A 57,671-nucleotide genomic window follows, 5' to 3' on the forward strand; every position below is an offset into this window, starting at 1 on the left:
TCTCCCTTCGGTACTTAATTCGAGGTCATGCATGACACTCTCTATCGTACCAAGGGGGCTTTTTTTATGCACATCGCAAAAACTTCGATATAAACGCAATTTACTTTATAACAGGAATGCTCCTCGTTCGTCCCTCCCTGCGGGGTCTCACATTCGCTACTCTTCCCGCAGGAGTCTCCGTCTTGCACTCCAATCAACCGCTGGAACGAGCTGACGTTTAAGTATATTTCAACTAAAAACCCGAACTAATCAGTTCGGGTATACCTATGACTAAGACTCTCTAGTCACAGCCATTCATTTTCTTTAAAAATTCTTGTCCTTCTTTGATTTCCTTTTGAAAAACCAGATGGTAACGCCAATCAGAACAAGAATGATGGCCAGTGGAAGAATGAGAAATAGTGAAAATCCTGTTGTTTCAAGCATTGGAGTTCCTCCCAGTATAGATAATGTTGATAGTCACTATATTCCCGGGATTCTTTTTCTTAAAACGTTTCGATAGGTTTAGTAGATTTGAGGTCCGAGCCCCGGCACACGAAAGCGTTCTATCGGGGACTGGCCCCATTCAGCGGATCAGTCTCTTCGTTTACTATTCATCAATCGTTATGTTTTTCAAAGAAACTCTTTAATATGAAATAGATACCCAGCACCATAAAAATCGGAACGAACCAATTTTCAAGGAGAGAGGGCATGTCCGGTTCACTTGGCCACCCTTCACTACTTGAGGGTCCTATACGGTGGGCAGCCCACATTATGTATGCCATCATTTTTTCGAATGAATAAAGTAAAGCCCCCGAAATGATTAGGAGAGTGCCTGCCAATAATGAGATTGATTTTTTCATGGCTTAGCCTCCTTTGATAAGATAAAAAACTAGCCTTCTTATAAGCTAGTTTTTTAAACATATTACCATTTATGGACAGAGAAGCAAACACCGGAAGGCTTATAGGCATACCCTGTTTCAATATAGTCGTCGCTGAATGCGTCGTCTTCCCAGACTTCATAACAATAAGTTTTACTACATTCCACCTATGCCTTGGATAGAAGAGGAAAAGGATAGAGATGTTTGATCAACGTGGCAATGTGAAGCAAAGCTATTGGCAGTCTAAAGGATTCTGTCAAGAAGCTTTTGATAACATCTTAAGGATTGGTCTGTGGATTAACCACGCCTGTCTACGCCAGCAACATGCATCTGTGCTTTTATATAATAAACAGCCTGTCCAGTATCCGTAATCGGATTTTTGGACAGGCTGCTTTATGAGAACTTACTTCGGTAGTAAAACCTCGTCAATCACATGGATGACCCCATTCGAAGTCTGGATATCCGCTTGGATCACGTTGGCATCATTGATGCGGACGGGATCAAGGGAAATCTTCACTGGTTTCTTGGCCAGCGTTTCCACCTGGGCACCCTCTTTGAGATCAGCAGACATTACTTTACCGGAAAGCACATGGTAAAGAAGAATATCTTTCAAATCTTCCCTTGCCAGTAATTCTTCTGCCGTGATGCCCAATTTCTTTAGAAGCTTGGCGAACGCAGCGTCAGTCGGGGCGAATACCGTGAAAGGTCCTTCCCCTTTCAATGTCTCCACCAGGCCTGCTTTTTCCAAAGCGGCTGCGAGCGTTTTAAACTGACCTGCTTCCACTGCAGTGTCAACGATATCCTTGCTTGCCGGAACCCCGCCTTCAACAGCCGATACTCCATTCGACAGTGTCATGAAAACCATGAATGCTGCCATCATTAACGCAAATGTTTTCTTTTTCATCTTCTTACCTCCTGCTTGTTTATGTAAACATTTGTTTACTCAGAAAATAGTATTTGTTTGTTTTGAAGGATTATCCATTTCTTTTCAATCAAAAGTCGCAGAAAATTTCAAACGAATATCGGATTCATCTATATCTTTGACGTTATACGATAGAGACAAAGACAAGGAGGTATCATCATGATCAAAGGATTATATGAAGCACATTTACCTGTGAGTGATATGCAGTCTTCAATAGAGTTTTACCAGAAGCTCGGTTTGGAATTGGCGTATGAAAGCGAAAAGGTGTCGTTTGTCTGGATCGAGAAAGGGAAGAGCTGGCTTGGATTGTGGGAGGCTGATCAAGTGAACATCCCGTATCATGCTTCCATCAGACATATCGCTTTTCATGTAGAAGCAGAAGACATCATAAAGGCGAAGGGATGGTTAAAAGAAAGAGGGATTGAGGTCAGGGAAGCGTTCGGCTTTTCTCCGGAACGTCAGCCGCTGGTCCTCCCAAATAACCCGCAGGCACATGCCTGTCTGTATTTCAAAGATCCAGACGGGAATTCACTGGAATTCATTGCTCCGCTCAGGCTGGATCATGTGGAGGAGTTTGAGATGATGACGCTGGAGGATTGGTATGGGCGGAAGGATTGATTTTGAGAGCGGCGGGGACAGGTCCCGCGGCTCATAATCCAGCCGAAAAATGAATAAGGTAAACCATTATTTCCTTTAAGGTGTGAGGCTTAATGAAGAATCTTACAAGATGGATCAAACGAACGTTTCATCGTAATTCTACAAAGAAACTGACTCTTGTTATGGGTGCTTTATATGAACCTCAACAATTTGGCCAGCCCGTTGAACGGAGCAAGAATTTGCCCGTACGTACCACTGATCTTGAAAGATATTTCCGTCCTTCCTGCATCCCCATAAAAAATACTCTTTTCAAGGACTTTCAATTTTTCGATCCCTATTATGAAAAAAGCTATAAGGAAGTGAAACTCCCCGCAGCATTGACCCGCACTGCTGAGGAAACGATCTTAAATTATTTTAGTATTTTAAGAGAGGCAGAAAATCTCACTGACCAGCAGATGGGCGGGTGCGGAACGGTGGGGATGGCAAAGCTGCCCTTTCCCGTTGCTTACAATTTTTTCACTGACGACTATCAAAAAAGGGTTTCATATCATGATTATCTCCAATCGTTTGCAGGGATCGGCCACTTGAATTTAATTAAGATGAACAGACTCCCCGATGAAGGGGACACCGTATCCTATTTCATCGAACTGGAAACCATTGAAGGTTCTTCAAAGGGTGTGACCTATTTTGCTTATTATTTCGGCTATATCCAATTGAAGAAGGTCCATAATCTTTATAAAATCGACCGCATGAAATTATACGGAGAGGACTTCCTGTGTGCAGCTTATCACCTGTGGCAGCATGATGCGGAAGCCGTCGTCGGCATTATGTATGGTGAATGGTGCAAGCTGGTCAAAAAACAGCTGCCTGTCAAACAAGATGGGTACGTCAAAATCATTGATTTCACCGGCACGGACGGGGCCGATTACCGGTTTGTCTTTTATCGTTTAACGAATGATACGGATGTATTGATTTCTCAATTTAAAATGGATGCTGCGGGAGTCTGGAAACCCATTACCATCGATCCGGAAGAATGCCTTAAAAACTAGGCGGTTATCATTGATTGGTTTGTCGGAAATAATCTAATTGCCATCCAATTAACGTGGTGAGTTGGAGATGTTCCTCTAGAATCTCTGATGGGTTTAAACTGTTTAATTGTTCCATATAAGGGGATATAACGGATAATGATCGTCTTTCGTTAATGAAGGAGAGGGTTGGAGGAAATGAATACAAACCTATCTTTGTGGACTATTGTAATAATATGTGTGGCACTTTTGATATTTTGTTTATATAAGGCGTTCAGCTCTCCTTCAGATAGTAAGAATAATTTAACAATTAGAATCCCGGCAGTAATGATATCACTTTCCATATCATTACTGCTAACTATGCTTATATTTATCATACTCACAACTAATAATTGACCAGCTCTTAACATGGACACATTTATCCCCCTCGATTTAAATAACTATACAAAGAAGCGCGGGGAGCAAGCCTGCGCTTCTATTTATTTATAAACACACCATGAAAAAATTGGAACCAAATCCCATCTCACCTGTAAACAAAGAAATAATTAAAAACGATATAGAACAGAGTGTAAAATCACATTGATTATGACACTCCTTTTAATAACGCTTACTCCCTTAAAGCTGCTTATAAATACCACCTAAATTACAAATGACAAAACTTTCTGTTCTCCAAATTTTGTGGTACGATTCCTATTACACTTTATGGTACAAATGCAAGTACCGAACGTGGAGGATATGATAAAGAACAACGAACATAATCTTCTATTAACCAGAAGTATACGGTAATAACTTAAAACTTACACACACCAGTATTCGTATAACGATCGGGGGAATGTAGAATATTGGTAGCAGGATTGTAACAACACTGAAGTATCAATAAAAGGAAATCGACATATTTTGTCGAATACTATAGAGATGATAAAAAATGAGGAAACGTTTCCATAAGGATGTGTCAGTAGTGGTAACCATTAAGGAAGTGGCGAAAGAAGCGAATGTTTCAATCTCCACTGTATCGAGAGTGCTTAATAAAAGTGGATATACAAGTGAAAAAACGAAAGAAAAGGTTCTTAATGCTGTTAAGAAACTTAATTACCAAGGGAGTCTGGTAGCTGCTGCAATGAAGAAGAAGCAAACCTTGACTCTTGGTTTGATCATCCCTGATATAAAGAATATTTTTTATTCAGATCTGACCAGAACAATCGAAGACCGGGCAAACAGCCATGGGTTTAATATCTTTTTATGCAATACAGATAACAATTTGCAGAAAGAAGCAGAATATATCCACCTATTGATTGCTAAAGGAGTCGATGGAATCATCTTTTCATCTCCAGAGGTGGATGATGGAAATATAGAAGAATTGAAGGAAAACTATCCTGAGCTGCCGGTTGTCATATTAGGAGGGAAATTCCCTAAACTAATTCTTAATGAGGTCGTGGTTGATAATGTTGACGGGGCATATAAAGCGATGGGGCATCTTCTGGATCTAGGGCATAAGGATATTGCGTTTATTGGCGGGGATCCCGAAACTTATGCATCCGTTGAAAGGCATAAGGGCTACAAGATGGCATTGAATGAACGAGGCATTCAAGTAAAAGATGACTATGTGATTTTTGACACGTTTTATATTCAAAGCGGGTATGAGAATGCAAAGAGATTATTGCAAAAAAATGATAGACCAACGGCAATTTTTGCGGTTAGTGACAGTATTGCTGTAGGGGTATACAAAGCTGCAAGGGAACTGAATATAAGAATTCCAGAGCAATTATCGGTTGTTGGTTTTGATGATTCTCAATATGCAGAAATTTTGTATCCTATGCTTACAACCATACGTACGCCCATTAAAGAAATGGGTCAAAGGGCCATAGAAATCATGGTGAAAGCCATTAAGGAAAAGCAAATCATTAAAGAAACAGTCCTCTTTTATCCAAACCTTATTGAAAGGGAGTCAACGATGGCGATAGAAGCCGATCATCCAAAAAAATGATTGAGGATGATGGTGAAAAGACGTTGATACGCCTACATTAAATAATATAATTTTATAAATTTTCAAAAAAATCATTGAAAATGGTTTACTAAGTATGTTAAATTTGATTTAAATAAGTGGAAACGTTTCCATCTGTTTAAATCAAATTTTTTGTAGTAACAGATACTCATCTAGAAAATACAGCAAGAAGAAGTCACTTCAACATCCTTTTTGGTAAAAGAAACCTCCAAGAAACACATATAAACGGTTTTGTTGATTCATTAAACACCTGGTAAACGCTAAATGGATGGGATAAAGGGAAGGTTTTATGGAAACGTTTCCAGTTCTGGTGAATGTTAGTGGTCTGGCCAATTTCCAGTGAACGTCCTGATTGTATCCGGCGTTTTGCCAATATGAAAGGAGATCGTCATGTTCGACTACAACATATTTATTCAAGGATTTCCCGGAAAGTCTTCTACACATGGAGGGCTGGGATGGAGCACAGTCACCTTGTTGTCCCACAATGATACACACATCATTATTGATGTCGGCAGTTTCGGCGTCAGACCGTTGATATTGGACAAACTCAAAGCCAGAGGGTTATCTCCAAGTGACATATCGATGGTTTTGCTGACCCATACGCATTGGGATCATTGTGTGAATTGGACGTTGTTTCCTAATGCGACCATCGTGGTGGGGCAGGAGGACATGAAATGGGCATTAAACGAACCGCCTGGAGGATGGCATGTCCCTGAATTGTATGTGAAGGAATTACATTCTTCTTCACAAATGAGGCAGGTCGTCCATCTTGAAGAAATTGTCCCCGGGATCACAGCACATCAGACGGATGGACATTCACCGGGCCACCTGGCCTACACCGTGGACAATGGCGATTATGACCTGATATTCAGCGGAGATGCGGCTAAGAACAGGGCGGAGCTTTTATCAAGGGATGCAGATATGACATTGAATCTTTCTGACAGCCGGGAATCGATCGATTATCTTTGGAGATTGTGGAGGAAAAAGGAGAACAGTGTTTTAATTCCCGGACACGATATCCCGATGAAGCTTGTGGATGGGAAAACGGTTTATCTTCATGAAAGAAAAGCGGATTTGCAGTATTGGTTTTCTGACACATTGGAGAAGTATACAACAATTGAATTGGCAGATGATGCAGCGTTGGCGGAACAAATCAAGTAAGGCCATACGCAATCGGGGCGCTGTTCATAAAAATGAAAAGGTTTACATGGATTTCGTTATGCAAGATAAAGGTGGAAATAGATATAGGAATGTTTTACGGGAAGTGTATGGAGAACTGACTTTAAATGAGGGGTGAAAATATGAAAGAGCAAAAAAAACAGCGTGTGATCGTGACTGGCGGCTCCAAGGGACTTGGACGCGGAATTGCCCTAACGTTTGCAGAATCGGGTGCGTCGGTGGTCGTTGCCGATGTTGACAGTGAAGCGGGTGAGCGCTGCGTACAGGAGATTAAAGAAGCCGGCGGCGAGGGGCTATTCGTTTATACGGATGTATCCTCTGGTGAAGATGTGAAGAAACTCTTTGAGGAATCCCGCCATTTCCAAGGCGGAATCAATGTGCTCGTCAACAATGCAGGGATTGGGCACGGTCCGATGTCGGAAAGACACTTCCTAAAGACGGACTTCGCTATGTGGGAGAACCTGATGAATATACACCTTAATGGACTTTATCATTGCAGCCAATTGGCTGCAAGAGCCATGATTCACCAAGGTGAGGGCGGAAGCATCATCAATATGAGTTCCGGGGGAGCGACCCGCGCCCATCGGAACCGAGTCGCTTATGATGCGACGAAGGGTGCGATCGAGGCTGCCACCAGAGCGATGGCACTTGACCTGGCTCCTTGGAAAATCCGGGTGAACGCGGTCATGCCGGGCTCGATGTGGGTGGAAAACCGCACAGCCGTCGGGAATGAGTCTTCACCGGATCTTCTCATTCCGCTCGGCAGGCTCGGGATGCCTCAAGACGTCGGTCAGGGCGTCCGGTTCCTGGCTTCACCCGATTCTTCGTATATAACAGGACACATTCTGGCGATTGACGGCGGCCTTACGTCCCAGCTCCGGGCGCCGAGCATGGATGCCGATGTTGCACTTTCTCTCGACGAAATCGATTTAGGATTGGCTTCATCCGGAAGCAAAGAATAAATCCCAAGATCACTAGGTTCATAGAAAAGATCACCGGGATGACACCCATATATACACAACGATAAGTAAAAAAAAGAGGAGGAATTAGCATGAAAACGTCATTCACTAATATCTTCGGTGTGGAAAAACCGGTACTCGGGATGGTTCATTTAGGACCGCTTCCCGGATCCCCCCTGTATGAAGGGAACCTCGATCAGGTACTGGAAGCGGCACTGCGTGATGCGAAAAGTCTTGAAAAAGGCGGAGCCAGCTCCGTTATGGTGGAAAACTTCAATGACTACCCGTTTTATCCGGAAACGGAGGAACCTGAAACAGTGGCGGCTATGACCTTGATCGCCCACGAAATCCGCCGTGAAGTGAAGCTTCCAATGGGGATCAATATCCTGAGAAACTCGTGGAAATCCGCATTGGCGGTTGCCGGGACAGTCGGGGCTGATTTTATCAGACTTAACGTCCTGACTGATGCGTACGTGACCGATCAGGGACTCATCAACGGTACGGCGCACCTGGTGGCGAGATATCGTAAATTCCTAGGGTTAGAGAAGAAAGTCAAAATTTTCGCCGACATTCAAACAAAGCACGCAGCTCCACTGGCGGCAAGACCGATCGATGTGCTGGCCCGTGATACCGCTTATCGCGGGATGGCGGACGCAATCATTCTTGCAGGCGAGGAATCAGCTCAGCCGCCATCGATTGAAAACTTGGAGGCTGTCAGGAAAGCAGTCCCTGATGTGCCGATCATCATCGGAAGCGGGATGAAAGTGGAAACGGCAAATCTACTAAAATATGCGGATGGCGCTGTCTTTGGATATGGAGCGAAAATTGATGATATCATGACGAACCCGGTTGATGAAGAAAAAACACGCCGCTTCTGTGAAGGGGTGGACAGGGAAAGAAACCACCAATTGGTTTAATGGCACATTTTTCAATAGATAAAGAGAATTGAAGGCATGACAGCTTACATTTAAATCCGGAAAGAACATGGCCAGAAGCATGAATGCTTTCCGGCCAATCTGCAAAAAGCAGCAATCTTATCTTAAACAGTCTTAATAGAAGGAGGAGTTGACAGTATGGCAGAACGAGTCATCATTGACACAGATCCGGGGGTCGACGACCTAGCCGCAATCTATCTTGCGCTTGCGTCTCCGGAACTGCATATTGAAGCATTAACAACAGTACATGGAAATATTGAGGTGGAAACGGCTACCCATAATGCCCTTTCACTGCTTGAACTGGCAGGAAGGACAGATATCCCTGTTTACCGCGGGGCGAGCAAACCGCTCATACGCAAACCGCATTTTGCCAAGCATATCCACGGCAATAATGGTTTTGGCGGAGTCGAGGTCCCAGACCCTACCGTATCTGAGGCGGGGGAATATGCGGCAATGGAAATTGTGAGGCTTTGTAATGAAGCACCAAACGACATCACGATTCTGGCGATCGGTCCACTGACAAATGTGGCGCTGGCTCTCTCCATAGACCCTGGTATCGCACAGAAGGTGAAAAGAGTTATTGTGATGGGCGGGGCAGTCCGTTGTGCCGGAAACTATTCACCGGTTGCGTCCTTCAATCTGGCAGCTGATCCTGAGGCTGCAAGGGCAGTGTACGATTCGGGTGTTCCAGTCGTTCAAGTAGGTCTCGATGTATGTACGAAGGTGAGAATCTCACCAGAAAATCTAGAACGCATCAGGGATACGAATACCCGTCCAGGTGCTTTCCTCTTAGAGGCCGCTGAATTCCGGCGTAAGGCTTACGTTGCCGCCCAGCAATCGTCAGAAACGGAGACGGGCGTTTTCTTTAATGATGTACCAGCCGTAGCCTATGCGCTTTGGCCTAAACTCTTTAAGGCAGTGCCTGCGTTTGTTTCGATCGAGACAGCAGGGGAGCATACAGCCGGTCAGACTGTCACTGAGTTTACTGGACAGTGGGGTCATTCAGAACCCAATACAACCATCCTGATGGATGTGGACGGAGAGTCCTTGGCGCGCCGGTTTGCAGAACGTATTTCTACCCTGGAAACAAGAGTTGCCGAGGTGCAAAAATAACTCGTCTTACGCGGTTAAATATCTTACTATTCTGATAAATCAAGGAGTGACAGCATGTCAACTCTGATTAAAAACGCCACTATTATAACAATGGATGATCATGCGGGGATCTTAGAAGGCAGCGTGCTGGTGGAAAACGGAATCATCAAAGAGTTGATTCCGCACCACCACGGGAGCGAACCCCAAATCCCAGCCGATGAAACAATCGATGGATCTGACATGATGATCATGCCCGGTATGACAAATGCTCATTATCATTCTTATTCGAATCTGTTAAAAGGGACGACAAGCCATTTTCCATTGGAGATCTGGTCACTTTATACAACCGCATACGGGTATTCGCTTGATGATGAAGATATCCACAATGCCGTCCTTTTAGGTGTGATCGACATGATAAAAAGCGGAGTGACCAGCTGCATTGACCATTTCCCACATATCAGAAGATCCGAAGCTGCACTTAAAGCATATGAGGCTTCATCGATAAGAGTAGGATTTGCCCCGATGATGCATGATGTACCGGATCATCACTTCCTTCCAGTCGATTTACCGGACGATTGGAAGCGGAAACTAGACGAAGCATCACCGATATCTGTTGAAGAAATGAGAGCGTATTATCTCTCCCTTTTCAACGAATGGCATGATAAAAAAAACATACAAATTCTGCTGGGTCCCAACGCTCCGCAGCGGTGTTCCGAAGAAATGCTGGCGTTATGTAAAGAATTAAGTGAACAAAGAGGGGCGTTTGTTCATACTCATCTTCTCGAAACAAGGATTCAGAAGGAAGTCGGGGATGCTGCATTTGCAGGCGGGATAATCGGCAGACTGCGAGATCAACAATTGCTTTCACGGAAGTTGTCCGGAGCCCATTCCATTTGGATGGAAGACGCTGAGGCAGACGTGTTGGCTGAGCATGGTGTTTCTCTTGTTCATAATCCGGTCAGCAATATGATGCTGGGCAGCGGAAGGGCGAAGATTGGTTCTTATCTGCAAAAAGGGATGAACGTTGCGCTGGGAACCGATTCCTCCAATTGCGGAATCTCCCACAATCTTTTTGAAGCAATGAGAATAGCGGTTATGCACAGCCGACAGGAACAACCAGATTTCCGGGAATGGCTGCAGCCAAAAGATGTGCTGGAAATGGCGACAGTCGGAGGAGCCCGCTTATTAGGTGAAGAGAAGAAGCGTGGAAAGATCAAACAGGGTTATGAAGCGGACCTTGTACTACTGACTAGGCGCTCGCCTGCTTTGGCGGTGAGCACCGATCTATTTACTCAGCTTGTGTATTACGAGAATGGGAGTTCGGTCGAGTCGGTCATGATCAAGGGCGAATGGGTTCTTAGGAATCGCAAAATGGTTTTATTCGATGAAGAATCAGTATTGGAATCCGTGAAAGAAAGACAGAAATCCCTTTTTGAAAAGAGCCGGGAGAGTGTTTCTCAGGCGAATGCATTAGAGCCTTTTTTCACCAGGATGTATAAAAAGATCCATTCAGATTTTGGGAAGAATACAATGTTCAGCAGATCGGATTCTGCTGATGAGCATGGAATGTTTGAAGAAATCGGTAATCCCAATTAAAAGGAGGACTAATCATGAAGAATATCAAGAAAGATTTTACGCTTATTTCCATATTGCTCATTCCCATTGGTGTTGCAGTCAATGTCGTTGCCGGAGAATTGGTTGAGATCTTAAAGATCCCCCTCTTCTTGAATCAAATCGGCACCATGATTGTCGCGATGGTAGCCGGTCCTTGGGTGGGGGCAGTGACCGGAGGGGTTTCGAAACTGATCTTCGGAATCTTCAACCCTACTCAGCTGGCATTTATGCCGGTTGCCATGGCTTCCGGGATCGTAGTCGGTCTCATGGCAAAAAAGGGATTCACCAAAAATGCCTGGAAGGTTGCCTTCACAGGGTTTATCGTCGCAATCGTTGCGATATTAATCGCTACCCCGACAACGGTTATCGTGTTTGGCGGAGCTTCAGGAACCGGATCAGATACGATCACTGCCGTTCTTTTAGCTTCAGGCAAAGAGATTTGGACATCCGTTTTTACACAGAAGATATTTGTTGAAAGCATCGACAAAATCCTTTCGATCATGGTTGCCTATATGATTGTTCGGAAGATGTCAGATCAATACCTGTCGAAACAAAAATATGGTCACTTATATTTAAATAATAATAATAACCATTCCAGTCGAAAAATAGGAGCTTAACAAGCACGGGGTGAACATGTTGATCAATCTTCGGTCTCTGCATCCCTCACCCCTACACCTTATTTACCGGAATTATATAAGGGCGTAAAAGGAATGAAAACGAACCAACAGATGAAAGGGGAGATGTACGTATGGAAAGACCAGGTAAATTTATACTGAATCTTTATCCGACGACTAAATTCTTGTTTGCCTTCTTATTGATGCTGACCCCGTTACTGCTGCCAGGATATCTTTATTCATATATGGTCCCCGTCCTGTGTCTGGTGATTGCGCTGATTGCGGGAAAAACAAAACTATATGTAAATTTCGTCTTAAAAGGATTGATCCCGATTGTTGTCATGATTTTTCTTTTGCAATCATTTTTCTATCCGGGGGATACCATCTTATGGTCCTGGAGCATATTCTCCATTAAACAAGAAGGAATCAATTTCAGTTTACAACTGACCTCCAAAATATTAGCGGTGGGATCTGCCATTGTGTTATTTTTTCAGATTACCAAAATCAATGATTTATCCCGGGCACTAGAATTAATGGGCGTTTCGCCACATGCGACCTATGTCCTTTCTTCGGCCCTGAATATTATCCCTGAAATGAGGCTGCAGCTGCTGAGGATCATGGATGCCCAAAAAACCCGCGGAGTTGAAACAGAAGGAAGCCTTAGTATCCGAATGAAGGCATTTGTGCCAGCATTAACCCCGCTGATCTTGTCTTCATTCTCAAGCACAGACGAGAAAGCCGTCACGTTAGAATCCAGAGCGTTTACAGCCCGGACCAAAAAGACAAGCCTGCACCATTTGGAAAAGACAAAGAGTGATCATGTGGTAAGGGCAGTGTTAGTGATTGTATTTGTTTCAATCTTGATCTGGAGGTTTTTCTTATGAGTGGAATAGAAATCAGGAATCTATCATACCAGTACCCTACCGGCAGTGAAAAAGTCCTTTATGATCTGAATCTTACGATTGAAAGCGGGAAATTCTATGCGCTCGCCGGCGTGAATGGCGGAGGGAAGACAACGCTCTGCAATGTGATCCGGGGGTTCATTCCCCACTTTTTTAAGGGAGAACGAACTGGGGAAGTGCGGATCGATGGGAAGGATGTCCAAGATTGGGATCCAAGTGACCTTGCCCAGAAAGTGGGGTTTGTGTTTCAAAATCCATTTACCCAGATCAGCGGTGTGAAGGAAACGGTCTTTGACGAGATCGCTTTCGGACTGGAGAACCTGGGGGTGGAAGTGGACGTCATCAGACAGAAGGTTCAAGACATCATTCAATTGCTGGGCATCGAGTATATCCAGCACAAAAATCCGAATGAGCTGTCAGGCGGGCAGAAACAAAGAGTGGCCCTGGCATCGATCATCGTCATGGAGCCGGATATTCTCATCTTTGATGAACCGACTTCACAGCTGGATCCGCAAGGTACGGAGGAAATATTCAGGGTCATCGATATTATGAAGAAAAAAGGAAAAACCATTATTTTAGTAGAGCACAAGATCGAATTGATTGCTGAATATGCAGACTATGTGATCGTTCTCCAGGGTGGACAGATTAAGAAACAGGGAAGAACGGAAGAGGTTCTTGCTGAAGAAGCAACACAGGATTGCGGGTTGGGATTGACTCAGTATACATTGTTGGATTTAGCCATGCGGAAACAACATATGCATACAGAAAGAATCCCCATTACGGAAGGAGATTCCGTTCAAGTGATGAGGCAATGGATGGAAGTACAGGGGGTGAAACCATGAGCTTCTTAACGCTAAATGACGTTACCTATTGTTATCCAAATGGTTTTAAAGCGGTTGAGAATGTCAGCATGTCTTTTGAAAAGGGAGAATCAGTAGCCATTGTTGGACAAAATGGTGCGGGTAAAACGACAACAGTGAAAATGATGAATGGATTAACAAAACCTACACAAGGTGATGTGATCATTGACGGGTTGAATACAAAAGCTTATACAACAGCTCAAATATCCAGAAAGGTAGGATATGTATTTCAAAATCCTGATGATCAGATTTTTCACGAAACGGTAAAAAGTGAAATCAGGTTTGGACCAAAGAACCTTGGATTTTCAGAGGAGAAGATTGAAGAAAATGTCAGGAAGGCAGCAGAACTGACAGGGATTGTACCACTATTGGATATCCATCCGTATAACCTGCCTTATTCTATGAAGAAATTTGTCACGATCGCCTCGGTCATTGCGATGGATACAGATACGATTATCCTGGATGAGCCGACAGCCGGTCAGGACTCTCAAGCCATTAAACGTCTGGGGGTCATCATCGATTCATTGGTTCAAGAAGGGAAAACGATCATTACCATTACACATGATATGGAATTTGTCGTGAACAACTTTGAACGTGTCATCGTGATGGCAAATAAAAGAGTCGTTCAGGATAGTCATAAAGAAGAGGTTTTCTGGAACCATGGTGTCCTGGAAGAAGCGATGTTAAAACAGCCACATATCAGCCGATTATGTCATACATTGAATCTCAACGAGAAAGTACTGGATATCAATCAAATGATCGATGTGTTAAAAAAAACTTCAGGTAAGGTAAAGGTTACTCTGTAAATGGTCCCACTATGAAACTCTCTGACTACTGAAAATAGAGGAGAATTGATATGAAAATAGGAATTATTCACGCAACCTGCAATGCCGTACCAGCCTTGAATGCAGCCTTCAAGCAGCTGGCTCCGGACGTAACCGTTCTAAACTTTGTTGACGAAAATATTCAGTATCATGCTAACCGGATCAATGGAATCGATGATAAATCTTTTCGGGATTTTGTCCATATGGCCGGTAAAGCACAGGAAGCAGGAGTGGATGCGATCCTTGTAGCCTGCACCGTCCTGACCCCTGTAGTGGATACGGTGAAGCCGTTTATATCCGTCCCGATCTTTGCGGTGGACCGCCCGATGTTGGAAAAGGCCGTTACCAATTATAGAAAAATAGGCGTCGTGGCAACGACTGCCCCATCGGGACCAGCAACAAAAGCCCAACTGGAGAAGCTTGCGGGTGAATGGGATAAAGACGTTGAAGTGGATACAGAAATCATCACGCAGGCGATGACAGAATTAAAGGCCGGGAACGAAGAAGAACATAATCAGCTGAACCGTCTGGCTGCAGCGGAATTGCAAAAAAGAGGATGCGAAGTCATCATTCTTGCCCAAATCACCCAGGCTTGTGCAGAAGCGGAAACGAGTACATTGGGCCTGCCGGTGTTAACCAGTCCGAAAGAAGCGGTAAACGTGATCATCCGTGCATTGGAACGGGATAAAGTAAACGCGTAGCGACAGAAAAATAAAACATTTACAGTTACGCAGCCCTTGTGAAAAATTGAACCAAAAAGGAGAGTTTTCAATGAAAGTGAGCTTTATAGGATTAGGCGTAATGGGAACAGGAATGGCATTCAATCTTGCAAAAGGTGAAAAAGAAGGGGAGTATGAGTACCTCGTGTGTGATGCAAACCCCGCTGCATTAGAGCAATTCAATACACAAGGGATTAACACCACAACGAATATCCTGGATACAGCAGATAGTGATTATCTCTTTCTCTGCCTGCCGGACTTAGAGATTGTAAAAAAGGTTATAGTCGGAGAAAACGGTGTACTTCAACATATGGAGCCAGGACAGAAAATTGTTGATTTCAGCACAATAAGTTATTTAGGTGCAGTCGAAATCGCAGAAACCTGCAAAGAGAATGGGATCGAATATATGGACTGCCCTATTTCCGGTCACCCGAGAACGACGGTCGAAGGAACACTTACGATCATGTGCGGCGGGGATGAAGAACTATTCCATACTATAAAACCTATGTTGGACCGGATGGGGGAACAGATCCTCTACATGGGTGACAACGGGGCTGGACAACTGACGAAGATGATTAATAACTGTGTATTAAATATTTGCTGTGCAAGCTTCAGCGAACTATTACCGGTCGGCGTGAAGCTTGGGTTGGATCCGGAAAAACTCGGTGACGTATTAATGACGGCAACCGGATCAAGTTTTGCTTCAAAAACATTAATTCCTAAGGTTTTAGAAGGGAATTTTGAACATAGTTTTTCACTTGAACGAGCGTATAAAGACATGGAGAGTATGAATGAAGTATTAATGAAATACCAAATTCCGCTGCCAACATTGAATGGAACCATGCAAACGTATCAGCTTGCATTACAAAATGGACAAGGTGATTTCTATAAGCATGCGATGATTCGCTACTTTGAGAACCTACTCGGAGTAAAGGTACGGAAGAAAAGCTATCAAGAAGCAGAAGCTGAATTGGTCAACTAAAAACATAGGAAGGAGGTGTCCCGTTTGCGCTTTGGAGTGATTGCAGATGATTTTACAGGCGGCAGCGACATCGCCTCTTTTTTTGTAAAGGGCGGTCTCAGCACCGTTTTATACACCGGGGTGCCTGATATCGGGGAGGCGCCGAATGCAGAGGTATGTGTCATCGCTTTAAAAACCCGTACTCAGAACCGGAAAGATGCCGTAAGCAATTCCCTTGAGGCGATTCGCTGGTTAAAAGAGCAGGGTGCAAAACAGTTTTATATAAAATATTGCTCCACCTTTGATTCTACACCCGAGGGAAATATCGGTCCGATTTGTGATGCGGTCATGGAAGAGCTTGATGTGCCTTATACGATTCTTTGTCCTGGCCTTCCGGTAAATGGACGTACCGTCAGAAATGGGTGTTTATATGTAAACGGCGTTCCTTTGCATCAGAGCCCAATGAAGAATCATCCGCTGACGCCAATGAGGAATAGTGATCTGGTCCGCTTAATGGATCCGCAAAGCTCATTTCCCAGTATGAAAATACCGGCTGATGCAAACGAAGAAGAAGTGAATGAACAACTGGCAAAACTGCAAAGGGAGCATACTCGTTTCTATCTCATACCGGATTACGAGAAAGAAGAAGACGCGGAAAAGCTGGTTCAAATGTTTGGAGAGCTCAAGCTCCTTACAGGCGGAAGCGGCCTTGCCTATCCGCTGGCGAAAATGTATAAGCACCATGCGGAAGCGGGCGGGTTTGAGCCGTCTCATTCCCCTGCGATCCTTTTAGCAGGAAGCTGCAGTGAAGCGACCCGGAACCAGATCAAAGAATTTGAGCAATCAGGCGGTAAAACCTATTTCATGGATCCGCTTAAATTGATTTCAGGTGAGGAAACGGTCGAAAGAATGTGGGATGTGATTTCTCAACACAAAGGAGAATCCATCCTGGTTTACAGCAGCGACGCACCTGAGAAGGTACGGGATATTCAACAGCAAGGAAAGGAAGAAGTGGCAGAAAGGCTGGAAAAAGCAACCGCAGATTTAGCAGAACGTGCGGTTCAAGCCGAGTTTCACAGGATCATTGTGGCAGGCGGAGAAACAAGCGGGGCCGTGGCAAAAAGGCTTGGATACAAGGGATACCATATCGGGGACAGTATTTCACCAGGCGTACCTATCATGATACCGATTGAAGATCAACGTATTCGAATGGTATTTAAAAGCGGAAACTTTGGAAAACCCGACTTTTTCCTTCAAGCATTATCGTTAACATAAGAGAGAAGGGGAAAATATGGAGCAAACATTAGACCAGAAGATTACAGATTCGATTTGGGCTGCCAAAAGTCTCTTTCAACGCGGGAAAGCAACCGGAAGTGTCGCGAACCTGAGTTTTCTGCATGAAGGGAACATGTACGTAACCGCAACCGGGACATGCTTTGGAAACCTGCAACCGGAGGAGTTTGCCGTACTGGACATGGATGGCGTTCAAATGGATGATACAAAACCAAGCAAAGAATGGCCGCTGCATTTGTCGGTCTATAAAGCAAAACCGGATGCCGGTGCCGTTCTGCATGTGCACAGCACGTATAGTGTGCTTTGGAGCTGTCTTTCCGGCCTGGATGAATCAGACTGCATGCCGGATTATACGCCATACCTGAAAATGAAGCTGGGAACAATTGGCTTAATTCCTTATGAAAAACCCGGCAGTCAAGAGCTGTTCAACGTTTTTGAAAAGGGCGTCCATGCAAGTGATGGATGGCTGCTCAGCCATCACGGCCCGGTAGTACCGGGAAAAGGGATCATGGAAGCATTTTATGCATTGGAAGAATTAGAGGAAAGTGCGCATATTGCCTGGGAGCTTCGAAAGGTTCATGCAGAGTGAGAGTGTAGTCCCTTAATACCGCTAATGATTTCCGTGCAAGACTTCGCTTTCCGCGGGTAGCCCGTGAGCCTCCTCGGCTTCGCCTGCGGGGTCTCACATAAGCTACTCTTCCCGCAGGAGTCTTCGTCTTGCACTACAATCAACCGCTGGGAAAAACTAAATTCCAATGTCCAATGAACAAATAAAAACCCGAACATATTTGCATTATCTCATGCTAATATGTTCGGGTTTTACTTATGCTAAATTACTTTTGTTCCAGTCTCTTTAATAAAATGTTATTTCATATTTGCAAGCATATTTTCTATGATTGAAGAGGAGTTGTTTACAGCCATTTGTTTAAAGTCTTCCCATTTCATCACAGCTTCTTCACCAGCGTCATCAGAAGCTGAGCGGATGACAAGATAAGGAACCTTATTTAAGTGAGCAACCTGCCCAACTGCTGCACCTTCCATTTCACAAACATAGGCATTAAATGTTTCATAGATCCATTGTTTCTTTTCAGCATTCGCGATAAATTGATCACCAGTTGCAACTCGTCCTTTAAAAACTTTTGTGTCTTCGGGCAGGTTTTTGGCGGCTTCCTCCGCAAGGGAAATAAGTTCTTCATCCGCTTCAAAATAGCCAATATCCATTCGAGGAATAATACCTGGCTCATACCCTTTTGCTGTTTCATCCATGTCATGCTGAACAGTATCCGTTGAAATGACGATATCTCCAAGACTAACATCCGGATGGATCGCACCAGAAATTCCAGAGTTAATTAGTTTATCTACATTAAACTGACTTACTAAAAGCTGCGCAGCCATTGTGGCATTTACTTTTCCGATTCCTGACTGAACCAGAACAATATTCTGACCTTTTAATGTTCCTTCGTAAAAAGTCATCCCGGCTATTTCTTCAGTATTTTCCACTTTCATATGCGAATGTAAAATTTCAATTTCTTCTGCCATTGGGCCAATAATCCCAACGATATTTTCTTTCTTGGTTTCCTCTGCTCCAGCTTCCTCTTGTACTGCTTGTTGTTGTGAGCATCCAACCAATAAAATACTGATTGCTGCAAGCAATAGTAAAGACTTCGCGCTTTTAAGAATGTTCATTTTTCATTCTCCCCCTTAGATGTTTAATTTCTTCTGTGTGTCATTAGTTCTGCTACTAAACACGAACATTGATTGTATGACGTTATAAAATGTTCGTTGTTGATTTTACGTTTAAAAAAAGAGAAATTCAAGGGTAATTGGCCGATTTAATGAAAAAATTTCATTTCAAAGGCAGAATACACGAAAGATATGTATTGTAATTTTGAAAATGTACGTATTTTATTTTTTGACTTTTTTAGTAGTGCAGTGTTGATTTTACTATTTATCACTCGTATATGCTCCGATTTTCGGGGGCTGACTCCTGGTCCCTGAAGAAACCTAAATGATTTGGCGATTATCATTTAATGGTTTGTGGACGGACCAGGTCCCCCGGTTCTTTTTTTGAGTTAGTTAAAAGAGCCACTGTACCTGTCCCCGTGGCTCAAATTTTTGGAACCAAATCCCATCTCAACCGTAAATAAAGAAAGACTTAAAAAAACGGGGGGCGCTAGCATGAGAGAACTTTATATAAAACAAAAGGTATTCAGTCTCAGCGGGAAATTCACGGTGAAGGATGGGGAGGAGAAGGACCGGTATTATGTGGAGGGAAGCTTCATGAAGGTACCGAAGACGTTCTCCATACTGAATGCAAGCAGGGACGAAGTGGCACTCATCACGAAAAAGGTATTCAGCTTCTTGCCGAAGTTCTACGTTGAGGTCAATGGGCAGGATGTAGTGACAATCAAGAAGGAGTTCTCCTTTTTAAAAGCACGCTATACGATCGATGCGGCAGGCATCGAAGTGCGCGGGAACTGGTGGGATATGAACTTTCAGGTATTGCAGCATGGCCAGGTTGTAGGTGAAGTCGATAAGAAGTGGTTCAGCTGGGGCGACAGCTACAGGGTGCAGGTGCTGGATGAAGCGATGGAGACGATTGTGATTGCACTGGTGATTGCGATTGATTGTGTGAAGGCGGATGAGTCGTCTTCTTCTTCGAGTGTATCTTTTGATTAAAGCAATGAAGCGAGAATTATGGTGGAGGTGCCAATCGTGTTCGGTAATAAATCTCAATGTTCTATCTGCAGTAAAGAAATCAAGGGTGATGATGTGGTGTATGTGAAGATGCGCTATCCAAAGTATAAGGGGATGACTGAGATTAAAGCGTATTTAAAGAATGAAGGCAGGTTTATTTGTGAAGATTGCTTTGATAAAGGAGACAGCTGATTCAAGGTAGGGGGACATACCCAAATCTCTCATTAAAAAATGGGGGACTGCCCCCCATTAACGTGGAAGGGGGGCAGACTCTGAACTTCAATGGCCGGTGGAGAAACTTGCCGATGATTTCATCGATCCCTGCTTATTACACGCAACCTCTCTTGTATACCGGTTAAGACTTCTTCCGGCACTTCCTTGAACTTGATATCCTCACCAAGGAAAAGCAGCCAATTGATCATATCGGTCAGTTCTTCGGGCATAGTAACGTTGATGAAAGCCTTGAGGATGGCTGTGGCTTGGTAGGGATTCGTATAGGAAATGGAGAATTTAAACGGATGGTATTTCTTGAACTGGGCGACTGCATTAGGACCCAATTCGATGACAAGGTTGATCATTTCTTTCTGCTTACTTAGTTTTTCCAGAACCTTCTTCTTAGTTACTCGTTTATTCGTGTGATATGGCTCTACATTGGTAAGGTAGTCTACTGGAAAGACCCTCTTTTTTTCTTCTTTTAAGTCAAATCCTTCTATTAGCCAAATGCTCTTTTCACGATAAAGATGCAAGATAAAAATGGGATAAGCCTTTATGGACTTCTCCTCTTTAATGGTGAGTAATAAATGGTTATCCATCAGAAGCAGTTGGATGAGCTTTTCTAACATCGGGTGAGGGAGGTCTGTCAGGTCAAGTAAATCAGGATTACTGGGATTGGTCCCTTCGAATAGCAGGATTTGATTTAACAGAACCAGGCTTTCTTGCTGATAATCCGGTATCAGGCCGAGTAATTTTTCTGCCAGCGACTGCCGGCTTTTTAGATAGGGCAGCTGTTGATTCCTTGAGGCCATGAAGGCTATAAAAAGTGCTTTGACTTCACTATCGGTAAAGTGAATGGAAGGCAGGACAGAGTTGTTCATGACAGCATACCCGCCATCTCTTCCAACCTCTGACTCCAGCGGCATCCCCATGGATTCAATTTCCCTGATATCACGGATAGCAGTCGAACGGGAGATATTGAATTCCTGCATGATTTCTGAAATGGTAAAGTAGGAGCGGTTGTTGATATACCGCATGATGGTATTGATCCGTTCAACTTTTTTCATTTGAACCTCCTAAACAGTATCATTTTTTGACATGATTCAATGCTATCATAAACTCAGGAAGTCAAAAAACAAATCATTAAGGAGGAAGTTAGAAATGGCAAATTATTTATTAGAAGAAAAAGAAAGCTTCACGGTTTTAGGGATTGGGACGGAACTTAAGAGTGATTACAGAGACTTTGAAGGTATTCATAAGGAAAAAGCAGACTTCTGGCAAGCTGTCAATGAAGATGGAAGACTCGATAAGCTGAAGAATGTCGCCGCGAATGACTATCTTTTTGTTGTAAACGAAGCAGTGAACAACAAGATGATGCACTATGTCGGGGTAATGACCAAGGAGTCCTTGCCAGAGGCATCCAGACTGATCCAATTTCCTGAAGGAGAATACATCGTGGTCAAAGGGGAAGCGGGTACCGATGAAGAGTTGGCTAACAAGCTTACGGGTATTGCCTTTGGTGAAGTCCTTATGGAAGTAACAGAGGTATCGTATGTTGGTGCTCCGAATACAGCGGTGGTGATGGGAGAACAAGACGGAATGGTATATGGTGAAATGTGGATTCCTGTTGTTAGGAATTAGGGCAATAAGGAGCATGGCCACGAAAAAAAGCTTGGGGACTCCCAAGCTTTTTCTTATGGTTTCATATCAATATCTTATTCTCCAACCATCCCATCCCCATCATTATCCCGCATATGAGCGTATAACCAGTGATCGCTTGTGATCGGCATGCTGAAGCCGGCTGCTTTTGCTTCTTTGATTGTCACTAGTCCACTACCGTCAGTATCGATGCTTGAAAGATCGCCTTCTGTGGTTGAATTCGATGAGTCTGTGTTGGAGCTATTTGAGCTGGAAGGCTTACTTTCTGTCAGACCGAGTGATTCGTTTACTTCATCAGGGTTCAAATTGTCGAATGTATCAACGATTACGTTCCCTCTCAGCGTATAGGTATACTGATAACTTGAAGGGATCTGCGTTTCCGTATTTGGATAGGTGATAATGGCTTCAAAATCAGTGGCTCCACCTGCGTCCCGGATACTTTTTTCCATATAGGATTGATCACCGTGCCGGTTAAGCGTGCTGTCCTGAGGGGTGATATTATAAGCATTCGATACCCCGCCGAGAGAGTCGGCAATGATATGCCCTTCATCCAATACATCACTTTCGACGCCGGGAACCTTTGCCTCATCAGAGTAGTATCTGCCCGACGATGTTACCGGCTCCGTACTGTCATCCTGTAAAATGATTTCGTCTGCAATGACGCGCACCAGCTGACCATATTCATTCGTGAATGCCCAATACTCACGGTCCCCAAATCCAATGTCAACGACGACGTTTGGTTGACGATACCCGGACAAATCACCACCATCGACTTCAAGGAGATCGAATCCTGGAAAACCTTCATCAGTTGTTTCAGTTGAGGTTTCTTCTGAGACTGCTTCCTCTGTTTCAGGCTCATCCACAGCCTCGGAAGCAGCTTCTTCTGTTTTACCTTTACTATCAGCATTCTCCGTGGCTTCTACTTTCGGATCTGATGCTTCATCTGGTGCAGCTGCCCCTTCTACGTTGGCACAACCAACGATAATCATACTCGTTAAAAGCAAGAGTAAGCCGTTTAGTTTCTTTTTCATTGTGTAGACACCCCTATAATATGTTTCTGAAAGATTGACATCATTTCTTCATTTTACCGCAAATTGTTAAAATTCCTTTGTATTTTAACTAATCAGAATAATCTAACTTCAAGTAATGTGGCGTACTAATAAGAAACTCATCCCGTTTGATACGGTAAGGATTTTTAGGCAAAAAAAAGAACAGACACCCCTTTTTCAGGTGCCGGTTCTAGAATACATATGCGAATGTTTTCTTATATATACGTTGGATGTAGGCTGTGAGCGGAACCTGGTTGAGTTCCTGGCAGCTGTATTTAGCAATGTCGTGGCATCCTGTGTTTTTGTTTGTCATATTGATATATGTAACCATCCCCACGCTTGCGTCGGGGTGCAGGGGCCAAGATTCCACATTGAATACCCATGCTGGACCGCCAGGAGCTACTGTCATTGAGTAGAACTTCATATCACAGGGCTTGGCTTTATAATTTCGTTCTATTAAACTGTAAATAAACCAACCTATTGTAATTAATTTACAATATAATAGTCTAACCAATACTTAATGAAGAACATGAACGTAATAAAATCAGCAAAGATGATTGAAAGGAGACAGGTCAATGGCATTTTTCAGCAAGTTATTCGGAAAAAGCAATAGCCCTAAACAATCCAAAGGGAAAGATCCCAGCTACTATTCTAGTCTTGAACTTTTCATTATTTATGAAGGGGATGCTGATCGTGACAGTCATGAGGACGATCTATATACAGAATTAGAAAATGAGTTTTGGGTGTATCGTTCTCTAGGCGAATCGGGTGTGATGTCATCCTATTGGGCCAAAGATTACGGTATTCCTTTACCAGCTTTACCTGAATACCCACTTATAGGAGTCTTTAAGCTTACCGCATATAAGGGTTTCAAAGAAGGGTATAAACATCCTCTTTTTATTTCATCTAATAAAGAAGAGGTGAAGAAATTTTTTGAAGAATATGAGAGAACACACCAAAGGGAAGAGATGGAGGATAAGAATCGGAGCTAAATCCGGATAAGTAATATGATCACTGACCTCCAGTCGACTGGCGTATTAACACGGAGGGGGGCGACCCTGAAATCGGACTGTTTTTAAGGGTTTTCGTTTTAAGATAAGTAATTGCATAAAGCATTAAAAATAGCAGGCTACTTCGCATATGAATTAGACCTGCTTTGTTTATTGTTATACTAATATCTTAATTCAAATCTCAACCTCATTACGTCGAGCCTCTTGTAAAGAACTGTGTGTTACAATTGTTGAAAATTGAGATTACAAAAACTGGCCAGGTTAGTTGAATAAGTGATGGGGGAGATTGAAATGCTGCTTAACAAGACTTTGCATGCGCTGAAGAAGCGACTTGATGAAAGTGGGAATATGGAGATATTGGCTGAGCAAGGGAATATCCACACGGTTCATTGTTCATTTAATCCTCCTGTCGAAAGTGGAAAGCTGCAAACGTTTCAAGAAGAATCGAAGTTGATGCTACCGGAAGACGTCCGGGAATTTCTATCTCAACATAATGGAGCCAGGTTATATGAAATGATCCTCGGTTCGAACAATATTGGTGGCGGATTACTAGTATACTCTTTAGAAGAAATAAAAAAAACACGTGCTATCCTTCAGTCATTGTCAGAATTTATTCCAATTGGGTATGTGTTTGAGAATCATCTTTTGATAGGCCGAACTGCTGTTGACCAAGATTGTCCTAACTATCTGTATATAGCCGGAACCATTCTAAAACCGGAACCTTTGCATTTGAATCTGGAACTGTTTTTAGATCGGTTTGTAGTGTCTCAAGGGTCAAACTTTTGGGATTGGCCGAACTACACGGCTAAGAATTATTACAATCATTCCTGAGACATTGAGTTTTAATACCAGATTCTATGAAACACAAAAAAATTGGATATGTTGTCAAAGGCAAAAGAAAACTTTTAACAATGTATCTGTATACATGACATTCCCGAAATGGAAGAGGAGAGAGCTGGATTATGGAAATGGAAAAGGGAAGGGCTGAATCTAACCGGAAAAAGGTATATCAGAGATATTTGCTTCCTCTTACAATTACTTCATCCATGTTAGTATCAGGTTTAATAGGATATACAGCCAGTAGAATAGCTGTTAAAAATAATGTGGGTAACACAACTGATATAAGTAATTTAGATAATATGGAGAACCAGATAAATGAAGCTAGAGATCATTCTTTAAAAGTAATAGAAAAAGAGTTACCGAAAATAATCAGCGATCTCGAAAAATACAATAAGGATATCAATTTATTGGTTAAAAATGTCAAGTGGCTAAATGACAATCTGGCTCCAATAAGGGAAGCAACAAACAAATTTGACACTGCCATCACCGTAGCTAAAGGAGTCAACACTGTTGTTAAATTTCCCGTTGTAGGTGACATAACTACTAAATTAGCTTCGGCACAGATCCAACTTGATGAAATTGATCGAATATTAATTCGCTTGGAAAATTTAACTGTTATCCAACAAGAAATGAGTGATTCTCATCATAAGATAAATGTATTATATGAAAAATATCAAAAAGATAAAAGCATGGAGACGTTAATGCAAATTGAACAAGAGGTAAACTCAAACTTGATTTATCAGATTGAAGACTTAAAGAATACTACTATAGAGGCTCATAAAGTTCTAGAACTGTCTTCTAGTGTTTTAATTACAGTAAATAAAACTAAATCCCTTCTTCATTCAATGCAGGAAATGGGCGAAAATACGCTGGATGTCATTCAGTTTTGGAAGGAAACGGAAGACAGTTCTGGAATTGGGGCAAATGAAAGTTTAGAGAAGGATTTAAACGCTTCTATAGAAAAGATTCAAAAACTGCCAAATGAGTTATCTCAACGATCCAAGAGTACAATAACGTCAATAGAGAATGTGCAAAAAGAACTGCAGACTGTAAAAATAGCAGAAATGGTCAGTGGTGAGTGAAGCGGGGATAATCTCTTATTTTAGTAGCTAACTTATGGTGAACCCTATTTTAACTAAATAATAATAATATACGGTTTTTTCATCAAAAGGAGATTCCTCTCACAAAAAAGTGTCATACCCCTCTAAAACAGAAAATATGACACTTTTTTATATTATCTTTAAATTACCCCTCTAGATCATTGGGGCCATCCCCCCAATATGCTAGAAATAAAAATCCTATTCTTCACTATCATCCCTTTTAATTACTAAAAAAACACCAGTCAAGAAAACGATGATAATAAATGCATAGATGTACCACCCCATGAAATTAAATGTTCCACCGGAAGTATATCTTGAGGCCTCTTCAATTGCTTTTACAACGCAAAAGGTAAGAACGGAAAGACAGGATATTAGTACCCCGATGCTTTTTAACTCCATCAAACTCCTCCTTTCTTATCTGAAACATGTTCTATTTATCTTATTCTTACTACTTTCTGTTTACTCCAAGCTCCCCGCATAATCATCCTTCACCCAATACGTAAGCGAGCCGTCCTGATTGATCTCATATCGTAGATCCGCTTTCTGCAGACCGTCAATCATCAGTGGCTGCAGCTGACTCAACTTCAAATTGCTTTCTTCTATGTAGGTCGACAGGATTTCATGATGATACGTATTCGTCTTAGTTGAGGAAACGAGATAGTCGACGGCTGCCTGCTTGATCACGTATAGTTCCATTGTTTTGGTGTGGAGCTCTTTAAAGTCCCTTGGCGGATTTAGGTCCATGAGTTTTAAGTAGTTTTGTTTAAGCATGATGTCTGTCTCATTGACTTGCATCTTGAGGGAACTCAGGTCTCCGTTTGCTTCGTTTACTTTTGTCATCAGCTGCTTGAAGCTTTGGTCGCTTGAGCTGAAATATTGTTCACGCTCCTGCAGGTAGCTTCTGATCTTCTGGTCGTGGTTGATGGTCAGTTCGTTGTAGAGTTTCATGGGCAGGCCGCTGGCGAAGAGGGCGATTAGGACGAGACCTATTGCGCCCCAGGACCACTTTGGAGGCTTCTTATTTCTTGGTTGATACCGGTCATCATTCCAATAATCTCTTTCAGCGATAGGCATTCTTAATTCCTCGATTCATTCTTTTCTAGTAAAATACTCCATTAATTTTAACATAATATTACATTTTGTATTACTTAATTCTCCTAAGCTGCGGTTGTTCTCTCTATTAATAAGAAGTAGTATGTAATTAGAAGAAATTAGTAAAAGAGGGATAGAATGACTACGACTAATAAAGTGAAATATGTTTCGACCACTGCACTTTCAAAAGAATTAAAAATGAATGTAAAGGAAACGTTTAACATTTTCCTTGCTAATGGATTGATTAATAGAGTGGATAATCAATGGGTGTTAACCGAAAAAGGTAAGCAATCAGGTGGGACAATTAAGAGGCATCCCAAAGTTGGAGAATATATTGCATGGGATGAAACGATAAAAGATCATAGCATGTTCAAAACTGATCGTAAGGATGAACTTCTGAATATAACTGCTTTGAGTAAACACTTTGGGGTTTCAAAGCTTAAAATGAATCCAATCCTGTCTGAGCTTGGTTTTATTCAAAAGGGACTCAAAGGGTGGACAGTAACAAAGCTTGGTCAAAGCTTAGGCGGGAAACAATTAGAATATGATAAAACAGGTGTGCCCTATGTAAACTGGCCAGAAATCATATTGCAGAATAAGAGACTGGTAGAAACGATGAAAGAGCTGCAGGGGAATGATACAGAAGAAGAGACAAAGGCTGCCAATCATAACCCTTTAGAGTTTAGAGAAAAGTTCGAAGCCAAACACAGAGCGGCTGATGGTCATTATGTGAGATCAAGAGCAGAGATGTTAATCGATAATTGGTTGTACATGTCTGAAATTGTCCATGCATATGAAAGAAAATTACCGGTTGAGGAAGACGTATACACTGATTTCTATCTGCCGATTGGTAAAGTGTATATAGAATATTGGGGATTGGAAAACGATCCTAAATATGCTGCAAGGAAACAAGAGAAGTTAAGGATTTATAAAAAGTATGGCTTTAATCTAATTGAGCTTCATGATGCGGATATTCAGAATTTGGATGATATTTTGCCTAAGAAATTATTGATGTTTGGGATTAAGGCTTATTAAAAGTACATGAGCAATTGGGGGAGAAACATTGAACAATTTTGATTGGGAATGCAGCGGATATCGTCTTTTTTCTACTGCGAATATACAAACTAAAGTAAATGCCGATAAATTATTTGTGAGTTTATTGAAGAAGATCGAGGACAATCGGTTAGATATAAACAAATCGTTTACTGTAAAAGAAATTACGGAACTCATCCCTAGAGGGACTGCGGATGTAGAAAATTATGCAACGTATGGATTCTCTATTATGAGTATGTTCAGTGCCCAGAAACAAAGGAATTACTTTATCTTTAAGAACCAAGAAATAGTGGGTGAGTTCACTAGGATTTGTAACAACAACCGTAATAGAGATAATTACTATTGGAAGAAGCATTATCTAAATAAAGTAGTTAGAATCAATCCTAAGTATATTGTTCAGAACAGGATATATCCTAAGAATTCTTTCAATCTCATGCAATTCTTTGAAGGATACGTAAGAAATTACAGAAGGCTAAATTTGTCTGTTAATCATAATCGTTCGATGTTTACAAAAAGAGAAATCGACTATTTTGCCAGTTTGGGAGAGATGCTTGGTTTCGAGGTTTTTATTGAGGATAGGAAAATGGATAAGGCGAAGGGGCGGTCCCGCCCAATGGACCTGGCCTGGTGGAAGTGGGATAAACGAATCAGTGAAAAAGAGTATGTATCTTTAGATTTACATCTGGAGAGGGAGAGTGTGTGGTGGAAGGACGTTGAGACAGTAGAGAAGTTGTTTTCCGAAACAGAAGAAGGCTGTGTCCCCACTCATGTGATTGGTATTCAATACATAGAATCAGAGAAAAGAATTGATTATTTAAACAATCTGGTTTTAGAGAAAAATCGTCAGCAGCAGTCAAGTGCATTAATGGTCTACCGGTATGATGATGTAGAAACGGAGATGCAAAAAGTGAGTGCGTTTTGGATTAACCCGGATGGAAAACAAGATGAGCGTCATGCGTTTTGTAAGGTGGATGAGTCGGGGTATTGGTTAATGCTTTTTGAAGAAGAAGTTGACTTTTCGATAACTGGGAAGTGACTATAATTTTATAAGGGAAATTATCGTTAGCTTTTCTAATTAAGGTTGTAAATGGGATCATAAGCAAATGAGGTCTACAAAAAGAATCACCTAAAACGTAGATTTTCCAGTGTTTTAGGTGGTTTTTAAATCTATGTTTGTCATTGTTTTTTCCATTTCCGTCCTTTTTCTTGTGTTGGTGGAAGCCTATCTCCCGGTCCAATTTTTACTACCCGTGGTTTACTAACTTCACCACCTCTAGGACCTACTTCTTTGTATTTTCCAGGGGGTTGATTATCCATTCCAGGCTTTTTATTACCGGTCATTTTTACCACCTCCTTTATAATAATTATACCATTTTTTGCTATAATTAAAGTTGTAAGTAAGTTTAATTAGAAATCTAGAAAATAAATAGGGAGAACTTTCATATCTAAAGATTTATATGGGGGTAGATAAATTGGTAACTACCAAAGTACTAAAAGAGGTTTGGATAGAAGAGAGTGATTTGTTTTTTCAAGATTTTTCTCCAATAGGAAAGTATTCATTTTTATTTGAAAGATTTATTTTTAGAGGAGAACGAACTGAAAAATTCAATAAACTGTTGCCTACATCTTTGAGAGAAGATAAAGGTAGTGTTGAAAAATTATATGGTTTTGCTCAATTAAGTGGAATGGATATTACACATCCTCAATATAATTTCGAGTCTTTTTATCAGTCAGCAGAATTAAATATTCTTATGAATTTCTATAGAGCAGCTAATTATAAAGGTTTAAATTTACCTGATGTCTCATTTTTTAGAAATCATAGTTTAGAAATGTTTCCTTCAATTGATATGTTAAGAATTGAAATAGGTGATAAGTGGCTACCAAATCAATTTTTAGAGATAGCGGCATTAGCACAGCATTATGGATTACCTACAAGATTGCTTGACTGGAGTAAGGACTTATATACATCTCTATATTTTGCGAGTGCTGGTGCATTACATTCGGAGGACGATTCTAAATATTTGGTTTTATATGCATTAGATTATTTCACTATTGAATTTTTTAAAAATACTACTGCTAGAATTCCTTTACGTTTAATAACTCCTGAACTTTATAAAAACCCAAATTTGAATTACCAAAAAGGCATATTGAGTGCTTGGGAATACAAAACTTGCTATATTCAAGATTTAATGAAACAAAATCAAGTTTCAGGAAAAGAGCTTGATGAACTTTTATTCCCACTCGTAAATAACAAGTCTCTAGATGTTCTTATTCAAGAATACGTTGATGAAAATAATATTTCTTGGGGAGGTGACGGGTTTGAAGAACAAGAACCTTTAATCTATAAATTTTATATACCGATATCGCTGGCACATAAAATTTATGATTATTTACTTAAGATAGGCTATGGAGCAGATAGGTTATTTTCAGGATTTGAAGGTATTTCTCAAATGCTTAAAGATAACATGGTTTATTATAAAAAAACCAACCGTACTTAGAACTGTCACGGTGACCCGGATCATAAATTAATGAAAACGGTCTTCATCAAATAGAGTTTCATCTATTCCTTTTCATTAAAAGAGTGGATAAGTCCCAACAAAAAGTGTCATATCTCTCTGAAACAGAGAGATATGACACTTTTTTATTTTATCTTCAGTCCACCCCTCCCAAAACAATCAAACATAAAACACCAACACAAAAATGTAAGCGGTTTTATAATAAAGCGCTTTCACGGAAAATGAAGGTAACGAAAAGGGAGGGGTTAAGGATATGAATGCTTGGAAAAAGTTTATGACAGGTGCAGCGATATCCACGATGTTGTTTGCTGGAGGATGCAGCGGGGGATCGAGTGAGACTGGGTCTGAGAGCAGTGGCGACAAGGTCGTGTTGGATTATTGGCATACGTATAGCGATCAGGAAGAGGTCATTCTTAATGAGAAGATTAAGCCTTTGTTTGAGAAAGAACATCCTGAGATTGAGTTGAAGCTTACGAGGATGCCGTATGAGGGATTGAAACAGCAGGTGATCGCGGGGGTGTCCGGCGGTGAAGCGCCTGATTTGATGCGTATGGATATTGTGTGGGTTTCTGAATTTGCCAAGATGGGCGCCCTACAGGAAGTTAGCGGTATGGAAGGGTTCGAGGACGTGAAGAACAGTGTCTTCGAAGCTCCGATGGCGACGAACATCTATGATGGGAAGTATTATGGCGTGCCGGTCAATACAAATACGAAAATAGCAATCTATAATAAAGATCTACTTGAAAAAGCTGGATACACGGAAGCGCCTAAGACGATGGATGAGTTGAAGGATGCAGCGAAGAAGGCGGTTGATGCCGGCGCTAAAGGCGGAATCGGCATCGGCGGAAGCAATACATGGGGATTCCTTCCGTACTTCTGGAGTCTTGGCGGCAAGTTGACGAATGATGATTATACAAAGTTCGATGGTTATTTAAATAGTAAGGAAAGCGTTGCTGCGATTGAAGAAATGGCTTCATGGCAGAAGGATAAGCTGCTTTCTCCTACCATTCTTGGCGGTGAACCTGGCGCCTGGGACGGAATGAAAGCCGGTCAGTACCTGATGCTGGATGACGGCCCTTGGTTCTACAGTATTCTTGGAAATGAAGAAGGCAGCAAATTCAATCCGGAAGAACAAACAGTCAGCGGACTGATTCCTGAAGGTCCTGGTGGAAGCCGTTCTGTTATCGGCGGTGAGAACCTTGTCACATTTGCAGGTTCCGAACACCCTGAAGAAGCATGGACGTTTGCGAAATGGATGTTGACAGAAGAGCCTCAGAAATTGATGGCTGAAGCAGGATTGATTCCTACGAATAAGAACGCTGCAAATGATCCGAAAGTGATTGAGAATCCGATTGTCGAGAAGTATGTCAAACAGCTAGAAACAGCACTGCCGCGTACACCGATTGCTGAGTGGTCGGAAATTGAAGAGGTCATTAACTTGAACTTTGAGAAAGTGATGCGCGGGAAGATGAAACCGAAAGAAGCAATGGATGATGCAGCGAAGAAAGCGGATGCCATTCTTCAACAGTAATGTTGACAAGAGAAGGTACTCACCGATTTGGTGCAGTATCTTCTTTCATTCATAAGGACATAAGGAGGGATCAAGATGGACCCGAATCTAAATAACAATCACAGTGATATTATTCTTACTGAAAAAAAACCACTTTCCCAGCGGTTCAAAAAAGGGGCGAAGCAGTGGCTTGAAGTCTCGCCGTTTCTACTCATCGGGCTTGCCGGGGCCAGTATATTTGTCATCTATCCCCTCATCAAAGGGATTGTCATGAGCTTTCAGGACTATAACATCCTTCCCGGTACGGAAAGTCCGTTTGTCGGGCTGGAAAACTATAAAAAGGCTTTCTCTGATCCGGCTTTTGCATACGCCGTGAGGAATACGTTTCTCAACACGGTCGTGACGGTGCCGATCAACTGGTTTTTAGGGTTGTTTTTTGCTGTGTTGATCAATATTCAATTTGTTAAGTACAAGATTACGTTCAGGACATTGTATTATCTGCCGATCATCACGTCGTGGATCGTTGTTGCATTCCTTTTCCGCTACCTGTTTGCAGATGGGGAAAACGGACTGATCAACTTCGCGCTGGTGAATTTGGGACTCGTGGATGAGCCGATCAGCTGGCTGCAGAATCAGTGGACGGCGATGGTCGTCATCTGGCTGTTCCATATCTGGAAGACGGTAGGGTGGACGGTTGTCATCTACCTGGCAGCTCTTCAGGGGATTCCGAAGAACCTTTATGAAGCGGCTGCAATCGACGGGGCAAGCGGGATAAAAGCGTTCCGATTTGTCACGGTACCGATGCTTCGTCCAATCACAGCTTTTGTCATTATTAACCTGGTCATGGGTGCGTTCAACTTCTTCCCGCAGGTCTACTTCATCACGAACGGCGGGCCGATGGGGCAGACGGAAGTGCTGCAGAGTATGATCTACAAGCAGGCATTCAGTAACTTCAACTTTGGTTATTCTTCTGCACTCGGTGTGATGATGGGTCTGACGATCTTCCTAATTACGTTCACGCAGCAGAAGAAATTGAGCAATCAGAAATTCATGTAGATAGAAGAGGAGGGGAAAAGTATGAATGGGAACTTTTTTAGTAAATTGATTGTTTATCTGTTTCTCATATTGGGAGTCATCGTCTTTATCACACCTTTTATCTATATGGTGATGACGACGTTTATAAGCGGCGCATACTCACTTCCGAAGCCGCAGGAAGTATTCACGGCAGTACCCAATTTTGAAAACTATGAAATTGTCTGGAACAAGAATAACTTCTTTCGTTACTTTATGAACAGCTTGCTGGTTGCGGGCGTGGCCACGGTCGGCAGTGTTTTTCTTGGTGCCTTGACGGCCTATGCCTTTGTCCGGTTTACGTTCCCGGGTAAGGAACTGTTATTCAGGATCTTTCTATTCACGATGATGATCCCGCTTGTGCTTGCGATCGTACCTCAATTTACGGTCATCAAGAACCTCGGACTTGTCAACACATATTGGGGCTTGTGGCTGTTGTATATCGGAGGTGGAGTGGTCGGTTCTACTTTCTTTTTGAGGGGATTCTTTGAGACCGTACCGAAGGAATTGGAAGAATCCATCTTGATGGATGGAGGCGGGAACTGGACGATTTTCAGAAGGATCTATCTGCCTCTATCAAAGCCGGCGCTTGGTACCATGGCGATCTTCTCTTTTTCGGGGACATGGGATGAGTACTTCGTGGCGCTGACGATCATCAAGGATGAAGCGATGAGGACATTGCCGATCGCGCTCATGATGTTCCAGGGGAAATATGCGAGCAACTGGTCATGGATTTTCGCGGCATCCCTGATTGCGATCCTGCCGGTGATCATCATTTATATCATCTTCCAGAAGAAGTTTGTACAGAGCGGGCATTCAGAAGGAGCGGTCAAAGGATAACTCAGAGTAGAGGAATAGGGTGAAAAGAATGGAAAAAAAGAAAAGCCTGGCCGTTCTGGCAAGCATGTCTCTTACAGCAGCGCTGCTTTTCGGGTGCATGAATTCAAACTCTGAACCTGTCTTTCAAGCGGAGACGATTCAGCAGGGGAAATGGGTGAAAGAGCTGACCACGGATAAAACCGCCTATGCACCGGGGGATTCCGTGGATCTATCATTATCCCTGAACGAAAAAGTAGAAGAAGGAAAAATACTAGTTCAGTATAAGCATCTGGACGAAACGGTGAAAGAAGAAGAAATAGACTTAAAAGGTCAAGACATAGCTTGGTCATGGTCACCCAAGAAAGATGATTTCAAAGGATATATGGTAGAAGTGTATGTGAAACAAGGAGATGAGGTCATTGACCACCAGAACATAGGGGTTGATGTATCATCCGATTGGGCGAAGTTTCCGAGGTACGGCTATCTGGCTGATTTCTTTGAAATGGAAGCGGGTCAGCAGGAAGACGTGATCGACAGGTTAAACCGATATCATATCAACGGCCTGCAATTTTACGATTGGCAGTATAAACATGAGAAGCCGTTGAAGATGGAAGACGGTGAGCTTGCAGAAACCTGGCCGGATATCGCCAACCGGGAAGTCTCCAGGGAAACGATCGAACGCTACATTTCCCTTGCACATGAAAAGAACATGAAGGCGATGAATTATAATCTCTTGTTCGGCAGCTATGAAAATGCTGAAAGTGAGGGAGTGAAAAAAGAGTGGGGCCTCTTCAAGGATCCTGATGCCGAAGAGCAGGATAAGCATCCCCTCCCTGATAATTGGGCGAGTGATATTTACCTGATGGATCCCTCCAATAAAGAATGGCAGGATTTTATTATCAATGAAGAAAAACAAGTGTTTGACCATCTGGACTTTGACGGGTGGCACGTCGATCAGCTCGGTGACCGTGGCGTACTTTGGAATGCAAAAGGAAAGACGGTCGACCTGTCGGCCACCTACGTGCCGTTTTTGAAGGAAGCCAAACAGGAACTTGGGACAGATTTAGTGATGAATGCCGTTTCGCAGTATGCACAGGGCTACATCGCGTCACAGGCACCGGTCAGTTTCCTGTATTCGGAACTCTGGGATGGGCACAAAACGTATTCGAGTCTTAAAGGCGTCATCGATCAGAATGGTAAATACAGCAAAGGGAAGCTGAATACGATCCTCGCTGCCTATATGAACTATGACTTATCCGACTCGATGGGAGAATTCAATACACCAGGCGTTCTGATGACGAATGCGGTTATTTTCGCGGCGGGAGGGGCTCACTTGGAACTTGGTGAAAATATGCTCTCGAAAGAGTATTTCCCTCACAAGAAATTAAGCATGAGTGAAGAGCTGAACGCCGAATTGACAAGGTATTATGACTTCCTGGTCGCCTATCAAAATCTCCTCCTTGACGGCGGGGAGGAAACGGAAAAAGAAGTGAAAGTAAAGGGTGACTTAACCGTCTCTGATCAGCCGAAGCTCGGCTCGGTCTGGTCATTCTCCAAAAAGAAAGAGGATAAGGAGCTCATCCATCTGATTAATTTCACTGATGCCGCTTCACTTGAGTGGCGCGATAATCAAGGAACGCAACCCGAACCTCAAGAAAAGAAGGAAATCGAAGTGGAAGTGAAAGCAGATGGGAAGGCAGATAAAGTCTGGGTGGCAACACCGGATGCCTACCAGGGCTCCCCTGTTGAGATTGACTTCAAGCAAAAAGGGGACTCGATTACGTTCACCGTTCCATCCCTGAAATACTGGGACATGGTTGTAATTGATTATAAATAGGCTCTATTGATAGGTTCTATTGCTCCCGTTTCCAAGGAGAGATATGATAGATAACAAGAATAAGGGAAAAGAGGGTTCAGTAGATGATGCAGCTTCTGAAGGAACGGGTGGCCGCAAAGGTCGTTCTCACCATATTGATCGTGTGTTTGATCCCGACGGTCTTCAATAGTGTGTTCTTCTACCGTTCTGCCTCGGACGTCGTAAAAGAAAATGTAAGGGAATCATCAAGACAGATTGCCAGACAGGCAGCGGAATCCCTGTCCTTTATCTTCTCCAACGGGAGTGATATGTCCGACCTGATCTATAGTAATGAACGAATACAGGAGATCGTGAAGGATGATTTGAAAAGCGGCTCCCCAGCCGCCGGGAAAGAAGAAAATCAAGAGTATATGACCTCCTATCTGAATTCAAATATTTATACGAGTTCATTCGTGAGGATCCTCTACGTATTGAAGCAAGAAGGGAAGAGCTGGGGGAGCGGGACATTTTCCCCCTATAAGCTCTCACAAGTGAACGTCGATGAGATGGACTGGGCCGAGGAAGCTGTTCGAAGAGACGGAGAGTTGGTCTGGGGTGGGCTTGAGTATGACCGGTTCAGCGGAGCCGGCGAAAACACCGATCTTGTCCTGCCAATCACCAGGGTGCTGAAAGACTTTGATACGATGGAGAACATCGCCTATGTCCAGGTCGGCCTGGACGGAAAGGCGATATTGGATAAAATCAACCAGATCAAGCTCGGGAAGACCGGCCATTTCTTTGTGGTGAATGAGCAGGCTGAAGTTGTGATTGATAATGATTTAGAGTCTCTTCATAAACCCGTTGAGAATAAGGAAATGCGGGACTATATCCTATCTGGAAAAAGGGAATTCGAATATGAAGAAGAGGATATCCCTTATTATGGCGTTACGGAACCAATCGGGAACGGCTGGCTTATTGTCGGCAGGGTGCCTACATCTGAAATCACGGGTGAAATCATTTCGATTCAAAAAATCATCATTGGTGCATCCGTCATTTTCGGAATATTGGCGATTCTCGTCGGGAGCTTTATTGCAAAGAAAGTGACCGATCCGGTTAAGGTTTTGACGCAGCAGATGAAGCTTGTCGGAGAGGGGAACTTGAAAGTGCGTACGAGTGTGGATTCAAAGGATGAAATCGGGATGATGAGCTCCGAATTCAACCACATGATCAACCGAGTGGAAGAGCTGCTCGAGCAAGTAAAGGAAGAACAGCATCAGAAGCAGGAAGCCGTCCTTCGGGCGATCAAGCACAGAATCAATCCTCACTTCCTTTTTAACACATTGAGTACGATCCGCTGGCTTGTCCAGTTCAAGCAGACGGAAAGAGCCAATACCGCGCTTACTGCATTATCGAAACTCCTCGAGGGGAATATGGGGAAAAGCGGGAACTTCATCTCCATCAAGGAAGAAGTGGAATTGGTCGAACAGTTCATGGTGATCCTGCAAATCAGGTATGAGCAGAAATTCCATTTGGTCACGGATTTTGATGAGGGCGTAGAAGACTGGGAAATTCCAAGGATGCTTCTGCAGCCGATCGTGGAAAACTCAATCTTTCACGGAATCGTGCCGACCGGAACGGAAGGGACCGTGTGGATCACCGGAAAGAATATCTCCGGTGGAATTCAAATCGAGATCAGGGATGATGGAGTCGGTGTTGAGCAGGATATGTTACAGCGGGTGCAAAGAACTTCAGACGGGGACAATTCCTATGTGGGAATCGGGTTAAGTCATGTGGTCGATTCCATCAGGCTTTATTTCGGTCCGGATTCGAAGATGGAAATCAGCAGCGGTGAAGGCACTTTGGTGAAGCTTGTATTGATGAAGAAAACAGGGGGTGATCATGGTGTATAACGTAATGATTGTGGATGATGAACCGATCATCCGCTTCGGCTTGAAATCCTCCATTGACTGGGAAGATAAAAATCTTCACTTGATCGGTGATTTTTCAAATGGAAAACAAGCGCTGGAGGCAATGGAAAGAACCGGCCATGTGGATATCCTGATCACCGATATCAAGATGCCTGTAATGGATGGCATCACCCTGATGAAGAAAGCGCTTCAAGTGAACCCTAAGCTTAAAGTGGTGCTGGTCAGCAGCTACAACGAATTTGAATATGTTCGGGAAGGCCTTACCCACGGGGCGGTTGATTATATCTTGAAACAGACACTGGAGCCTGAGCAATTCTCCAAGACCATCCATAAGTGTATAGACAAAATCCTCGAGGAGGAAAAAGTGACAGAGCGGCTTGATCATGCGGAACTGGCCAATAAGATTCACGAAAGGCGGAAGACGGAACAATCCATTAAGAGGATTCTCCTGCGAAAAGAACCGTTCCAAGCATCTGAACAAAGGATTGAAAATCTCCCCATGCCCCAGCTTTTACTACTTGGAAGCATTAAGGATCTTGACCGGCTTCAGGATGAATTTGGTTTCCTCTATAAAAACCTTATCATCGAAGAAATTCAGGAGCGTTTCTACAGAGAAACGGAAGACGGGTATTGCTTTCCGATAGGCGAAAACGAACTGATTTTCTTCTTGGGGAATACGGAAGAACCGCGGGATACCGTGAACAAGTTGAAGCAGAGGATTGAAAAGGAGACGGCGCTGAAGCTGGTGTTCAGCTATGCCGTGGTTTCAGATCCGGGAAAATTGGTCGATGGATACCATCATGCTTTCCTGGCAGGCGAGCAGTATTTTTTCCAAAGTGATATGGTGATTTTTCCATATGAAAGAGGAAATGAAATGCATCAGAAGCCCCTGGGCCTTGAAGAGATAAAAGCTATGCTTCACAGGGAAGATTCACTTGAAAAGTTCCTTGAGGTGAGGTTTGCACGCTGGAAGGAAGAAGACATGCACCCTGACCTGATCAAGAAGGAAGCAGGGAATATCCTGAAGGTCCTTTACTGGAACAAGGTCGACCTAGGTGTGTTGATGGACTATATTTCAAGCATGGATTCTTCCGAAACTCTGGAAGAATTGACGGGACTATTCCATGAAGCAAGGAATGAATGTGACATGTTTCTGGAATCGGAAAGCAAGCATCCACATACGGATAATGAGCTGCTGGATAAGGCATTGGCCTATATCCATGAGCACTTTACACAAGAGATGACGCTGCAGCACGTCGCCGACCATATCCATATCAGCCGGAATTATTTCAGCATTCTGTTCAAACGCTTCATGGATATCAATTTCATCGATTACGTCATCAGCCTCCGAATCAATAAAGCAAAAGAACTCCTGAGCCACACTTCATTGAAGGTCTATGAAGTAGCCGGCGAATCAGGTTTCAATGATGTGAAGTACTTCAGTAAATTATTCAAGAAAATCACCGGACACTCGCCGGGGGATTACAGGACAGAGCATCACAAATAGATTTGGAAAGGGATTTCTCACATGTTTCGATTCCGGACAACCATCATACTTATCCTATTGCTGGTACTGAACGCCTGCGGAAATCAACACATCATCGACGATTCAAGGAAACTGAATGTATCTGATGAAAAAAGGGTGGAAGAAATAGAAGTCTGGCATACCTACAGCGATGAAGAAACGAGAATCTTTGAAAACGAGATCATTCCATTATTCGAAGAAAAGTATCCAGGGATCGATGTCAAATCCGTCAGGCAGCCGCATAGCAAGCAGCTGATGTCAGCGCTTATTTCGCGGGCCTCTGTCAACCGGACACCCGATGTCGTCCGGATGGATATTACCTGGATGCCTAAATTTGTCCACCTGGACTTACTCTATACAATCAGTGAGTTTGATGATTTTGACTTGGTCAAAACAAGATTCCTTGAAAATCCCCTTGAGTCGAACCGGTTCAGGGAGGATTATTACGGTCTGCCCCTGAACACGAATACGAAAGCAGCCATTTACAATAAAGAAGCGGTGGAAAAGCTTGGGCTGGAGCACCTTCCCAAAACGATGGATGAATTGATCCGCATCGTAAAGGAAAACAATCTGAAAATCGGTATCAGTGACGTTTCCCCCTGGAACAGCCTCCCCTATTTTTACGGTTTGGGCGGGAAGCTCATGAACGACAAGTATACGAAGGCAAGCGGCTATCTTGATAGCAAAGAGAGCATTAAAGCTTTTAAAGAGCTGTTGGATCTATACCAAAATGGAAACATCCCGTCCGAGGCACTCAGCGGTTATCCGGAGACGTGGCAGAATGTCGGCTCCGGGGATTACTTCATGATTGATGAAGGGCCGTGGTTTTACAGCGTGAGGTCTGAAAACGACTTGGCCCTTGTCAATCAGCGAACGGTTTCAGGCGTATTTCCGAGTAACGGGGAGCAGGGATCGATCCTTGGCGGGGAGAATGCGGTCATCACGAAAGGGACGAAACACCCGAAAGCGTCCTGGACATTCATTAAGTGGATGACGACCGAAGAACCTCAGGGACTTTTGTTAAAAGCAGGCCTGCTCCCGACGAACAAACGGGTGGAACTCTCCAGTATTGCAGAAGAGTATCCTTACTATAAAAGTTATATCGAAAGCATCGACGAAGCCTTCTTAAGGCCGCCGGTGCCGCAGTGGGAAGAAATCAATACTATCCTGACAAATGCCTTCAGAAGCATTTTCAGCGGTGAAGTCAGTGTGGAAGAAGGACTGAAGAAAGCGGCGGCTGATATAGACCGTCAGCTCTCATCATAGAAAGGCTGTTTTCTAAATGATTGTTGATTTACGTCCGTTATTTAGGAGTGCACATGCTCTATTCGAACTCCAGCTTAAATAAGGAATGGGCATACAACCCGAAAATACCCAAGTTCCGGTATTTTCTTGCGTGTAAAGAACAAAGGTTGCGAAAAGAGCCTCATAGAAAGGAAGAGGGAAATGGAGAAGAAATGGTGGAAAGAAAGCGTCGTCTATCAAATTTATCCGAGAAGCTTCAAAGACAGTAACGGAGACGGGATCGGTGATTTGCAAGGAATCATCAGCAAGCTGGATTATCTGAAAGAACTGGGAGTCGGTGTCATCTGGCTGTCCCCCGTCTATGAATCCCCGAATGATGATAATGGATATGATATCAGCGATTACAAAGCCATCATGGACGAATTCGGGACGATGGAAGACTGGGAAGAATTATTGGAAGGTCTGCACAAAAGAGGGATGAAGCTGATGATGGATCTTGTGGTCAATCATTCATCGGATGAACATGCATGGTTCATTGAATCCAGGAAATCGAAAGACAACCCTTACAGGGATTATTACATCTGGCGTCCAGGCAAGGACGGAAATGAACCAAACAACTGGACTTCCTTCTTCAGCGGGTCGGCATGGCAGTATCATGAGGAGACTGACGAATATTTCCTTCATCTATTCAGTAAAAAGCAGCCTGACCTTAACTGGGAAAATCCTGTTCTGAGAAATGAAATCTACGACATGATGAAATGGTGGCTCGATAAAGGGGTCGACGGATTCAGGATAAATGTGATCAACCTGATCTCAAAAGAGGACGGTCTCCCAAGTACGCCTGGAGGAAAGAAATACGACTGGGGCGGGGATTACTTCATGAACGGTCCCCGTGTACATGAGTATCTGCAGGAAATGAACAGGGAAGTGCTCTCAAAATACGATATGATGACGGTCGGGGAATGCCCGGGGGCGTCCCCGGAGGATGCTGCCCGGTATGCCAATGAAGAAGGCACCGAGCTGAACATGATCTTTACCTTCGAACATATGGACCTCGACTCCGGTCCCGGCGGGAAGTGGGACGTCAAGGATTGGACGCTGGCCGATCTCAAGGATGTGATGACCAAATGGCAGAAGGATCTTGAAGGCAGGGGATGGAACAGCCTCTACCTTAACAATCACGATCAGCCAAGAATGGTCTCGAGATTCGGGAACGACCAGGAATACCGCGTTGAGTCGGCTAAGATGCTTGCCACCTTCCTTCACATGATGCAGGGGACACCTTACATCTATCAAGGGGAAGAATTGGGCATGACCAATGTGAAATTCGACTCCCTGGAAGAGTACAACGATATCGAAATCCACAATATGTACCGTGAAAAAGTGACAGAAGGCGGAGAGGATCACGCCAAGATCATGGAAGCCATTTATCGCAAGGGGCGGGACAACGCAAGGACACCGATGCAGTGGGATGACAGTGAACACGCCGGGTTCACGATCGGAACACCGTGGCTGAAGGTCAATCCGAACTACAAGGAAATCAATGCGGAGAATGCGCTGAAAGACCCGTCATCCATCTTCTACTACTACAAGGAATTGAACCGCCTTCGCAAAGAGCATGATATTATCGTCTATGGCACGTACGACCTTATCCTTGAGGATAATCCACAGATCTATGCCTACACACGGTCACTCGGTGAAGAAAAGCTGGTCATCATGTGCAATTTCACAAAGGAAAATGCGACATGTACTTTGCCTGAAGATATCCAGTATGAATCGGCTTCCCTCTTGATCGGCAATTATGTCGAAGGGACGGCAGAAGAGCGTTTAGAAGGACTTCAATTGAGGCCATATGAAGCGAGAGTTTATAGATTGAATTAATAATAGGGAAAAGCAGGCGGGCGGGTACAGGTCCAGTTTGAAATTACAAACTTTTAATTAACAAACGAAATGTTTGAGCTATTCGCTGCGCAAACAATGTTATTTGCATATAAAAGCGGTCAGAGAATGATGTCCCTCTGACCGTTTTTTTTAGCTGCCATTATTCGAATAAGAAGACCGGCAAGACAGTTCATCCTCGGGCGGGTTTTGGGTCTCTGTCTAAAACAAATCGGGTCTTCTCTGTGAAAAGTAATACGGACGACTTTCTATAAAATCAATCGCTTTATAATCACTTAAGGTTTCAGTTTTCTCTTCTTCAAATCGTTCATTTTCCTTACCGTCAAAGAATTTGCCTGTAGTAATCTTCGTAACCTCAATAGCACCGCCGGAAACACTCATTTCTATTTGATAACTATTTTTACTGTAACCATCACTGTATGGTTGATACGTATGACTAATACCATCAAATTCTCCTGCTTTAAGGGCAGCTAAAACTTCTTCTCTTTTCAATTGACCATTCCTTTCTGACACAAGTGCGTCAATTATAACGTGCTAACACCAATTTTATATATATTTTCATTTCTTGATCAAAATTCATATTTTTTAAGCTTTTAATTTTCATACTGAAAGAGTGTTTTATATACACAAGTGAGTGTCATAAGTTAAGCGCTTTCATTCTAGCTATTCTACTGTCCGAAGGTTCTCTTTACAATAGGAAGTAAGAAGGGGAGGGGGAACGAAATTGACAAAAAATCAATCAATCAGGGTCGGCCTGATCGGACTTGGCGGAATGGCCAATGCACACCGGAAGATGATCTCTGAACTGGAGCGGATTCAATTGAGCGCTCTTTGCGATGTGAACGATGAACTCCTGCATAAGGTGGGAGATGAAGAGGGAATCGGGAAAGAGAAGCGGTTCATTGAAATGGAGTCACTCATCCAGGATCCGGATGTTGATGCCGTCATTTCGATTGTGCCGAATGATCTGCATGCGAACGTATTGGAACTGTGCATCCGGCATCAGAAACCAATTATGGCAGAAAAGCCGTTTACCTTGAATTTCAAGGAAGCGGAATATCTGGCGGAACTCTATGAGAAGACACCGATTCCCTGCATGGTCGGTTTTTCGTACCGTTATATACCGGCTTTCAGATATGCGAAGAAACTGCTCCAAGAAAATAAGATCGGCACCCTCCGTCATATGGAGGTCCGTTATCTTCAATCGTTCGGTGCGCCGATCTTTGATGTCCCGTATTTATGGAGGTTTAATAAGGTGGTTACCGGGACCGGAGCACTCGGAGATCTCGGCGCCCATATGATTGACAGCGCAAGGTTCCTTGTCGGGGAATTCAAATCAGTATCTGCGTTAATGAGAACCTTTGTCCCCGAACGCAGGGATCCGGCAAGCGGCAGCATGCACAAAGTGGAAGTGGATGATTACGCCAGTTTCCTAGCCGAGCTTGAGAACGATGTGGCGGGCACATTCCTGACGACGAGGAATGCAATCGGTTCCGGGAATCAGCATGAAGTGACGTTGTACGGAGATATCGGGACGATACACGTCAATTGTGAAAAACCGGATGAAGTTCTGTTTAGTTTAGTGGATGCCAAGGAGCTTAAAACAACGAAAGAGATCTTGGAAGTTCCGGCGGGCTACAGGCGCCAGCAGCTGGAGGATTTCATCGCTTTAGTGACTGGACAGGAGCAAGAAGGGATTCCTGACTTTCATGATGGCTATCGAAATCAAAAAGTGCTGGAGCGCATCATCGAGTCAGCTGAAAAGGGCCGGTCAGTAAACATAGACGAATAGAAAGGAGATATGTATGAGTGATCAAAAAGTAAAGATTGCCGTCGCAGGAGCCGGTTCATTCACGGACCTGTGGTATCTTCCTATTTTGAAGAAACATCCCTCCGTCATCCTCAAGGCAATCTGCAGTCAAAATGGAACCAATGCAGACAGGCTGGCTGCCAAATACGGCATACCGTCAAGCTGCCGGTCCTACAGGGAAATGCTTGAAGAAGACATTGACGGCATCTGCATAGTGACCCCGAACGTCAGCCATCACGAGATTTCCTTGCTGGCAGCAGGAAAGCAAATCAATGTCATGTGCGAAAAGCCGTTAGCAATGAACACTGAGCAGGCAAAGGCGATGAGGGAAGCGGCAGAACGAAACAACATCATCCATGGAGTGAATTTTACGTATCGGGAAAATCCAGCCGTCGTCCGGATGAAGGAACTGATTGAGGACGGGTTGATAGGCAGGGTATATGATGGCAAATTTGAGTATTCAGGTGATTACGGATTATCTGGACCGCCCGGATGGCGCGGCACGAGTTCTGTGGGAGGAAGAGGCGGTGTTCTTGCTGACTTGGGTTCGCATCTCATAGACGCCGTCCACTATATCCTTGGTGAAAACATCGAGCATGTATCGGCTTCCCTTTCGTATTTGGAAGGCGGGAGTATGAAAAGGGCGGCCGACTTGGAAGATAAAGACCGTTCTGCGGATTCCGCCTTCTTCCAAGCTTCGTTTCCATCAGGAATCCAGGGATCCTTTTATACCAGCTGGGTTTCAACCCAGGGGGACCGGAACCAGACAATCGATCTGATGGTGAAAGGCGGGAAAGGGGCTCTGCAGCTCCTCTCCAGCGAATTGGGAATCAGGTTGAGGTACGCACCGGTAAACGGTCCCTGGGAGGATATAAAACTAGCAAACATATATCCGTGGGATGATGCGGCCGAGCCATCCGAAGAACGATTCCGTCCATGGCGTTTTACTGAAAAGAACGAAATTTGGAAGTGGGTGGACGCCATAAACGAAAAGAAAGAACTGGACAGGCCGACATTCAGGGATGGTTACGTCGTACAGCGGGTGATCGATTCCGTTCTCTTATCCGATCAATTGAGAAAAGAAGTAGCCGTAAAAGAACTTGAAAAAATGGAGGAATCACAATGATCAGAGTGACAATCTGGAATGAATATCGACATGAACAAACGAATCCGGCTGTACAGGAGATCTATCCTGCCGGCATCCATCAGGCGCTTGCCGGTTTCCTGCAGGAAGAGTTCGAAGTGAAGACAGCAACGCTTGATGAAGCGGAGCACGGGCTAACGGACAACATCCTCAATGAAACCGATGTGCTGATCTGGTGGGGACATATCGCCCATGATGAAGTAAGTGACCACATTGTAGAGAAAGTGAAGGAACGGATCCTTGATGGGATGGGATTCATCCCGCTGCACTCCGCCCATAATTCTAAAGTCTTCAAGGTGCTGATGGGCACCAGGACGGGCGAACTGAAGTGGCGTGAAGCCGATGATAAAGAAAGGCTTTGGGTTGTGGAGGAAGGTCATCCGATCGTGAACGGCATCCCGGAAGTCATCGAACTCGAGAATGAAGAAATGTACGGCGAGCGTTTCGGCATCCCGAAGCCTGACGAGCTCATTTTCATCAGCTGGTTCTCGGGTGGAGAGGTGTTCAGGAGCGGCTGTACATACCGGCGCGGAAGAGGGAAAATCTTTTACTTCAGACCGGGACATGAAACCTATCCGACGTATTATCACAAAGACATTCAGCAGGTGATCAGGAATGCGGTGCTGTGGGCAAGTCCTGAACAGGGTTCCCCTGAGCTGAAACTGGGGAATGTCCAGCCGCTCGAAAGCAGGTAAATACGGCAGGGTTCAGTCCCTGCCAATACATGAGGAGGAAGGAAATGAATATCAATCGAAAATTGAAACTGCCTCTGGCCGGCCTGGTTGCCTTCAACCTTGCCCTGACACCATTCACGCTGCCCCAAGATGCTGCAGCCAAAGACAATCAAAAAGAGACCGTGCAAAAAGCCCAAAGCAAAAAAAATCTCCCGGCAGAACCGATCTCTGCATTCCTTGTAGACAAATCGAGGTATAATCCCGGTGAAAAAGTGAAGCTCTCCCTCTTATTCAACACCGAAAAAGAGTGGAAAGGCGATCTCCAACTAGAAGTCTATCATCTCAATGAAAAAGTCGCGGAGGGCAGCAAGAAGATCCACGTGAAAAACGGCCTGAAAGGGATAGAGGTGGATTGGACACCGCCGTCAGATGATTTTAAAGGATATCTAGTAAAAGCCTCATTCAAGGGATCCGACCAAATCGTCACGGCAGCCATCGATGTCTCAAGTGACTGGACCCAGTATCCCCGTTATGGTTATGCAACCGAATTCCCTCAAGAAACAACAGCCGAAAGTGAAAAGAAGATGAAGCAGCTGACCCAGGAGTATTATTTGAATGGATTCCAATTCTATGATTGGATGTGGCGCCATGATGTATCCGTCTACTCGAAGACCGACAGTGAAGGGAACCCCGTACTTGATGAAGACGGAAACTTCATCACTGAAGATATCGATAAAGACACGGCTTATAATGATCTGCTCGGACGCAAGCTTTATCCGATCACGGTGAAGCAGCAGATCGATGCAGCGCAGAAATACAATGCGGCAGCCATGGCTTATCAAATGAACTATGCCGCAAGGGAAAACTATGAAGCTTTCGGGGTGAAGAAGGAATGGGGACTGTATAAGAAGAATGCTAGTTTCCCGGACCCTTCTTTAAGCGACCAGGAAGGATTCTATTTCGACTGGGTGAACCCGCCGACCGGACTCTACCTCCAGGACCCGGGGAACACCGAATGGCAGGAATACATCAACCGGGAGTTTGTGAGGGGTGTAAATGAATTCGGCTTCGACGGGATGCACCTCGATCAGTGGGGATTCCATGACAACGATTATCTTTATGACTATGAAGGCAATAAACGCCACTTCTCGAAAGACTATGATTCTCTTATCAACTCGGTAAAGGGCTCACTGACCGACAACGATAAATCCAAGAACTTTGTCACCTTCAATATGGTCGGGGGCAACGACGGATATAGTGACGTGCCGCGGCCGTCTACACAGACCGACTTTGACTACAGCGAAATCTGGCAGGATAAAGATCACTACCGCGACTTACTGAAGGTAGTGGAAGAAACAAGGGAAACGAACGGCGGGAAAGCAGTCGTCATTGCCGGATACATGAACTACAAGCAGGCGACCGGCGAGCATTACAACGTCGCGGATGTAGAGGGAGTGCCGAGGTCCGAACATTTCATCTCCCGGATTCAGAAGATGCCTGGATGGGTAGGGGATTTCGGGATGAAAGATGAAGACCAAATCATCTGGAAGGTCGATGCACCAGAGTCCGGCACCTATACGGTGGACCTTAAGTACGGCCATGACAACGGGGAAAGCCCTGTCGGGAAAATCCACGTGAATGACGCTCTCGTAAAAGACGCGATTCCATTCAGTGAGAAGACCGGCTGGGGGAACCCGGTTGCGGAAACAAGCCTTACAGCCGATCTGCAAGAAGGGGAAAACGAGATCAAGCTGTCACTGAACACAAATAATTTATGGCTTAACGTAGACAGTCTCGTCCTTAAAAAAGAAGACTATGAGAAAGAGTATGAAGCAGAGGATGCTGAACTGATCAGCAGTAAAGTTGATAAGCATGGCCATGTATACAATTTTGATACGGACGGCGATTTCATTGAATTCACCGTCGATGCCTCCGAAGCCGGAACATATCCGGTCAGCTTCCAGTACGGTGTGGAAAGCACAACGGTCAGCCGCCACCTGTATGTGAATGGGGAACTGGTGAGTGATTCTATCCAACTGGATCCGACTGGCGGGTGGGAATCGTTCCAAGCAACGGAAGAGACGTCGGTCAAGCTCAAATCAGGTGAGAACAAGATAAAACTGAAAGCCGACGGCGTCAATGATACAGGTGCAAAAATCGACTATCTATCTGTAGGGGAGGACCGTTATCAGGCAGAAAAAGCCGAAGTCGGCTGGGAACCATCACAGGAGCCGCTCATAAAAGCGGATGACGACGGAGTCACGGACTTCAAACAGCAGGGAGACTTCATTTCCTTCCCGATGAATGCCGGGGAATCGAAAGAAACGGCCATTTCTGTCAGATATCAAAATCCTGGAGAAGAAACGAAACGCAGCATCTTTGTTAATGGAAAGAAGGCAGGTATTATGACGCTGCCACCAACTGCAGAAAGTCAATGGGGAACAGCGGAAGTATCCATCTATCTGTACAACGGGGAAAATAAGATTTCCATCCAGAAGGAAGAAGAAACTGAAGAAACAGGCATAGCCATCGATAAGATCGAATCTGGATCTCAAGTAATAGAAGCTGAAGAAGCGGAACTTGGCTGGCTTCCGGTCGTTTCAAGGACAAGCGAAGTATCGGTCGACCCTGGCTATACGAATAACTTCGGAAACAAAGGCCAGCGTGTCCTGTTCAACGTCAACAATAAGGAAGAAACCGATACACTCAGCTTCAAATACAGGACGGCGAATAACCCTCATATCAACATCTATGTGGACGGAGAGCTGATTCCTTCCAATAATCAATATGTGGACGGCAAGACGGTTTCCGAAACGGTTTTCTCAAGCACCCCGGGAGGCTGGGACGGAGCCATGGTGGAGAAGACCATCAACGCCAAGGTACCGCCTGGAGAGCATGAAGTGATCTTCGAAATGGCTTCAAACGGGGAATACATCAATCTCGACAGTATGAATGCAGGCGGCGTGGAGTATCAGGTGGAAGAAGCCGATTTTGCCCCTGAAGGCCATGGGATCACCACCACTACAGGGCATATCTATGACTTCAAGGATGAAGGCGACTTCCTGAACTTTGCCGTCGAAGTGCCTGAAGCCGGTTCATATGACTTGAAATGGAGATACAACAATGATTCAGCTTCAAAACGAGAGGCTCAACGTGCAGTCTTTGTCAACAAAGAGAAAGCGGGCGAGGTCGTATTTTCATCTTCGAATGGCTGGGAAGATCTTGAGATGAAGAATATTCAGCTGGAAGAAGGCCGGAACATCATCAGGATGGAAGTCCAGGATATAGATGATGACGGCGTCAAGCTGGATTATCTTCAAATAGGAAATCAACGGATACATGCAGAAACGGCAGACAGTCTATCCCCGATGCACATCTATAAGGATACACTGCTGAACTTTGGTCATACGGGCGATGAAGTGACCTTCGACGTCGATGTCACTGAAAAAGGGGAAACAAGTTTCATCTTCACGTATGCGAACGCCGGAAGCGACACGGAGCGAACCATCTATGTCGACGGCGAGCCTGTCCTTGATGAGAACGGCAAGCCCTACAAAGTCGTCTTTAAAAGCACCGGCAATATCGATTCATACAGCGAAGACGGATATGTCGTACTGCCTGAGCTGTCGGCAGGAAAGCATGAAATCACACTGAAGCAGGAAGAAGGACAACAAGGAACGATCCACCTGCGCCGTATGACCATCGGATTATTCGACGAACCTTCCGTCCGCCTGATGGACGCAGGCCTCGCCGCCATGGGAGCGACCCATATCGAAATCGGCACTGCCGAAAAATTCGAGGAAGGGCCGAACATGCTGGCTCACGAATACTACCCGAACCGCAGCAAGAAAATGAGCGGATCACTCAAAGAATCAATGAAAGACTACTACAAATTCTTCGCCGCCTATGAAAACATTCTGTTCGACAGCACCCAGACAGATAAGCAAGTAAAAGTCGAGACCGGCGGGAAAGAAGTCAACGTGAGTGACAACGGCGAGCAGAACAGCATCTGGTCCATCGTCAGGGATAACAAGGACAATAAAGGCTTTGAAGATTATGAGGTCGTTCACCTTATCAATCTATTAAACAACGACTCGAACTGGAGAAACGCAGCTGCTAAGCCTGAGACTCAAAAAGAGCTGACGGTGAGATACCCGATTGGTCAGTCAGCTGAAGAACTGCCGAAACTTAAAGTTTATGCAGCAAGCCCTGACAAACGAGAAGGGATGATGGAGGAACTTGAGTACAGCTGGAATCAGGATGAATTGGTCATTACTGTTCCGAGCTTGGAGTATTGGGAGATCCTTGTGATTGATCGTGATGGGGTAGAGGGAGAAAAACCGTCGAAGATTAAGATTAAGAATAAGAAGTAACACCTTTAGTGGAATGTAATAAAAGAAGCAGCAGCTTACCGGCGTAAGTTGCTGCTTTCTTTCTTAGCTAACTTAATAACTTCCTTCACATCAGAACCCCTATAAACGGCAGTCTTACTATTATTATCTGTAAAATAGATCTCCCCATATTCATGTTCACGGGTAAAGCCGAGAATCATAAAATTGTATGTTTGCTTATCTTTTAATAGGATGAATTCTTGTTTTTTGATGTTAATACCCCCAATTGACTACCAAGTCAATCTTCTTAACTTCATCTCTTTTTTATCTTAGCGAATTCCTTGAAAAACAGGTCCATACTAATTCCTGTTTTATTATGTATGATGCACAGTGTTAGAGCACTAGGGATTCTTTGCCCGCGCTCGATCATCCCGTAGCCTTCTTCTGACAATTCAGTTGTCTCAGCAAACTCAGCCTGGGTCATTCCAAGTTCATATCTTCCCCGTTTCAAATGTTCACCCAGTAATTTCGCAAATGGTTGATTTTCTTCTTTTACCAAAGGTTTCTCCCCTTTTTACAATCATTATCAAATCGGGGAAAACCCAGCACCACAAACAGGTAGTTGGATTATTACAAAATATGTAAAATACTTAAAATTTATTTTTTCTCTGTCTTTATCAGAAGAAATTCCTACTTGCCGATCTACTATTAAGGAATAGATGGTCAGAAGCTTACATAGAGAAATGTTCAGAAAGTGGGGGAGTATTCCTGGCTCCCTATTAAAATGCTAAAATATAGATATTATAAAAACAGGAGGTCACTAATATGCCGACCTATAACAAGTTAGTCCGGGATAAAATCCCCGAAATCATTGAAAGTAAAGGGAAGAAGTTTTCAATCAAGGTACTGAACGATGAAGACTACATAAAGTATTTGAAAGTAAAGGCTTATGAGGAACTGGATGAGTACTGTGCTGCTGATACGGATGGAGAAGCAGTGGAAGAGCTTGCTGATCTGTTAGAGGTTTTCAGGGCTTTGGCCAAGCAGCATGGATCTTCTATAGAGGAAGTGGAAGCAGTGCGGATAGAGAAGGCTGAGAAGCGTGGGGGATTTGAGGAGAAGGTGTTTTTGATTGGAGTAGAGGATTGATTCAATTGAATTTGTATCTGATCTAATATATAGGGGAAAATAAATCTCTAAGCAAGGTGGAAACTAATGAACAGCTTTGAATTAAAAGATAAAATCAACAACCTGTCCATATGGAAGAAAGGGGATCAGAGAGCCCCTCATAAGCCGTTATTAATTTTATTAGCATTGGGACAGCTTCAAGCGGACAAACCCAGATTCATAAGTTATGAAGTTACTAGGGAGAAGCTAACAGAGCTGCTGAGGGAATTCGGACCGCTCAGGAAGTCCTATCTATCACCCTAAAGATCTTTTTGTTCTACTGAGAGACGGGGTCAAGCTAATAGATTTAGATGTGGATGGAAATATTCAAAGTACTCATCAGTTAATGGAGCATAAAGTTGTAGGTGGGTTTTAACAATGTGGATCATTTGTTACCCTTAGATTTCTAATGAATTTAAAATAATTCAATAAACGTTTCTAAAAAATTTCTCGAAAGTAGATTACTATTAAACCCATACTATTTCATATGATTCATATTTGTTCAAAAACCTATTAGTTATTTAAAAATTACCTCATCCTTCTCGTCTTAAATTGTTTTTCTATCTGTAACACTAAAAGCCTTAAATGAATTTTGCTATAATAGTACCAATAGTAACTAATTAAAGGACTGAAATTCATATGTCAAAGAAATATATATTATCCATTACAGAAATTGAAGATAAAGTTAAAACAATTGTTAAAAATTTTAATGAAGACACTTTTATTGAAGAGTTTTTAGGACTTTTTGATATTCCTAAAACAAGTATCACACGTGCAAGATCCAGTGAAGGCGATTTTTTTATAAGAAATAAAGTTCGTTATCGTAAAGTTGAAAATAATCCACTACAAGCTATCGATGAAATTGAGCAGGAAATTTTATCTCAAAACCAAAGGCCACGCTATATTATCTCAACGGACTTTAAAATGCTTTATGCAAAAGACACAAAAACAAATGATTCGCTTGCTATCCACTTAGAAGATTTACCAACTTCTGCAGAGTTCTTCCTTGCATGGAATGGGATAGAGAAAGCAGATTATCAAAAAGAGAGCCCAGCGGATATTAAAGCTGCGGAGCGTTTCACAAAACTCTATGATGAATTGGTCAAGATCAATCCAAATAATGACGCTAAAGGTAAACCTTTTAACCTTTTTTTAATTCGTACACTTTTTTTGTACTTCTGTGAAGATACAGAAATTATCACTAAAGGTTCATTTACTAATATTCTTAAGACAAGAACTGCATCTAATGGAAGTAATCTGAATTCAGTCATTAAAGAATTATTTTTAACTTTAGATGTTCCTGAAAACCTAAGATACAATACGCCTAAATGGTTAAAAAAACTCCCATACGTAAATGGAAAGCTTTTTAAAGAACCACATCTTGACTTGAATTTTAGCACTTTAACCCGAAAACTTCTAATCGAAGCTGGTGAAATGCTTAACTGGAATGAAATAAATCCTGATATTTTGGGCTCGATGATTCAAACTGTTGCAAATAAAGAAGAACGTCAAGTTTCAGGTATGCACTACACGAGCGTGCCCAATATAATGAAAGTAATTAAGCCACTATTTTTGGACAATCTTCAAGCGGAATATGAAAGACTTTCTGAACGAGCGTATAATTACTTAGAACGAGAGATTACTGAAAAACAAAGACGAGAACAACAACGTAACATTATTAAAGAACTAAATAGTTTGCTTGAACGAATGAGTAAAATTAAGTTTTTAGACCCTGCCTGTGGATCTGGTAATTTTTTGATTATTGCCTACAAAGAACTTCGCAGGCTTGAAATCCAAATCCTTATAAAAATTCGTGAAATCCAGGACGCTTTAAAGGAAAAGAATGTTTATCAAGGAGAATTTCTAAAGCAATCTAAAATTAAGCTAAACCAATTCTCAGGTATTGAGATTGATGATTTCGCACATGAAGTGGCTAAACTTTCTCTTTATATTGTTGAACATCAAATGAATGTAGAAATGATTGAATCTCTAGCGGACTATCAACCTAAAATTCTTCCACTTCAAGAATCAGGGAATATTGTACACGGTAATGCTCTACGTTTGGATTGGAAACAAGTTGTTCCTTATGAGACTGATGATGAAGTTTATATTATGGGGAACCCACCTTATATTGGTGCAAAACTTCAAAGTAAAATTCAGAAAAAAGATTTAGAAATTGCGATCAGCCCAGTTTTGAATTATAAGAAACTTGATTATATTTCTGGTTGGTTCTATAAAGCAACAAAATATATCTTTGAAATAAATGCTCAATATGCTTTTGTTACGACAAATTCGATAAACCAAGGTGAGCAAGTAAGTCAACTATGGAATGAATTGTTGAAATATGGAGACATTTCTTTTGCTTACCCTTCCTTCAAATGGGGAAATAGTGCTGCAAATAATGCTGGAGTTACGGTTGCAATAATAGGATTTTCAAGTAAAAATAAAAGTCGAAAAATACTTTATATTGATGATATTGCAAGTTATGGTTCTAATATCAATCCGTATTTAACATTCGGAAACAATATTATTGTTAAAAACTCAAATGAAAATTTTGCTGATTTACCTCAAATGGTCATGGGTAATATGCCAAGAAGCAAATATCTAGTTTTCGAGCGAGAAGAAAAAGACAGGTTAGTTAATAAATACCCTGAAACAGCTCAATTTTTTAAAAAGTATATTGGTTCACAAGGTTTTATTAAAGGTGAATATCGCTATACGCTCTGGTTAGAAGAGCAAGATTATATTAAGCTAAAAACTATTCCAGAATTCGCTCAAATTTTTAGCCAAGTTTCTGTAGAACGTTCAGGAGAAAAGTCAGCAGAATCTACAAAAGAATATGCTAAGAAGCCATGGCTATTTGTTCAACGGGGAGAATGGGACAAGGCAAATAAATCTGGAAAAATAAAGGGAAAACAAACATTAGTTGTTCCAAAGGTCTCTTCAGAAACCAGAGACTATGTACCAATTGGATTTGTAGAAGATGATACAATAATTTCAGATCTTGCTATGGTTGTTTACGATGCACCGATTTGGCTCCTCGGCATCCTAGAATCTCGAATGCATATGACTTGGTTACGTGCAGTTGGTGGGAAATTGAAAACAGATTATCGCTATTCTGCAGGAATGGTTTACAATACTTTCCCAATTCCCAAGCTGTCAACAAACCGCAAAAATATCCTTGAAGAAGCCGTTTTAGAAATGTTGGATGTCCGTGAAGAAGAAGGGGGTACTCTTGCTGAGCTATATGGAGGTGCGAATAAACCAATGAACGGAAGATTGCGCGAAGCACACGAAAAAATTGATGGTGTTGTGGAGCGCGCTTATAAGCAAGAGCCTTTTAAATCTGATGAGGAACGATTGAGTGTGTTGTTGAAGCTTTATCAAGAAAAGGTAAGTGAGGAGAAAATATGACTTCAAATATTTTTGAAATTAATTACAATGGTACTGGACATAGTCAAAATATAAATACATTAGGGATGCGTGAGATGCAGGCACGTGTTTATGAGAAACGTACCTCACAATATCTATTGGTAAAAGCTCCCCCTGCATCAGGGAAATCACGTGCTTTGATGTTCGTAGCTCTGGATAAGCTAATGAATCAAGGAATAAAAAAAGCAATTATTGCAGTTCCTGAACGTTCTATTGGAAAATCATTCCAAAGTACAGAACTCGTAAAAACTGGATTCTTCTCTGATTGGTTTATTAATCCTCAAAATAACCTTACGGATCGTGGAACAAGTGAGAGTAAAGTGTCACGATTTGTGAAATTTATAAGTTCATCAAATCCAGAAGACAATATCATGGTTTGCACTCATGCAACTTTACGCTTTGCTTTTAATCAATTGAATAACTCGGATTTTGATAATGTTTTACTTGCCATTGATGAGTTTCATCATGTATCACAAGATAATAATTCTGTTCTTGGTAATGCGATACGTAATATTATGGGGAATTCTTCTGCGCATATCGTAGCGATGACTGGCTCCTACTTCCGTGGGGATTCAGTCCCGATTTTGGAGCCAACTGACGAACAAAAATTTGATAAGGTAATTTATACTTATTATGAACAACTTGAGGGATATAAATATTTAAAAAGTTTTGCAATGGGTTATAGTTTCTATAGAGGGCGTTATACAGATGCTCTTTCAGAAGTTTTGAACACTTCAAAGAAAACAATTATCCATATCCCAAATGTAAATTCTGGTGAATCAACCAAAGATAAATATGATGAAGTTGATCGTATTTTAGAAGAATTAGGTGATGCTAAATTTGATGAAAATACAGGGCTTTGGCTAGTAACTGAAGAATCTGGAAGAGTATTAAAAATTGCCGATTTAGTTAACGAGGATGGTCGTGAAAAGGTTCAAGAATATATCCGAAATATGGCTAAAATTGATGACTTGGATATTATTATCGCCCTTGGTATGGCAAAAGAAGGATTTGATTGGCCATTTGCGGAATATGCTTTAACAATCGGATATCGTAACTCATTAACTGAAATCGTGCAAATTATTGGGCGAGTGACACGTGATAGTTCAAATAAAAATCATGCACAATTCACTAATTTAATTGCTCAACCAGATGCGCAAGATGATGAAGTCATGTTTGCGGTTAATAATGTTATGAAGGCAATCACAGCAAGTCTTTTGATGGAATCAGTTTTGGCTCCAAACTTTAACTTTAAGCGTAAGGATAATGGTGATCAAAAATCAAATGGAACAAATATTTTTATCAAAGGTTTAAAGGAGCCAAGTACAAATCGTTCAAAAGATATTATTCAAAACGATTTAAATGATTTAAAAGCTTCTGTTTTACAAGATAATCAAATTCAGCAAGCCATTGCTGCTGGCGTAGAAGCGAAAGTAATTAATAAACAGCTAATACCGCGTGTGATTATGAATACTTACCCTGATTTAACAAATGATGAGACTGAGGAGGTACGTCAGCACTTGGTTGCACAATCTGTCATTCAATCTGCTGAACGTGAAGAAGGAATTAGCGGAAAACAATTCCTCAAAATGGCAAATAAATTTATAAACATTGATGAAATTGCCATTGATTTAATTGATCAAGTGAATCCTTTCCAACGTGCATATGAAGTAATTTCAAAAGAGATTGATGCACCAACCTTACGATTTATACAAGATTATATGGATGGTATAAAATTTATTTTTTCTGAAGATGAATTAATTATGTTGTATCCTCAAATTGTTCAATTTAAAAAAGAAAATGGAAGAATTCCAGATAAGTCTAGCTCAGACCAATATGAGCAAAGACTGGCATATGCTTTATTAAGATTGGAGCAATTAAGGAGAGAGAGACAAGATGGATAAGCTTAATCTTGATGATATTTTTTCAGATCCAATTTTTGATGAACTAATAGCAGAATCTCCTAATAGAGAAGTTAAGCGAATTGACCCAGAATTTGAAAGATTTAAAGAGATTATTACTTGGATAAAAAATCACGGTGGAAAAGAGCCTGGAAAATCTCGTGATATGACAGAAAGAAAGTTATATTCCAGACTTAAGGGCTATCGAGATAAGCCAGAAATGATAAAGAAGCTAGCAGAGATTGATGAACTAAACTTGTTTGATAGTAAAAATATAGTAATTGAAAATCCAATGAAAAATCCTGAATCTCTTGATGATATTCTCAATGATGACACGCTTTTTGGGAGTAAAGAAAAAGTTGATTCATTACTTGATTTGTCTAGATATAAGAGAACAATTAGTGCGGCTGATAAATATAGCGTTCGGAAACGAGCTAGCCATTTTGAACGTTATGAACCTTTATTTAAACTTGCTCAAAAAGAAATTGCAAATGGCACTAGGAAAATAGTACCGGTGGATACTGAAAAAAATATTATGCCAGGTAAATTTTATATTGATAATGGAATTCTACTGTATATTCTATCTATAGGTGATTATTATATAGATAAAAATGGTTATCGTAACGCAAAGCTTCACCTTATTTATGAAAATGGAACTGAAAACAAAGGCATTTTACTTAGATCTTTTGCATCCAATCTCTTTGATAAAACTCGTCATGGTAGAATGGTAACGGAAGTAATGAGTGATGTTATAGGAGAAACAACTGTTGAAGAAAGATCTGCTGAATATTTAACTACTGGCTATATTTATGTAGTCAAATCACTTAGCTCTAATC

The 57,671-nt window shown here is 42.7% G+C and carries 51 protein-coding genes and 1 pseudogene (1 of these 52 running past the window's edge); 42 read left to right on the plus strand and 10 right to left on the minus strand.

What is annotated here, in order from left to right; all coding sequences use genetic code 11:
- Positions 1-593: 593 nt before the first annotated feature.
- Positions 594-839 (minus strand): hypothetical protein, encoded by a 246-nt coding sequence (locus tag BHE18_RS00675; protein ID WP_071616846.1) that lies wholly within the window; start codon positions 837-839, stop codon positions 594-596.
- 421 nt (positions 840-1,260) lie between these two features.
- On the minus strand, positions 1,261-1,761 hold the full coding sequence (locus BHE18_RS00680) for a fasciclin domain-containing protein (protein ID WP_071616847.1): 501 nt from the start codon (positions 1,759-1,761) through the stop codon (positions 1,261-1,263).
- 177 nt (positions 1,762-1,938) lie between these two features.
- Here BHE18_RS00680 and BHE18_RS00685 point away from each other — a divergent pair, with 177 nt between their 5' ends.
- The 16 genes from BHE18_RS00685 to BHE18_RS00765 all read left to right on the plus strand — a co-directional run bounded on the left by BHE18_RS00685 (position 1,939) and on the right by BHE18_RS00765 (position 17,944).
- The gene (locus BHE18_RS00685; protein ID WP_171910626.1) at positions 1,939-2,397 is read left to right on the plus strand and encodes a VOC family protein; all 459 of its coding nucleotides are present in this window, start codon (positions 1,939-1,941) and stop codon (positions 2,395-2,397) included.
- Between the two features lie 92 nt (positions 2,398-2,489).
- Positions 2,490-3,425, plus strand: coding sequence for a hypothetical protein (locus BHE18_RS00690; RefSeq protein ID WP_083573558.1), 936 nt, complete (start codon positions 2,490-2,492; stop codon positions 3,423-3,425).
- Positions 3,426-4,359: 934 nt separating this feature from the next.
- Positions 4,360-5,385, plus strand: a complete 1,026-nt coding sequence (locus tag BHE18_RS00700; protein ID WP_171910627.1) for a LacI family DNA-binding transcriptional regulator — start codon at positions 4,360-4,362, stop codon at positions 5,383-5,385.
- A gap of 408 nt (positions 5,386-5,793) precedes the next feature.
- On the plus strand, positions 5,794-6,564 hold the full coding sequence (locus tag BHE18_RS00705) for an MBL fold metallo-hydrolase (RefSeq protein ID WP_071616851.1): 771 nt from the start codon (positions 5,794-5,796) through the stop codon (positions 6,562-6,564).
- Positions 6,565-6,704: 140 nt separating this feature from the next.
- On the plus strand, positions 6,705-7,544 hold the full coding sequence (locus tag BHE18_RS00710) for an SDR family NAD(P)-dependent oxidoreductase (protein WP_171910628.1): 840 nt from the start codon (positions 6,705-6,707) through the stop codon (positions 7,542-7,544).
- Positions 7,545-7,633: 89 nt separating this feature from the next.
- The gene (locus BHE18_RS00715) at positions 7,634-8,458 is read left to right on the plus strand and encodes a BtpA/SgcQ family protein (RefSeq protein ID WP_071616853.1); all 825 of its coding nucleotides are present in this window, start codon (positions 7,634-7,636) and stop codon (positions 8,456-8,458) included.
- Between the two features lie 156 nt (positions 8,459-8,614).
- Complete coding sequence (locus BHE18_RS00720) at positions 8,615-9,589, plus strand: nucleoside hydrolase (protein ID WP_071616854.1); 975 nt, start codon at positions 8,615-8,617, stop codon at positions 9,587-9,589.
- Between the two features lie 54 nt (positions 9,590-9,643).
- Positions 9,644-11,164 (plus strand): amidohydrolase family protein, encoded by a 1,521-nt coding sequence (locus BHE18_RS00725; protein ID WP_071616855.1) that lies wholly within the window; start codon positions 9,644-9,646, stop codon positions 11,162-11,164.
- 14 nt (positions 11,165-11,178) lie between these two features.
- Entirely contained in the window at positions 11,179-11,799 is a 621-nt protein-coding gene (locus BHE18_RS00730; protein ID WP_071616856.1) for an ECF transporter S component, read from the plus strand.
- A gap of 131 nt (positions 11,800-11,930) precedes the next feature.
- Entirely contained in the window at positions 11,931-12,680 is a 750-nt protein-coding gene (locus BHE18_RS00735; RefSeq protein ID WP_071616857.1) for an energy-coupling factor transporter transmembrane component T family protein, read from the plus strand.
- The gene (locus BHE18_RS00740; RefSeq protein WP_071616858.1) at positions 12,677-13,540 is read left to right on the plus strand and encodes an energy-coupling factor ABC transporter ATP-binding protein; all 864 of its coding nucleotides are present in this window, start codon (positions 12,677-12,679) and stop codon (positions 13,538-13,540) included. Before BHE18_RS00735 ends, BHE18_RS00740 begins: the two co-directional genes overlap by 4 nt.
- On the plus strand, positions 13,537-14,364 hold the full coding sequence (locus BHE18_RS00745; protein ID WP_071616859.1) for an energy-coupling factor ABC transporter ATP-binding protein: 828 nt from the start codon (positions 13,537-13,539) through the stop codon (positions 14,362-14,364). The genes BHE18_RS00740 and BHE18_RS00745 overlap by 4 nt, the downstream gene beginning before the upstream one ends.
- Before the next feature lie 50 nt (positions 14,365-14,414).
- Positions 14,415-15,083, plus strand: coding sequence for an aspartate/glutamate racemase family protein (locus BHE18_RS00750; RefSeq protein WP_071616860.1), 669 nt, complete (start codon positions 14,415-14,417; stop codon positions 15,081-15,083).
- A gap of 70 nt (positions 15,084-15,153) precedes the next feature.
- The gene (locus tag BHE18_RS00755) at positions 15,154-16,083 is read left to right on the plus strand and encodes an NAD(P)-dependent oxidoreductase (protein WP_071616861.1); all 930 of its coding nucleotides are present in this window, start codon (positions 15,154-15,156) and stop codon (positions 16,081-16,083) included.
- A gap of 24 nt (positions 16,084-16,107) precedes the next feature.
- The gene (otnK, locus tag BHE18_RS00760) at positions 16,108-17,337 is read left to right on the plus strand and encodes a 3-oxo-tetronate kinase (protein WP_083573559.1); all 1,230 of its coding nucleotides are present in this window, start codon (positions 16,108-16,110) and stop codon (positions 17,335-17,337) included.
- A 16-nt stretch (positions 17,338-17,353) separates the two neighbouring features.
- Positions 17,354-17,944, plus strand: coding sequence for a class II aldolase/adducin family protein (locus BHE18_RS00765; protein WP_071616862.1), 591 nt, complete (start codon positions 17,354-17,356; stop codon positions 17,942-17,944).
- A 275-nt stretch (positions 17,945-18,219) separates the two neighbouring features.
- Here BHE18_RS00765 and BHE18_RS00770 read toward each other — a convergent pair whose 3' ends face one another.
- Positions 18,220-19,041, minus strand: a complete 822-nt coding sequence (locus BHE18_RS00770) for a 5'-methylthioadenosine/adenosylhomocysteine nucleosidase (protein WP_083573560.1) — start codon at positions 19,039-19,041, stop codon at positions 18,220-18,222.
- Positions 19,042-19,533: 492 nt separating this feature from the next.
- Between BHE18_RS00770 and BHE18_RS00775 the strand changes: the two genes are divergently transcribed.
- Both BHE18_RS00775 and BHE18_RS00780 read left to right on the plus strand, forming a co-directional pair.
- Positions 19,534-20,034: an LURP-one-related/scramblase family protein gene (locus tag BHE18_RS00775; protein ID WP_071616863.1), complete on the plus strand. Its 501-nt coding sequence runs from the start codon at positions 19,534-19,536 to the stop codon at positions 20,032-20,034.
- Between the two features lie 36 nt (positions 20,035-20,070).
- Positions 20,071-20,244 (plus strand): Fe3+ hydroxamate ABC transporter substrate-binding protein, encoded by a 174-nt coding sequence (locus BHE18_RS00780; RefSeq protein WP_071616864.1) that lies wholly within the window; start codon positions 20,071-20,073, stop codon positions 20,242-20,244.
- Positions 20,245-20,363: 119 nt separating this feature from the next.
- Here the strand turns inward: BHE18_RS00780 and BHE18_RS00785 are convergent, their stop codons facing one another.
- The gene (locus BHE18_RS00785; RefSeq protein ID WP_071616865.1) at positions 20,364-21,332 is read right to left on the minus strand and encodes a helix-turn-helix transcriptional regulator; all 969 of its coding nucleotides are present in this window, start codon (positions 21,330-21,332) and stop codon (positions 20,364-20,366) included.
- 94 nt (positions 21,333-21,426) lie between these two features.
- Between BHE18_RS00785 and BHE18_RS00790 the strand changes: the two genes are divergently transcribed.
- Positions 21,427-21,906 carry a GyrI-like domain-containing protein gene (locus BHE18_RS00790; RefSeq protein ID WP_071616866.1) on the plus strand — a complete coding sequence of 160 codons (480 nt, stop codon included), beginning with the start codon at positions 21,427-21,429 and terminating at the stop codon, positions 21,904-21,906.
- Between the two features lie 74 nt (positions 21,907-21,980).
- Here the strand turns inward: BHE18_RS00790 and BHE18_RS00795 are convergent, their stop codons facing one another.
- Positions 21,981-22,955 carry a DNA/RNA non-specific endonuclease gene (locus BHE18_RS00795; protein ID WP_071616867.1) on the minus strand — a complete coding sequence of 325 codons (975 nt, stop codon included), beginning with the start codon at positions 22,953-22,955 and terminating at the stop codon, positions 21,981-21,983.
- A 593-nt stretch (positions 22,956-23,548) separates the two neighbouring features.
- On the opposite strand from BHE18_RS00795, the gene BHE18_RS00805 reads away from it, so the two are divergent.
- The 3 genes from BHE18_RS00805 (at position 23,549) to BHE18_RS00815 (ending at position 25,905) form a co-directional block, all read left to right on the plus strand.
- Positions 23,549-23,965: a hypothetical protein gene (locus BHE18_RS00805; protein WP_071616869.1), complete on the plus strand. Its 417-nt coding sequence runs from the start codon at positions 23,549-23,551 to the stop codon at positions 23,963-23,965.
- A 309-nt stretch (positions 23,966-24,274) separates the two neighbouring features.
- Positions 24,275-24,814, plus strand: coding sequence for an SMI1/KNR4 family protein (locus BHE18_RS00810; protein WP_171910629.1), 540 nt, complete (start codon positions 24,275-24,277; stop codon positions 24,812-24,814).
- A gap of 131 nt (positions 24,815-24,945) precedes the next feature.
- On the plus strand, positions 24,946-25,905 hold the full coding sequence (locus BHE18_RS00815) for a hypothetical protein (RefSeq protein ID WP_071616870.1): 960 nt from the start codon (positions 24,946-24,948) through the stop codon (positions 25,903-25,905).
- A gap of 216 nt (positions 25,906-26,121) precedes the next feature.
- On the opposite strand, the gene BHE18_RS00820 is transcribed toward BHE18_RS00815, so the two are convergent.
- A complete protein-coding gene (locus BHE18_RS00820; RefSeq protein ID WP_071616871.1) occupies positions 26,122-26,322 on the minus strand; it encodes a hypothetical protein in 201 nt (66 codons plus the stop codon).
- Positions 26,323-26,382: 60 nt separating this feature from the next.
- Positions 26,383-26,997, minus strand: coding sequence for a hypothetical protein (locus BHE18_RS00825; protein ID WP_071616872.1), 615 nt, complete (start codon positions 26,995-26,997; stop codon positions 26,383-26,385).
- Positions 26,998-27,153: 156 nt separating this feature from the next.
- Between BHE18_RS00825 and BHE18_RS00830 the strand changes: the two genes are divergently transcribed.
- Positions 27,154-28,050 (plus strand): glycerol kinase, encoded by an 897-nt coding sequence (locus BHE18_RS00830; RefSeq protein WP_071616873.1) that lies wholly within the window; start codon positions 27,154-27,156, stop codon positions 28,048-28,050.
- A gap of 28 nt (positions 28,051-28,078) precedes the next feature.
- Positions 28,079-29,104 carry a hypothetical protein gene (locus tag BHE18_RS23505; protein WP_235860227.1) on the plus strand — a complete coding sequence of 342 codons (1,026 nt, stop codon included), beginning with the start codon at positions 28,079-28,081 and terminating at the stop codon, positions 29,102-29,104.
- A 140-nt stretch (positions 29,105-29,244) separates the two neighbouring features.
- Here BHE18_RS23505 and BHE18_RS00840 read toward each other — a convergent pair whose 3' ends face one another.
- Entirely contained in the window at positions 29,245-29,409 is a 165-nt protein-coding gene (locus tag BHE18_RS00840; protein WP_071616874.1) for a YjzC family protein, read from the minus strand.
- 131 nt (positions 29,410-29,540) lie between these two features.
- On the opposite strand from BHE18_RS00840, the gene BHE18_RS00845 reads away from it, so the two are divergent.
- The 9 genes from BHE18_RS00845 (at position 29,541) to BHE18_RS00885 (ending at position 42,358) form a co-directional block, all read left to right on the plus strand.
- Positions 29,541-30,566 (plus strand): FRG domain-containing protein, encoded by a 1,026-nt coding sequence (locus BHE18_RS00845; RefSeq protein ID WP_071616875.1) that lies wholly within the window; start codon positions 29,541-29,543, stop codon positions 30,564-30,566.
- A 271-nt stretch (positions 30,567-30,837) separates the two neighbouring features.
- Positions 30,838-32,115: an extracellular solute-binding protein gene (locus tag BHE18_RS00850; protein WP_071616876.1), complete on the plus strand. Its 1,278-nt coding sequence runs from the start codon at positions 30,838-30,840 to the stop codon at positions 32,113-32,115.
- 75 nt (positions 32,116-32,190) lie between these two features.
- Complete coding sequence (locus BHE18_RS00855; RefSeq protein ID WP_071616877.1) at positions 32,191-33,150, plus strand: carbohydrate ABC transporter permease; 960 nt, start codon at positions 32,191-32,193, stop codon at positions 33,148-33,150.
- Positions 33,151-33,171: 21 nt separating this feature from the next.
- Positions 33,172-34,005: a carbohydrate ABC transporter permease gene (locus tag BHE18_RS00860; RefSeq protein WP_071616878.1), complete on the plus strand. Its 834-nt coding sequence runs from the start codon at positions 33,172-33,174 to the stop codon at positions 34,003-34,005.
- A gap of 28 nt (positions 34,006-34,033) precedes the next feature.
- The gene (locus BHE18_RS00865; protein ID WP_083573564.1) at positions 34,034-35,821 is read left to right on the plus strand and encodes a glycoside hydrolase family 66 protein; all 1,788 of its coding nucleotides are present in this window, start codon (positions 34,034-34,036) and stop codon (positions 35,819-35,821) included.
- Between the two features lie 83 nt (positions 35,822-35,904).
- Positions 35,905-37,689, plus strand: coding sequence for a cache domain-containing sensor histidine kinase (locus BHE18_RS00870; RefSeq protein ID WP_071616879.1), 1,785 nt, complete (start codon positions 35,905-35,907; stop codon positions 37,687-37,689).
- Positions 37,679-39,214, plus strand: a complete 1,536-nt coding sequence (locus BHE18_RS00875) for a response regulator transcription factor (RefSeq protein ID WP_071616880.1) — start codon at positions 37,679-37,681, stop codon at positions 39,212-39,214. Before BHE18_RS00870 ends, BHE18_RS00875 begins: the two co-directional genes overlap by 11 nt.
- A 21-nt stretch (positions 39,215-39,235) precedes the next feature.
- Positions 39,236-40,498, plus strand: coding sequence for an extracellular solute-binding protein (locus BHE18_RS00880; RefSeq protein WP_071616881.1), 1,263 nt, complete (start codon positions 39,236-39,238; stop codon positions 40,496-40,498).
- Between the two features lie 180 nt (positions 40,499-40,678).
- A complete protein-coding gene (locus BHE18_RS00885) occupies positions 40,679-42,358 on the plus strand; it encodes a glycoside hydrolase family 13 protein (RefSeq protein ID WP_071616882.1) in 1,680 nt (559 codons plus the stop codon).
- Between the two features lie 219 nt (positions 42,359-42,577).
- Here BHE18_RS00885 and BHE18_RS00890 read toward each other — a convergent pair whose 3' ends face one another.
- Positions 42,578-42,868 (minus strand): hypothetical protein, encoded by a 291-nt coding sequence (locus tag BHE18_RS00890; RefSeq protein ID WP_071616883.1) that lies wholly within the window; start codon positions 42,866-42,868, stop codon positions 42,578-42,580.
- A gap of 232 nt (positions 42,869-43,100) precedes the next feature.
- On the opposite strand from BHE18_RS00890, the gene BHE18_RS00895 reads away from it, so the two are divergent.
- The 4 genes from BHE18_RS00895 to BHE18_RS00910 are packed head-to-tail and all read left to right on the plus strand — an operon-like array spanning position 43,101 to position 50,377.
- Positions 43,101-44,168, plus strand: coding sequence for a Gfo/Idh/MocA family protein (locus BHE18_RS00895; RefSeq protein ID WP_071616884.1), 1,068 nt, complete (start codon positions 43,101-43,103; stop codon positions 44,166-44,168).
- Positions 44,169-44,181: 13 nt separating this feature from the next.
- Positions 44,182-45,312: a Gfo/Idh/MocA family protein gene (locus BHE18_RS00900; protein ID WP_071616885.1), complete on the plus strand. Its 1,131-nt coding sequence runs from the start codon at positions 44,182-44,184 to the stop codon at positions 45,310-45,312.
- Positions 45,309-46,025 carry a ThuA domain-containing protein gene (locus BHE18_RS00905; RefSeq protein WP_071616886.1) on the plus strand — a complete coding sequence of 239 codons (717 nt, stop codon included), beginning with the start codon at positions 45,309-45,311 and terminating at the stop codon, positions 46,023-46,025. Before BHE18_RS00900 ends, BHE18_RS00905 begins: the two co-directional genes overlap by 4 nt.
- A gap of 44 nt (positions 46,026-46,069) precedes the next feature.
- The gene (locus BHE18_RS00910; protein ID WP_071616887.1) at positions 46,070-50,377 is read left to right on the plus strand and encodes a glycoside hydrolase family 66 protein; all 4,308 of its coding nucleotides are present in this window, start codon (positions 46,070-46,072) and stop codon (positions 50,375-50,377) included.
- A 271-nt stretch (positions 50,378-50,648) separates the two neighbouring features.
- Here BHE18_RS00910 and BHE18_RS00915 read toward each other — a convergent pair whose 3' ends face one another.
- Positions 50,649-50,894 (minus strand): helix-turn-helix domain-containing protein, encoded by a 246-nt coding sequence (locus BHE18_RS00915; RefSeq protein ID WP_071616888.1) that lies wholly within the window; start codon positions 50,892-50,894, stop codon positions 50,649-50,651.
- Positions 50,895-51,160: 266 nt separating this feature from the next.
- Here BHE18_RS00915 and BHE18_RS00920 point away from each other — a divergent pair, with 266 nt between their 5' ends.
- The 5 genes and pseudogenes from BHE18_RS00920 to BHE18_RS00940 form a co-directional block, all read left to right on the plus strand.
- Positions 51,161-51,484 carry a nucleoside triphosphate pyrophosphohydrolase gene (locus tag BHE18_RS00920; protein ID WP_071616889.1) on the plus strand — a complete coding sequence of 108 codons (324 nt, stop codon included), beginning with the start codon at positions 51,161-51,163 and terminating at the stop codon, positions 51,482-51,484.
- 66 nt (positions 51,485-51,550) lie between these two features.
- Positions 51,551-51,875 (plus strand): annotated as a pseudogene (locus BHE18_RS23420) (phosphorothioated DNA-binding restriction endonuclease); the annotation flags it as partial.
- A gap of 266 nt (positions 51,876-52,141) precedes the next feature.
- Positions 52,142-54,916 (plus strand): class I SAM-dependent DNA methyltransferase, encoded by a 2,775-nt coding sequence (locus BHE18_RS00930; protein WP_071616891.1) that lies wholly within the window; start codon positions 52,142-52,144, stop codon positions 54,914-54,916.
- The gene (locus BHE18_RS00935; protein WP_071616892.1) at positions 54,913-56,838 is read left to right on the plus strand and encodes a DEAD/DEAH box helicase; all 1,926 of its coding nucleotides are present in this window, start codon (positions 54,913-54,915) and stop codon (positions 56,836-56,838) included. Before BHE18_RS00930 ends, BHE18_RS00935 begins: the two co-directional genes overlap by 4 nt.
- On the plus strand, positions 56,831-57,671 hold the 5' portion of the coding sequence (locus BHE18_RS00940) for a GIY-YIG nuclease family protein (protein ID WP_071616893.1). It continues 314 nt past the right edge of the window; 841 of the gene's 1,155 nt are visible here — the first part of the coding sequence; its start codon is at positions 56,831-56,833; its stop codon lies off the right edge, out of view. Before BHE18_RS00935 ends, BHE18_RS00940 begins: the two co-directional genes overlap by 8 nt.

It is taken from the genome of Rossellomorea aquimaris (assembly GCF_001877785.1).
GTDB lineage: Bacteria > Bacillota > Bacilli > Bacillales > Bacillaceae_B > Rossellomorea > Rossellomorea aquimaris_A.

Coding starts and splice junctions, on each gene's coding strand:
- BHE18_RS00675 (WP_071616846.1), bottom strand. CDS start 839: ATGAAAAAATCAATCTCATTATTGGCAGGCACTCTCCTAATCATTTCG.
- BHE18_RS00680 (WP_071616847.1), bottom strand. CDS start 1,761: ATGAAAAAGAAAACATTTGCGTTAATGATGGCAGCATTCATGGTTTTC.
- BHE18_RS00685 (WP_171910626.1), top strand. CDS start 1,939: ATGATCAAAGGATTATATGAAGCACATTTACCTGTGAGTGATATGCAG.
- BHE18_RS00690 (WP_083573558.1), top strand. CDS start 2,490: ATGAAGAATCTTACAAGATGGATCAAACGAACGTTTCATCGTAATTCT.
- BHE18_RS00705 (WP_071616851.1), top strand. CDS start 5,794: ATGTTCGACTACAACATATTTATTCAAGGATTTCCCGGAAAGTCTTCT.
- BHE18_RS00710 (WP_171910628.1), top strand. CDS start 6,705: ATGAAAGAGCAAAAAAAACAGCGTGTGATCGTGACTGGCGGCTCCAAG.
- BHE18_RS00715 (WP_071616853.1), top strand. CDS start 7,634: ATGAAAACGTCATTCACTAATATCTTCGGTGTGGAAAAACCGGTACTC.
- BHE18_RS00720 (WP_071616854.1), top strand. CDS start 8,615: ATGGCAGAACGAGTCATCATTGACACAGATCCGGGGGTCGACGACCTA.
- BHE18_RS00725 (WP_071616855.1), top strand. CDS start 9,644: ATGTCAACTCTGATTAAAAACGCCACTATTATAACAATGGATGATCAT.
- BHE18_RS00730 (WP_071616856.1), top strand. CDS start 11,179: ATGAAGAATATCAAGAAAGATTTTACGCTTATTTCCATATTGCTCATT.
- BHE18_RS00735 (WP_071616857.1), top strand. CDS start 11,931: ATGGAAAGACCAGGTAAATTTATACTGAATCTTTATCCGACGACTAAA.
- BHE18_RS00740 (WP_071616858.1), top strand. CDS start 12,677: ATGAGTGGAATAGAAATCAGGAATCTATCATACCAGTACCCTACCGGC.
- BHE18_RS00745 (WP_071616859.1), top strand. CDS start 13,537: ATGAGCTTCTTAACGCTAAATGACGTTACCTATTGTTATCCAAATGGT.
- BHE18_RS00750 (WP_071616860.1), top strand. CDS start 14,415: ATGAAAATAGGAATTATTCACGCAACCTGCAATGCCGTACCAGCCTTG.
- BHE18_RS00755 (WP_071616861.1), top strand. CDS start 15,154: ATGAAAGTGAGCTTTATAGGATTAGGCGTAATGGGAACAGGAATGGCA.
- BHE18_RS00765 (WP_071616862.1), top strand. CDS start 17,354: ATGGAGCAAACATTAGACCAGAAGATTACAGATTCGATTTGGGCTGCC.
- BHE18_RS00770 (WP_083573560.1), bottom strand. CDS start 19,041: ATGAACATTCTTAAAAGCGCGAAGTCTTTACTATTGCTTGCAGCAATC.
- BHE18_RS00775 (WP_071616863.1), top strand. CDS start 19,534: ATGAGAGAACTTTATATAAAACAAAAGGTATTCAGTCTCAGCGGGAAA.
- BHE18_RS00785 (WP_071616865.1), bottom strand. CDS start 21,332: ATGAAAAAAGTTGAACGGATCAATACCATCATGCGGTATATCAACAAC.
- BHE18_RS00790 (WP_071616866.1), top strand. CDS start 21,427: ATGGCAAATTATTTATTAGAAGAAAAAGAAAGCTTCACGGTTTTAGGG.
- BHE18_RS00795 (WP_071616867.1), bottom strand. CDS start 22,955: ATGAAAAAGAAACTAAACGGCTTACTCTTGCTTTTAACGAGTATGATT.
- BHE18_RS00805 (WP_071616869.1), top strand. CDS start 23,549: ATGGCATTTTTCAGCAAGTTATTCGGAAAAAGCAATAGCCCTAAACAA.
- BHE18_RS00810 (WP_171910629.1), top strand. CDS start 24,275: ATGCTGCTTAACAAGACTTTGCATGCGCTGAAGAAGCGACTTGATGAA.
- BHE18_RS00815 (WP_071616870.1), top strand. CDS start 24,946: ATGGAAATGGAAAAGGGAAGGGCTGAATCTAACCGGAAAAAGGTATAT.
- BHE18_RS00820 (WP_071616871.1), bottom strand. CDS start 26,322: ATGGAGTTAAAAAGCATCGGGGTACTAATATCCTGTCTTTCCGTTCTT.
- BHE18_RS00825 (WP_071616872.1), bottom strand. CDS start 26,997: ATGCCTATCGCTGAAAGAGATTATTGGAATGATGACCGGTATCAACCA.
- BHE18_RS00830 (WP_071616873.1), top strand. CDS start 27,154: ATGACTACGACTAATAAAGTGAAATATGTTTCGACCACTGCACTTTCA.
- BHE18_RS00840 (WP_071616874.1), bottom strand. CDS start 29,409: ATGACCGGTAATAAAAAGCCTGGAATGGATAATCAACCCCCTGGAAAA.
- BHE18_RS00850 (WP_071616876.1), top strand. CDS start 30,838: ATGAATGCTTGGAAAAAGTTTATGACAGGTGCAGCGATATCCACGATG.
- BHE18_RS00855 (WP_071616877.1), top strand. CDS start 32,191: ATGGACCCGAATCTAAATAACAATCACAGTGATATTATTCTTACTGAA.
- BHE18_RS00860 (WP_071616878.1), top strand. CDS start 33,172: ATGAATGGGAACTTTTTTAGTAAATTGATTGTTTATCTGTTTCTCATA.
- BHE18_RS00865 (WP_083573564.1), top strand. CDS start 34,034: ATGGAAAAAAAGAAAAGCCTGGCCGTTCTGGCAAGCATGTCTCTTACA.
- BHE18_RS00870 (WP_071616879.1), top strand. CDS start 35,905: ATGATGCAGCTTCTGAAGGAACGGGTGGCCGCAAAGGTCGTTCTCACC.
- BHE18_RS00875 (WP_071616880.1), top strand. CDS start 37,679: ATGGTGTATAACGTAATGATTGTGGATGATGAACCGATCATCCGCTTC.
- BHE18_RS00880 (WP_071616881.1), top strand. CDS start 39,236: ATGTTTCGATTCCGGACAACCATCATACTTATCCTATTGCTGGTACTG.
- BHE18_RS00885 (WP_071616882.1), top strand. CDS start 40,679: ATGGAGAAGAAATGGTGGAAAGAAAGCGTCGTCTATCAAATTTATCCG.
- BHE18_RS00900 (WP_071616885.1), top strand. CDS start 44,182: ATGAGTGATCAAAAAGTAAAGATTGCCGTCGCAGGAGCCGGTTCATTC.
- BHE18_RS00905 (WP_071616886.1), top strand. CDS start 45,309: ATGATCAGAGTGACAATCTGGAATGAATATCGACATGAACAAACGAAT.
- BHE18_RS00910 (WP_071616887.1), top strand. CDS start 46,070: ATGAATATCAATCGAAAATTGAAACTGCCTCTGGCCGGCCTGGTTGCC.
- BHE18_RS00920 (WP_071616889.1), top strand. CDS start 51,161: ATGCCGACCTATAACAAGTTAGTCCGGGATAAAATCCCCGAAATCATT.
- BHE18_RS00930 (WP_071616891.1), top strand. CDS start 52,142: ATGTCAAAGAAATATATATTATCCATTACAGAAATTGAAGATAAAGTT.
- BHE18_RS00935 (WP_071616892.1), top strand. CDS start 54,913: ATGACTTCAAATATTTTTGAAATTAATTACAATGGTACTGGACATAGT.